Origin of the sequence: Bythopirellula sp., assembly GCF_041737835.1 — a bacterium.
Taxonomy (GTDB): domain Bacteria; phylum Planctomycetota; class Planctomycetia; order Pirellulales; family Lacipirellulaceae; genus Bythopirellula.
In genome coordinates, this window is record NZ_JBGSQY010000040.1 from 461,372 (window position 1) to 519,042 (window position 57,671).

Annotated in this window: 42 protein-coding genes and 1 tRNA gene (2 of these 43 running past the window's edge); 26 read left to right on the forward strand and 17 right to left on the reverse strand. The window is 54.8% G+C overall.

What is annotated here, in order from left to right; translation table 11 throughout:
• On the reverse strand, window positions 1-599 hold the 5' portion of the coding sequence (locus tag AC6T8Q_RS13515) for a sensor histidine kinase (RefSeq protein WP_500679576.1). 235 nt of this gene lie to the left of the window's left edge; 599 of the gene's 834 nt are visible here — the first part of the coding sequence; the start codon lies at window positions 597-599; its stop codon lies beyond the left edge, outside the window.
• 244 nt (window positions 600-843) lie between these two features.
• Entirely contained in the window at window positions 844-2,016 is a 1,173-nt protein-coding gene (locus AC6T8Q_RS13520) for an AraC family transcriptional regulator (RefSeq protein WP_496922720.1), read from the reverse strand.
• Window positions 2,017-2,215: 199 nt separating this feature from the next.
• Between AC6T8Q_RS13520 and AC6T8Q_RS13525 the strand changes: the two genes are divergently transcribed.
• Together AC6T8Q_RS13525 and AC6T8Q_RS13530 are read left to right on the forward strand one after the other, a co-directional pair.
• Window positions 2,216-2,980 carry a nucleoside recognition domain-containing protein gene (locus tag AC6T8Q_RS13525; protein ID WP_500679577.1) on the forward strand — a complete coding sequence of 255 codons (765 nt, stop codon included), beginning with the start codon at window positions 2,216-2,218 and terminating at the stop codon, window positions 2,978-2,980.
• Window positions 2,977-3,534 (forward strand): spore maturation protein, encoded by a 558-nt coding sequence (locus tag AC6T8Q_RS13530; RefSeq protein WP_500679578.1) that lies wholly within the window; start codon window positions 2,977-2,979, stop codon window positions 3,532-3,534. The genes AC6T8Q_RS13525 and AC6T8Q_RS13530 overlap by 4 nt, the downstream gene beginning before the upstream one ends.
• Window positions 3,535-3,671: 137 nt before the next feature.
• Here the strand turns inward: AC6T8Q_RS13530 and AC6T8Q_RS13535 are convergent, their stop codons facing one another.
• Together AC6T8Q_RS13535 and AC6T8Q_RS13540 are read right to left on the reverse strand one after the other, a co-directional pair.
• Window positions 3,672-6,023 carry an exo-beta-N-acetylmuramidase NamZ domain-containing protein gene (locus tag AC6T8Q_RS13535; RefSeq protein WP_500679579.1) on the reverse strand — a complete coding sequence of 784 codons (2,352 nt, stop codon included), beginning with the start codon at window positions 6,021-6,023 and terminating at the stop codon, window positions 3,672-3,674.
• The gene (locus tag AC6T8Q_RS13540; protein ID WP_500679580.1) at window positions 6,016-7,506 is read right to left on the reverse strand and encodes a sodium:solute symporter; all 1,491 of its coding nucleotides are present in this window, start codon (window positions 7,504-7,506) and stop codon (window positions 6,016-6,018) included. Before AC6T8Q_RS13540 ends, AC6T8Q_RS13535 begins: the two co-directional genes overlap by 8 nt.
• A gap of 322 nt (window positions 7,507-7,828) precedes the next feature.
• Here AC6T8Q_RS13540 and murQ point away from each other — a divergent pair, with 322 nt between their 5' ends.
• The gene (gene murQ, locus AC6T8Q_RS13545) at window positions 7,829-8,728 is read left to right on the forward strand and encodes an N-acetylmuramic acid 6-phosphate etherase (RefSeq protein WP_500679581.1); all 900 of its coding nucleotides are present in this window, start codon (window positions 7,829-7,831) and stop codon (window positions 8,726-8,728) included.
• Between the two features lie 30 nt (window positions 8,729-8,758).
• Window positions 8,759-9,709, forward strand: a complete 951-nt coding sequence (locus AC6T8Q_RS13550) for an N-acetylglucosamine kinase (protein ID WP_500679582.1) — start codon at window positions 8,759-8,761, stop codon at window positions 9,707-9,709.
• Here AC6T8Q_RS13550 and AC6T8Q_RS13555 read toward each other — a convergent pair.
• The gene (locus tag AC6T8Q_RS13555) at window positions 9,697-10,770 is read right to left on the reverse strand and encodes an anhydro-N-acetylmuramic acid kinase (RefSeq protein ID WP_500679583.1); all 1,074 of its coding nucleotides are present in this window, start codon (window positions 10,768-10,770) and stop codon (window positions 9,697-9,699) included. The two genes, AC6T8Q_RS13550 and AC6T8Q_RS13555, sit on opposite strands and share 13 nt — an antisense overlap.
• Window positions 10,771-11,092: 322 nt before the next feature.
• On the opposite strand from AC6T8Q_RS13555, the gene AC6T8Q_RS13560 reads away from it, so the two are divergent.
• The 3 genes from AC6T8Q_RS13560 to AC6T8Q_RS13570 all read left to right on the forward strand — a co-directional run bounded on the left by AC6T8Q_RS13560 (window position 11,093) and on the right by AC6T8Q_RS13570 (window position 14,570).
• The gene (locus AC6T8Q_RS13560; RefSeq protein WP_500679584.1) at window positions 11,093-12,175 is read left to right on the forward strand and encodes a PEP-CTERM sorting domain-containing protein; all 1,083 of its coding nucleotides are present in this window, start codon (window positions 11,093-11,095) and stop codon (window positions 12,173-12,175) included.
• Window positions 12,176-12,507: 332 nt separating this feature from the next.
• On the forward strand, window positions 12,508-13,611 hold the full coding sequence (locus tag AC6T8Q_RS13565) for a DUF1559 domain-containing protein (RefSeq protein ID WP_500679585.1): 1,104 nt from the start codon (window positions 12,508-12,510) through the stop codon (window positions 13,609-13,611).
• 191 nt (window positions 13,612-13,802) lie between these two features.
• On the forward strand, window positions 13,803-14,570 hold the full coding sequence (locus tag AC6T8Q_RS13570) for a PEP-CTERM sorting domain-containing protein (RefSeq protein ID WP_500679586.1): 768 nt from the start codon (window positions 13,803-13,805) through the stop codon (window positions 14,568-14,570).
• A 91-nt stretch (window positions 14,571-14,661) separates the two neighbouring features.
• Here the strand turns inward: AC6T8Q_RS13570 and AC6T8Q_RS13575 are convergent, their stop codons facing one another.
• Both AC6T8Q_RS13575 and AC6T8Q_RS13580 read right to left on the reverse strand, forming a co-directional pair.
• A complete protein-coding gene (locus tag AC6T8Q_RS13575; protein WP_500679587.1) occupies window positions 14,662-16,686 on the reverse strand; it encodes a family 10 glycosylhydrolase in 2,025 nt (674 codons plus the stop codon).
• Between the two features lie 110 nt (window positions 16,687-16,796).
• Window positions 16,797-18,728 carry a GH25 family lysozyme gene (locus AC6T8Q_RS13580; protein WP_500679588.1) on the reverse strand — a complete coding sequence of 644 codons (1,932 nt, stop codon included), beginning with the start codon at window positions 18,726-18,728 and terminating at the stop codon, window positions 16,797-16,799.
• A 456-nt stretch (window positions 18,729-19,184) separates the two neighbouring features.
• Between AC6T8Q_RS13580 and AC6T8Q_RS13585 the strand changes: the two genes are divergently transcribed.
• The 8 genes from AC6T8Q_RS13585 (at window position 19,185) to AC6T8Q_RS13620 (ending at window position 30,976) form a co-directional block, all read left to right on the forward strand.
• On the forward strand, window positions 19,185-20,201 hold the full coding sequence (locus AC6T8Q_RS13585) for a DUF1559 family PulG-like putative transporter (RefSeq protein WP_500679589.1): 1,017 nt from the start codon (window positions 19,185-19,187) through the stop codon (window positions 20,199-20,201).
• On the forward strand, window positions 20,198-21,826 hold the full coding sequence (locus AC6T8Q_RS13590; protein ID WP_500679590.1) for a glycoside hydrolase family 10-like protein: 1,629 nt from the start codon (window positions 20,198-20,200) through the stop codon (window positions 21,824-21,826). The genes AC6T8Q_RS13585 and AC6T8Q_RS13590 overlap by 4 nt, the downstream gene beginning before the upstream one ends.
• A complete protein-coding gene (locus AC6T8Q_RS13595; RefSeq protein WP_500679591.1) occupies window positions 21,819-23,705 on the forward strand; it encodes an MFS transporter in 1,887 nt (628 codons plus the stop codon). Before AC6T8Q_RS13590 ends, AC6T8Q_RS13595 begins: the two co-directional genes overlap by 8 nt.
• Window positions 23,702-25,270 (forward strand): glycoside hydrolase family 3 protein, encoded by a 1,569-nt coding sequence (locus AC6T8Q_RS13600; protein ID WP_500679592.1) that lies wholly within the window; start codon window positions 23,702-23,704, stop codon window positions 25,268-25,270. The genes AC6T8Q_RS13595 and AC6T8Q_RS13600 overlap by 4 nt, the downstream gene beginning before the upstream one ends.
• A gap of 186 nt (window positions 25,271-25,456) precedes the next feature.
• Entirely contained in the window at window positions 25,457-26,536 is a 1,080-nt protein-coding gene (locus AC6T8Q_RS13605; RefSeq protein WP_500679593.1) for an N-acetyltransferase DgcN family protein, read from the forward strand.
• Window positions 26,537-26,616: 80 nt separating this feature from the next.
• On the forward strand, window positions 26,617-27,630 hold the full coding sequence (locus AC6T8Q_RS13610) for a dipeptide epimerase (protein WP_500679594.1): 1,014 nt from the start codon (window positions 26,617-26,619) through the stop codon (window positions 27,628-27,630).
• 92 nt (window positions 27,631-27,722) lie between these two features.
• On the forward strand, window positions 27,723-29,723 hold the full coding sequence (locus AC6T8Q_RS13615; RefSeq protein ID WP_500679595.1) for a serine hydrolase: 2,001 nt from the start codon (window positions 27,723-27,725) through the stop codon (window positions 29,721-29,723).
• Window positions 29,720-30,976, forward strand: a complete 1,257-nt coding sequence (locus AC6T8Q_RS13620) for a dipeptidase (protein ID WP_500679596.1) — start codon at window positions 29,720-29,722, stop codon at window positions 30,974-30,976. The genes AC6T8Q_RS13615 and AC6T8Q_RS13620 overlap by 4 nt, the downstream gene beginning before the upstream one ends.
• Here the strand turns inward: AC6T8Q_RS13620 and ggt are convergent, their stop codons facing one another.
• Window positions 30,977-32,695 carry a gamma-glutamyltransferase gene (gene ggt, locus AC6T8Q_RS13625; protein WP_500679597.1) on the reverse strand — a complete coding sequence of 573 codons (1,719 nt, stop codon included), beginning with the start codon at window positions 32,693-32,695 and terminating at the stop codon, window positions 30,977-30,979.
• Window positions 32,696-32,950: 255 nt separating this feature from the next.
• Here ggt and AC6T8Q_RS13630 point away from each other — a divergent pair, with 255 nt between their 5' ends.
• The 5 genes from AC6T8Q_RS13630 (at window position 32,951) to AC6T8Q_RS13650 (ending at window position 43,756) form a co-directional block, all read left to right on the forward strand.
• Complete coding sequence (locus tag AC6T8Q_RS13630; RefSeq protein ID WP_500679598.1) at window positions 32,951-36,304, forward strand: golvesin C-terminal-like domain-containing protein; 3,354 nt, start codon at window positions 32,951-32,953, stop codon at window positions 36,302-36,304.
• A gap of 58 nt (window positions 36,305-36,362) precedes the next feature.
• Complete coding sequence (locus AC6T8Q_RS13635) at window positions 36,363-39,314, forward strand: golvesin C-terminal-like domain-containing protein (protein WP_500679599.1); 2,952 nt, start codon at window positions 36,363-36,365, stop codon at window positions 39,312-39,314.
• 357 nt (window positions 39,315-39,671) lie between these two features.
• Window positions 39,672-40,952 (forward strand): PEP-CTERM sorting domain-containing protein, encoded by a 1,281-nt coding sequence (locus tag AC6T8Q_RS13640; protein WP_500679600.1) that lies wholly within the window; start codon window positions 39,672-39,674, stop codon window positions 40,950-40,952.
• 446 nt (window positions 40,953-41,398) lie between these two features.
• The gene (locus AC6T8Q_RS13645) at window positions 41,399-42,361 is read left to right on the forward strand and encodes a PEP-CTERM sorting domain-containing protein (protein WP_500679601.1); all 963 of its coding nucleotides are present in this window, start codon (window positions 41,399-41,401) and stop codon (window positions 42,359-42,361) included.
• A gap of 258 nt (window positions 42,362-42,619) precedes the next feature.
• Window positions 42,620-43,756, forward strand: a complete 1,137-nt coding sequence (locus AC6T8Q_RS13650; RefSeq protein ID WP_500679620.1) for a DUF1559 family PulG-like putative transporter — start codon at window positions 42,620-42,622, stop codon at window positions 43,754-43,756.
• 50 nt (window positions 43,757-43,806) lie between these two features.
• On the opposite strand, the gene AC6T8Q_RS13655 is transcribed toward AC6T8Q_RS13650, so the two are convergent.
• Together AC6T8Q_RS13655 and AC6T8Q_RS13660 are read right to left on the reverse strand one after the other, a co-directional pair.
• Window positions 43,807-44,484 (reverse strand): EF-hand domain-containing protein, encoded by a 678-nt coding sequence (locus AC6T8Q_RS13655; RefSeq protein WP_500679602.1) that lies wholly within the window; start codon window positions 44,482-44,484, stop codon window positions 43,807-43,809.
• Between the two features lie 53 nt (window positions 44,485-44,537).
• Window positions 44,538-44,759 carry a hypothetical protein gene (locus AC6T8Q_RS13660; RefSeq protein ID WP_500679603.1) on the reverse strand — a complete coding sequence of 74 codons (222 nt, stop codon included), beginning with the start codon at window positions 44,757-44,759 and terminating at the stop codon, window positions 44,538-44,540.
• Between the two features lie 30 nt (window positions 44,760-44,789).
• Between AC6T8Q_RS13660 and AC6T8Q_RS13665 the strand changes: the two genes are divergently transcribed.
• Entirely contained in the window at window positions 44,790-45,461 is a 672-nt protein-coding gene (locus AC6T8Q_RS13665; protein ID WP_500679604.1) for a DUF2293 domain-containing protein, read from the forward strand.
• Window positions 45,462-45,513: 52 nt separating this feature from the next.
• On the opposite strand, the gene AC6T8Q_RS13670 is transcribed toward AC6T8Q_RS13665, so the two are convergent.
• A tRNA-Ser gene (locus AC6T8Q_RS13670) sits at window positions 45,514-45,595 on the reverse strand.
• Between the two features lie 101 nt (window positions 45,596-45,696).
• A complete protein-coding gene (rho, locus tag AC6T8Q_RS13675; protein WP_500679605.1) occupies window positions 45,697-47,061 on the reverse strand; it encodes a transcription termination factor Rho in 1,365 nt (454 codons plus the stop codon).
• Window positions 47,062-48,518: 1,457 nt separating this feature from the next.
• Here rho and AC6T8Q_RS13680 point away from each other — a divergent pair.
• The 3 genes from AC6T8Q_RS13680 (at window position 48,519) to AC6T8Q_RS13690 (ending at window position 52,578) form a co-directional block, all read left to right on the forward strand.
• Window positions 48,519-49,793 (forward strand): thioredoxin fold domain-containing protein, encoded by a 1,275-nt coding sequence (locus AC6T8Q_RS13680; RefSeq protein ID WP_500679606.1) that lies wholly within the window; start codon window positions 48,519-48,521, stop codon window positions 49,791-49,793.
• A 368-nt stretch (window positions 49,794-50,161) separates the two neighbouring features.
• The gene (locus AC6T8Q_RS13685; protein WP_500679607.1) at window positions 50,162-51,730 is read left to right on the forward strand and encodes a bifunctional GNAT family N-acetyltransferase/carbon-nitrogen hydrolase family protein; all 1,569 of its coding nucleotides are present in this window, start codon (window positions 50,162-50,164) and stop codon (window positions 51,728-51,730) included.
• A gap of 53 nt (window positions 51,731-51,783) precedes the next feature.
• Entirely contained in the window at window positions 51,784-52,578 is a 795-nt protein-coding gene (locus AC6T8Q_RS13690; protein WP_500679608.1) for a methyltransferase family protein, read from the forward strand.
• On the opposite strand, the gene AC6T8Q_RS13695 is transcribed toward AC6T8Q_RS13690, so the two are convergent.
• A complete protein-coding gene (locus AC6T8Q_RS13695; protein ID WP_500679609.1) occupies window positions 52,575-53,240 on the reverse strand; it encodes a tetratricopeptide repeat protein in 666 nt (221 codons plus the stop codon). The two genes, AC6T8Q_RS13690 and AC6T8Q_RS13695, sit on opposite strands and share 4 nt — an antisense overlap.
• Window positions 53,241-53,567: 327 nt before the next feature.
• Here AC6T8Q_RS13695 and AC6T8Q_RS13700 point away from each other — a divergent pair, with 327 nt between their 5' ends.
• Entirely contained in the window at window positions 53,568-54,689 is a 1,122-nt protein-coding gene (locus AC6T8Q_RS13700) for a hypothetical protein (protein WP_500679610.1), read from the forward strand.
• Here AC6T8Q_RS13700 and AC6T8Q_RS13705 read toward each other — a convergent pair.
• The 4 genes from AC6T8Q_RS13705 to AC6T8Q_RS13720 all read right to left on the reverse strand — a co-directional run bounded on the left by AC6T8Q_RS13705 (window position 54,686) and on the right by AC6T8Q_RS13720 (window position 56,779).
• Window positions 54,686-54,991, reverse strand: coding sequence for a polyhydroxyalkanoic acid system family protein (locus tag AC6T8Q_RS13705; protein ID WP_500679611.1), 306 nt, complete (start codon window positions 54,989-54,991; stop codon window positions 54,686-54,688). The genes AC6T8Q_RS13700 and AC6T8Q_RS13705 overlap by 4 nt on opposite strands.
• A gap of 104 nt (window positions 54,992-55,095) precedes the next feature.
• Window positions 55,096-55,347, reverse strand: coding sequence for a hypothetical protein (locus tag AC6T8Q_RS13710; protein WP_500679612.1), 252 nt, complete (start codon window positions 55,345-55,347; stop codon window positions 55,096-55,098).
• A gap of 143 nt (window positions 55,348-55,490) precedes the next feature.
• Window positions 55,491-56,249, reverse strand: a complete 759-nt coding sequence (locus AC6T8Q_RS13715; RefSeq protein WP_500679613.1) for a (5-formylfuran-3-yl)methyl phosphate synthase — start codon at window positions 56,247-56,249, stop codon at window positions 55,491-55,493.
• A complete protein-coding gene (locus AC6T8Q_RS13720) occupies window positions 56,246-56,779 on the reverse strand; it encodes a hypothetical protein (protein WP_500679614.1) in 534 nt (177 codons plus the stop codon). The genes AC6T8Q_RS13715 and AC6T8Q_RS13720 overlap by 4 nt, the downstream gene beginning before the upstream one ends.
• Before the next feature lie 199 nt (window positions 56,780-56,978).
• Between AC6T8Q_RS13720 and AC6T8Q_RS13725 the strand changes: the two genes are divergently transcribed.
• A protein-coding gene (locus AC6T8Q_RS13725; protein WP_500679615.1) for a sodium:proton antiporter crosses the window boundary here: on the forward strand, window positions 56,979-57,671 show its 5' end (the start). Its footprint extends 924 nt past the window's final position; 693 of the gene's 1,617 nt are visible here — the first part of the coding sequence; its start codon is at window positions 56,979-56,981; the stop codon falls past the right edge of the window.

The following is a 57,671-nucleotide window of genomic DNA, read 5'->3' on the forward strand; positions in this document are numbered from 1 at the left end:
GCATTCGTCGCGATCTGGGCGACTACCTCATCCGTTTCGGGAGCAGGTTGAACCAGATGCGGGAGCAGAGCTGCCGACATGGCGATGGAATTGAGCGGATTACGGAGGTCGTGGCTGAGGATCGCCAGAAAAAGGTCGCGCGACTGGTTTATGCTCTGTGTGTAACTGCTCACGGCCTTGGAAAGAGATTGATCAATCGACTCATTGAAACGTGTCACATCATCGACGGCACTCTTATGGGGTTCTGGTCCGCTGTCAGCCCACAGTCGCAGCACACTCGCGCGGAGTGCCCGATATTCAGAAACAACTTCCATCAGGTCGAAGCCTGAACCCAACCGACCAATCGCATGCAATTCGGATGCGCCATTTAGGGTCATTTCACCTGTGTTAGTCGTGGAGTGACTTCTTGATTTGGCGGTGCGTTCGGTGGAACTCTGTGGTGACTGCATGTCCCGCACTGTGGCGAGGAGGATTTCCCCGGCATGGTCCCTCAGAGCCAGTGAGTTCATATTCTCAGCGGATACGATACTACGGGCGAATGATTCCCATTCTAATAGAATTGGTTCGATGTCGGAGACAATGAAATCAGCAAGCCGCATGAATCTCCTAGTTCGCGCGACGGGTCGCACGATCTCTGGCAGAGTGAATAATCCATTCATTCTACGCTTTAGCGGGCGAGACCCACAAGCTAACCAGCAAAGTACGGCGGAAGTTGGCCTGTGAAGCTGAGAATCCGTGCTAGGAAAGAGGAGGAACTATCACAGGAGGGCACCGCGCTCCGCGTTGCCGACCAACGCTGCGCGTCGGTGCCCGAACTTGTCGCGGCTAACGTTGGGCTTTGAACTACGTTGAGCGGGAGAGCTGCTTGCGATACGCGAGCGGCGTCTGGCCGTAGCGTTTGCGGAAGGCTACGCCGAAGCGGGTTGTGTTTGCGAAGCCGCAGGCGACGGCGATTTCGCCGATCGAGAAATCGGAACGGGCCAACAGCTCTTTGCCCTTTTCCAGCCGCACGCGGCGAATCTCTTCGGCGGGGGAACGGCCCAGATAATGTTGGAATTGAATCTCCAAACTCCGCCGCGAGATGGGGACCTCGTTCAGAATGTCTTTCACAACGATATCCTGAAACGCATGCGTTTGGATAAAGCGCAACGCACGGACCATCGATTCGTCGTCGATGGCCAAAATGTCGGTTGATTGCCGGCTGATGACGCCCTGTGGTGGAATCTTGTATGTCTTGCGCGAAGGTTTCTCGCCTTGCATCAAGCGATCTAACAGCGCGGCGGCCTCATAACCAATCCGCCGCCCCGCGAGAGCGATGCTGGATAGCGGTGGTGTCGAAACACTGCACATCAGCTCGTCGGTGTCGCCGGCGAGAATGGCCACGTGATCGGGCACGCGAATGCCGCTGAGGTAGCAGATCTCGGTGAGTTGCCGGCCACGGTTGGCATCAACGGTAAAAATCGCCACGGGTCGCGGCAAGGATTTCAACCAGCGGCTCACACGACGCTGCTGCTCTTCCCAACCAATCTTCCGGCCCACGCGGTAGCCAGGTTTGTATTCCCGGCAACGGTAACCCGCTTTGGTCACCGCGGCGATAAAGGCTTCGCCACGGCGAGTCGAGTATTTCAAACTGGGGGGCGCAAAATAGGCGAATTCTTCAAAGCCACGATCGCGCAAATGGGCCAAAGCCAAATCGGCCCGTTGTTCGTCGTCGGTGATCACGTCGTAGAAGCCGTCGAGGCCTTCGAAGACGGTATCGACATTGATCTTGGGTTCCGAGCGATTGCGAATTTGATCGAGCTGCGTGCGGTTGCCGATGCGAGCAATGATCCCATCGCCGGACCATTGATCGGGCAGCAGCGAGCGCTGTTCGTGGTCGCGGGGATCGATCAACAAATTCCAGTGGCCGTGATCCTGGGAATAGTCGGCGATGCCGTGGATGACACTGCACCCCCAGCTGTCCTCGGTTTCCACAAGAACGGCAACTTGATGAACACGGTTCTTATCAATCGTCATACGAAAAGCTCGCAGAATGGCAGCCCCGGAATGAGAGCCAGCGGCCCTTGCTCAATTCTAGTTGGCGGCGTGCGCATTTTCGAGAGGCTTAGTAGTGTTTTTTGTATGACTCTTGCTAAGCTAGAGAACGTCCGCAAGTGGCGGCGCAGGTTATGACAGTTGTGCAGGCTCGAAATAGTCTCATGGGGAAGCGGGATTCATGCTGAACAAAATTTGGTTTGGGATGCTGGTGATCGGCATCGTCTATGGATTTGGCAAGGCGGCTTGGAATAGTTGGAACGGCGACTCGGCTGCCCAAATCCCAGCCGCCGTGGCCACGGAAGGGGATGCCCCCCCAGTTGGCCCCGTGGCTCGCACCGCCGAACAGAGAGATCACCGCAATCTGATGGAGATGGGCAAAGACATGAATAAGGCCATCATGGATTCCGCCACGACGGCCGTGGAAATCTGTATCGGCCTGATCGGCTTCATGGCCTTGTGGTTGGGAATCTTGCGGATCGCCCAAGACTCAGGAATGGTCGCGGCACTGGCACGAGTGATGAGGCCGTTGATGCGATGGCTCTTCCCGGAGGTGCCCGATGGTCATCCCGCGCAGGGGGCAATCCTCATGAACCTCTCGGCCAACATCCTGGGGCTCGACAACGCGGCGACCCCTTTCGGATTGAAAGCGATGGAGGAATTACAGACGCTCAATCCGCATAAGGACACCGCGACAAATCCGATGGCGATGTTCTTGGCCATTAATACCAGTAGCATCGTGTTGATTCCTTTTACGTTGATCGGTTATCGGGCGCTCAAGGGGAGCGAAGATCCTGTGGGGCCGTTGATACCCATCATTTTGTCGACGCTACTCAGCACGCTCTTGGCAATCTTTATCACGCGGACCCTGAGCAAATCGCCCCGCTTTGCCGTTGAGCATTCAAACAGCGAGACACCCGACACGGAAAGCGAGGTGTCGGAATGAGCGATTTCTTTGCCCTCATGGAAGTTTGCGGTCAGTGGGCCATCCCCTTTGTAATCCTGATGATCTTGATGTGGGGCTGGTACAAAAAAGTGCCGATGTACGAGTCATTCGTCACGGGCGCGAAAGAAGGTTTTGGCATCGCGGTGATGATCATTCCTTATCTGGTCGCGATCCTGTTTATCATCAAGGTTTTCACCGTCAGCGGGGCCTTCGACGACATCAAAGTCGCGGGCATGTGGTGCCTGAACAAAATGGGACTCGGCGAATACGGCGAATCGTTGGAACTGATTCCCTTGGCGCTCATTCGGCCACTTTCCGGGAGTGGCGCTCGCGGGGTCTTGCTGGAAATCTACGACGTCCACGGCACCGACACATTCATTGGCAAGGTGGCGACCTTGCTAATGGGCAGTTCGGAAACGACGTTTTATGTTTTGACCGTTTATTACGGCGCGATTCAGGTCAAGAAATTACGGCACACGCTGCCGGCCTGTTTGCTGGCCGACGCGGCGGGAATCGTGATCGCGATTGTGATGGGCTATTGGCTGTATAGCTAAAGCAAGTAGGAACTTTTAGCGTCGCTTGTTGTATTCCTAATGATTGTAGGCCGGAACAAGCTCCGCGCAGTTCCGGCAATGCACTCTCTATTCAACTTCGTTGCCGGAACTTCGTAAAACTCGTTCCGGCCTACAACTCATGGATAAAGCACGACCTTGTCTCGTCGTTTGTTGTATTCTTCCAACTCGGGAGCAATCAGCTCTTCGAGTTTGGAGAGCGTTGTCCCTTGTTCGATGGCGGAAAAGACTTTTTCGCTGCCTAGCAGGCGATTGAAGTTTTTTATCTCCCAATCGTCGGGGAACAGTTCGCGTAGGCCCAGGGCCATCGCCAACCCAACCGGCACCGAGCGAAACGCCGCGCGGTCGGTCACGATAATGTTCACCCCTTCGCAGTCTTCATTGGCAAACTTGCTGGCGTTGGGCTGAAAGCGAATGGGCACGAATCGCACGCCGGGCAGTGCTTGGTCGTTGAGATACGCGGCCAGCTTCCTGCCGTCGATCCAGGGTGCCCCCACGACTTCAAACGGTGTGTCGGTTCCCCGTCCGACCGAGACATTCGTCGTTTCCAACAAACCGACACCGGGATAAAGCACCGCTTCGGTCAGGCTGCGCATGTTGGGCGAGGGGTTGGTCCACACGAGACCCGTTTCGTCCCAATATTGCTCGCCGGACCAGTTTTTGACTTTGATAATCTCCAGATCAACATCGAGCTTGTTTTCTGCGGCAAACATCTTGGCCAGTTCGCCCACGGTCATACCATGCCGGACGGGCATGGCGTGATGGCCGACAAAATTCTTAATTCCTTCGTCGAGCACCGAACCCTCGGTGATATTCCCGATCGGATTCGGCCGGTCGAGGATCACAAACTTGAGATCCTGCTCAGCCGCAACTTCCATCGCTAATCCCATCGTCGAGATGTAGGTGTAAAACCGACAGCCGATATCTTGAATGTCGAAGACCAGTGTATCGATCCCTTCCAACTGTTTGGGATCCGGCTTGCGGGTCTTGTTGTACAAACTGTAGACGGGCAGCCCCGTGGCTTTGTCGCGGGTGTCGGCGATGTTCGATTCGTCGAGTTTGCCTTCCAAGCCATGTTCGGGACTAAAGACCGCCACCAATTCCACATCGGGAGCGTTGTGCAACAAATCGAACGTCCGTTTGCCGTCGCTGTTGAGGCCCGTGTGATTGGTGATCAATCCCACGCGGCGGCCTTTGAGGGCGGCGAAGTTGTCTTGTTCCAGAACATCGATACCCAAGAGTGCAGGCTTTGAAGAAACTTCGCTGGAAGTCGCGCCGGTTTGAAGCGCCGCCACTGCCACGGTGCCAATTCGTCCGGCGAGCGGATTCACATTGCCCACGCCATCGGGATGTAAGCGTGTCGAAAGGAAGATCACAAAGAGATCGAGTTCGGGGTCGATCCAGAACGCATTGCCTGTGAAGCCGCCGTGGCCGATCGCTTTGTCGCTGTACAAATCGCCGCGGTTACTGGAATATTTGCTGCGATTATCCCAGCCCAGGGCGCGTTTGTTGCCATCGATCGTGCGTGGGCGACGCATTTCGGCAATCGTCCGGGGATGCATCACCTGCTGATCACCAACGCGGCCATCGTTGAGTTGCATGCGGGCATATTTCGCCAAATCGTTGGCCGTGGAAAACAAACCCGCATGTCCAGCGACTCCACCGAGCGCGAACGCACGCGGATCGTGAACTTCACCCCGCCGCCACTTGCCGTCGATCTTTTCCGTCGTGGCAGCACGATTTTTTAATTTCTCGTCCGGCAGATAACCGGTTTCGGTCATGCCGAGTGGCTCATAGATATTTTCGGCAGCAAATTCGGCAACTGTCTGCCCTGTGACTCTATGCACGATCTCGCCCAACGTCATAAATCCGACGTCGGTGTAAATAAACTTGGTACCCGCTGGTTCCACCGGCTTGAGCGCCCACATCCGCTTCCACGCTTCCTCGACGCCATGTTCGTAATCTTTGATCGAGTTGTCGGGGATCAGACCTCCTTGATGAGTCAGCAGTTGCTCGACGGTGATCGATTCTTTGCCGTTCTGAGCAAATTCGGGAATGTACGTCGCCACGGGCTCGTTTAAACGAACCAAGCCACGTTCGACAAGTAACATGATGCTGGTCGCCGTCGCTACGGGCTTAGTAACCGACGCCATGTCGAACACGGTGTCGAGCGTCATATTTTCTTTGCTTGGCTCGATCTGGCGATGACCGTAGGCTCGGGCACAGGCGATGCCATCGCGACGGCCGATCATCACCACGCAGCCCGGCATGTTGCCGTTTTCAATTTCCTTAGCCACCATGTCGTCGATGCGGTCGAGTTGGCTCGCTGAGAGACCAAGTTCAGCCGGCGAGCGCACGGGCAGATCCGTTGAATCGGTTTCCGCACTCACGGATTTTTGACTGAGCAGCAGGCTCCCACTGAGCACCAGTAGCAGAAGACAAAGCCGTTTCGTTGTCGTTACATCAAGCATGTTTCACATCCTGGTTTGTCGGTGGCTCGGTCACGAACTTGCTGAGTGCCACACCTGCGATAAAAGTCATCAGCGCTCCCACTCCAGCATACCAAGGCCAAGAGAGTTCGGTCTGGCTTGCGATATAGGAAAGAGCGATCACCCCAAGACAGAACCCACCGAGCGCGGCGCGCTGTTTGACGTGTTGGGCGAATACTCCCAGAAAATACAAACCCAACAAAGGCCCCAACGCAAAGCCGGCGATTTTTAGAACACTATTCACCGTGCTTTCCGACGTGCCGAGATGATAGCTGACGAGTGCGATCACAATCTGCAAAATGCCGAAGCCGATTGTGGCAAGCCGGCTCAAGAAGAGGACTCGCTCGGAAGAGGGCTGCTGGCGGGTTAGGGGCAAGTAGATATCGTTAATTAATGCCGTTGCTGAGGAATTCAATGATCCCGAGAGCGTCGACATCGCGGCGGCGAACACGGCCGAGAGAGTGAGCCCCACAAGTCCGCGGCCAAGATTATGCACGATAAAGTGCGCAAAGACTTTGTCGCCATCCTTGGGTCCAAAGGGAACTTCGGGGGGAAACTCCGCATAAAAACAAGCGAGTGCGGCACCGATCACAAGAAATAGGGCGAATTGAGCAAAGACCACAAATCCGCTCAGTCCTAAAGCCCAGCTCGCCGCGCGTTGGCTGCGGGCGGTCAGATAGCGCTGCACCATCAATTGGTCGGTGCCGTGTGTGGCGGCGGTGAGGAACAAACCACCAATCAGACCGGACCAAAACGTAATCGTCGGTTTGACGAGACTGAAATCGAAATCGAAGATACGAAACTTTCCCTGCTGGGAACCGAACTCACTGAATTGTTGCCATCCCCCTGGCAGTTGGGAGATGATCACCCCTAAGGCAACCACGGCTCCCAAGACGTAGATAAAAAACTGCAGACAATCGTTCCAGACGACGGATTTTACGCCGCCGAGTACCGTGTAAAGGATTGTGACCGCACCCATCAGCACGATGCACGTTTGCAGGTTGAGTCCAATGGCTTGCTGGAGGGCTAACGCCGTCAAGTAAAGCCTCAAGGCATCGCTCAGATTCCGCGTGACCAAAAACAAAACCGACGTCGCCCGCCGCGAGGATATTCCAAATCGGCGCTGGAGAACTTCATAAGCGGTAAAGGACTGTCCTTGAAAATAAAGCGGCAGCAATGCCCAAATGACCAACATGCGTCCCACGATATACCCAAAGGTAATCTGGAGAAACCGCATGTCGCCACCCTCGGCATAGGTAAAACCGGGGATGCTTAGAAAGGTGACCGTGCTCGTTTCGGTGGCCACGATCGACAGCAGCACCGCTCCCAGAGGTAGCGAACGATCGCCCAAAAAGTAGTCGACGGCGTCTTTTTGACCCCGGCCAACCCATAGTCCCAGGGCAATGACGGCAGCCAGATAGCCGACAATGATGGCTGCATCGATAGCATGAATCGAGAGGTTCAAAGCGAAATATCAACTAAGAGGTGATGGGTTATCCGGCACATTTCGAGAAAATTCTGGCGGGATTGTTCCTTCAACCGCGATTGAATTGATGGAACTTCACAATCCGCCGGGGCGTCTGACAAAAAACGGTGCCTAGGTTATCTGCAAGAAGTTCCAGGGTATTTCGTTACACAAAGAATGTCGATGAGTTCATCAGCAAGTCAGGAATAAAGTGGCCACAACAACGAACTCCAAAGGTGAAACAACCAGCGCAGCGCAGGATTTTCTCTCTTTCGCGCATGTCAGCTACATGTCTTCACAACCGCGGATTAGAATTGAAAACATGTTAGAACATCTCACCACTGAAGCCAGTAATCCCGCGTCGGAAAGTCTCGATAGTTTAACGACCCGCGAGATTGTTGAGCTGATCAATTCCGAAGACGCCAAAGTTGCTGAGGCCGTTAATCAGCAGGCCGACATTATTGCCAAAGCCATCGACGTAATCGCCAATCGGCTCCAACATGGAGGCCGGTTGATTTACATCGGTGCCGGGACTTCCGGTCGTCTCGGTGTGCTCGACGCGGCGGAGTGTCCACCAACATTCAATTCCGATCCGGCCCAGGTGGTTGGAATTATCGCGGGTGGTCCCGGGGCTTTGCTCAAGGCCGTCGAAGGGGCCGAGGATTCTCCCGAACTTGCGACCCAGGACCTGAAAAATGTCGAGCTTTGCAGCCACGATGTGGTTGTCGGCATCGCCACGAGCGGCCGAACTCCATACGTGATGGGTGGTTTGGATTACGCCCGCAGCCAAGGAGCCTACGCAATTGGCTTGAGCTGCAACCGCGACCCAGCCATGAGCGCCCGCGCTGATATGTGCATTAATCCCGTGGTTGGCCCCGAAATTTTGAGTGGTTCGACCCGCATGAAGGCTGGCACCGCCACGAAAATGGTGCTCAACATGCTTTCCACGGGCGCGATGGTGCGGCTGGGAAAAACCTATGGCAATCTGATGGTCGACCTACAAGCCACCAACGTCAAACTCGCCGAACGCAGCCGCCGCATTGTCTGCAAATTGACGGGTGTGACCCCCGAAGCAGCCTCAAGCTTGCTGCAACAAACCCGCGGTGAACTTAAGACCGCGATCGTTTCTCAACGCTTGGGCCTTGAGCCCGACGAAGCACGGATCCGCCTGCAAGCCTCGAAGGGCCATTTGCGGAAAGCCTTGGAAAACGGTCATGCGTGACCTCGCGCCCTTAGCTATACTCGCCGCATAATGGTTGAGCACAGCTTAGTAATCGGTGTTGATGGCGGCGGCACAAAGACCGACGCCTGTCTGGCTCGGATTGGCTCCGATAACGAAGAACGCATCCTTGGCTACGGCCAAGCGGGATCTTCCAACGTCAAAGCTGTGGGCGAAGATGCCGCACTCGCCAATCTTTTAACCGCGATTGATGAAGCGTGGTCGCAAGCTGATCTCGCTCAAGAAACTGTCCCGTTGGCCGTGTTTGGACTTTCAGGCGCGGGCCGTCCTGAAACCCAGGCCATGATTGCAGCTTGGGCGAAACAACACAAAATCGCCGAGCAAGTGCGGGTCGTGCATGACGCTTTGCCGGTCTTGATTGCCGGTACTCCAACGGGGCAGGGGGTGGCTCTGATCGCCGGCACGGGGGCGGTCGCTTTTGCCGCCAATCAGCAGAATCACACCGCGGTGAGTGGTGGCTGGGGGTATTGGTTTGGCGACGAGGGTAGCGCGTTTTGGCTGGGCCAGGCTGCTGCACGGGCGGTTTCCCAATCTGCCGACGGACGCACTTCGCCGACGCTGTTGACCGCGGCCATCATGGATCGACTGCAAATCACCGAGCCGCGCGAACTGCTGACGGCACTCTCCCGCGATCACAGTGTCCGCGGCGCTCTGGCCGGTCTGGCGGAACTTGTTACCGATTGTGCCGCCCAAGGCGATGTCACGGCTCAAGGCATCGTCACCCAAGCCGCCGAACAGCTCGCGGCGTTAGTGATTTCCGCGGCAGAAAAATTGGATCTCGGCGACACATTTCCCTTGGCTTTGGCTGGGGGCGTGGCGTGCGGCAGCACCGCAATTCGCGAAGGACTGCTCGAAAGGCTCAACACACTTCGAGTCACGCCCTCAAGCGTCACCGTCGTGTCTCGGCCGGTTTTGGGTTGCGTTCGTATGGCGAATCGCGAACTCACCGATCAACCGAACTGAGTCGTCACGCCACCGCAAATGGGTTTTTCGCACCCAGTTGTTTCGGGAATCGTGAGCGGCAAACCTTCTTGATGCCGGACGGCGAGCCAGGCAAAACACTCCGCTTCGAGCGTGTCGGGATTCAGATTTCGCTCGCGGACGTTGCTGATTTTCCCGAAGCGATTTTCGAGCATTTTCATGATCACGGGATGGTGAACGCCGCCCCCGGTGACCCACATTTGCTTGGGCATGGCGGGGAGTTTTTTAACCGCCCGATACACGGCTTCCGCCGTCACGGCACACAGCGTGGCGGCCCCGTCTTCGACGCTCAAACCCGAGACGTCGACGTGATCGAAATCGTAGCGATCCGCTGATTTGGGCAGCGGCTGCGAGAAAAATGGCGTTTCAAAGGCCGATTCCAAAATCTCTTCGTCGACCTTGCCGGCCAAAGCCAATTTGCCATCGCGGTCGTGAGGCAGGTCGGCCATCGTTTGGACCCATTCATCAATGAGGCCGCAACCCGGTCCCGTGTCGCCGGCAATGATCACGTTGTTTTCCCCCAACCACGTGACGTTGGCCACGCCGCCCAAATTGAGCACGATCGTGGGATGGGGATCGTCGGCAAAAAGTGCTTGGTGGAACATCGCCACCAGCGGCGCGCCTTGTCCACCAGCCGCCATATCGCAGCGGCGAAAATCGCTCACCACGGGGATCTGAAATTCCTTGGCCAAGATCCACGGGTTGCCGATCTGCATCGTCAAACCTTCTTTGGGCACGTGGCGAACCGTGTGGCCGTGAAAACCAAGTATCGAAATCTTGGAGCGATACTTGGGTTGCTCTTCCAAAAGTTTGTTGAGCGCAACCACATGATGACGCGAAATTTCGTCTTCCAAACGCAAAAGCTCGGTAACAGGCACGTCGTGCTGCGAGGCGTCGAGAAGCCGCAGGCGGAGGCCTTCTTCGTAGGGCAAAGTCAGGCCGCTGAGCACCTTAATTTTGCTTTTGCCATCAGTTTCGAGCATGGCCACGTCGACGCCATCGCAAGAAGTTCCGCTCATGAAACCGACTGAAATCTTGCTCATATTTGTTCGCTGCCGAGAAAGGGCGATAGCTGGTAAGTGTCTCAATGGTGTAATCAACTCTGAATTGAAGTCAACCCCGTCGAGCGACCTCACTTCGGAGTGGAATCCAACCGACCATTCACCACAAAACCGCATCCTGCGGTTATGCGCATTGGCGAGAAAGAATTGCGCACAATTTGTTTCGTGAATTCTTACTTTGTCGTTAAGATGCAAAGGTGGTCATCACGCGCGCCCATAGGGCGCTAGCACGTTCACCGCACAAAACACCTTGAGTCGCTCTAAGAAAATCCATTCTTTTCTCGCCAGGTAAGGGACTGTATCCATGATGAAGAAAATTGCCCTCCTTTCGTTGCTCAGCGTTGCACTTTGCAATGTTGCGCAGGCACAAGTTATCGTGAACGAAACATTTGAAACTTACGCCGACGACGCCGCCATGCAGGCCGCATGGGTTTCGAATACGGGTTCGACTACTCAAACGTTTTTGTTTGATGAGACCACACCTGGTCAGCCCTATGCCGTATCACCCGATCCAGGTGCCGTGGATGGTAAAGCCGTTCTCTTCGATGGCACGACCGGGGGGTTTAACAAATGGGGAACGGCATTTGCCATCGCGCCGACTGCCACGAAGAACGTTGTGCTCAGCGCTGATCTTGCACATGACATGCTCACGTCAAACAAACGGCTTTCGGTAGGTTTGCGATACACAGGTGCTGTTTCTGAAAATCTCATCGAGCTTGGCTTTTGGAATGGACTCCCCCTTGGACCAAACGGTGAGTTCTTTCAGTTTGGTTATCGTACAGTTCTGATGCCGGGCAGCACAAACTGGCAGCCTTATTCACTCCCCACTAATAAGGATCAATTGTTTGAGATTGGCGATGCTGCTTTTCATACTTTTACCGCTACCATCAGCGTAACTGATGTCACATTTACCCTGGATCTCTTCGGCGATGGCATCAATAACGGCACGGGCGCCCCTGGCTTGGATGCCATCAATGTCGTGGCGGCAGTCACCACGGCCAATGGATATAATGATCTGCGTTTCGGCGGACCTTCGGGTGTTACTTCTGCCGATCCCTTTTTAGGTGTCGATAATATCTCACTTAGTCTGGTTGATGTTGTTATTGAGCCCCCCACCGGCAATGCCGACTTCGACGAAGACGGCGACGTGGATGGCCGTGACTTCCTGATTTGGCAACGATCGGGCTTGATCGACGATGGTACTGCCTTACTAGCGAACGGTGATGCCAATGGCGATGGAAACGTCGACGGCGACGACCTCGCCCTTTGGCAAGACCAATATGCACAAGCTCCCCCTTTGTCGGCGATCAACACAGTTCCCGAGCCAACCTCGGCTGTCTTGCTGGGCATGGCTCTGTCGTCGCTCGCTTTGCTGAAGCGTCGCTAGGAGTTGTTGATTTCCTATAATCTCCGCGCTATGGGGCTTGGGGCAGCCCATAGCGCGGATTTTTTATTGGGGACAAAGTTTATTGGGGTCTTAGCCACGTCTCACTCAAATGATCGATGGCACGAATGGAATTCAGTTGCCTGATCGAATGTCTCGCCTACAATTGGCTGACTGCTCTTTTCACTTGAATTTGGTTGCGCGTATCCGAGAAAAAGATGCGCAACATTCTCTAGGGCATTTTGTAATTTGCATTTAATATAAAAGTGTAATAAGCCCTTTTTTGAATTGTACTTAGATGGCTTATTCGCTCGCTCCTTTCCTAAGGTAGTTCTATGAGAGATTTGGCACTTCAATCGATTTCGTATCGTTCGCAAGGCACAACCAAGCGGAAAGCTTTCACACTTGTCGAGCTGTTGGTGGTGATCGCCATCATCGGCGTATTGGTGGCCCTGTTACTGCCGGCGATTCAAGCCGCGCGCGAGGCGGCCCGCCGGATGAGCTGTCAGAACAACCTCAAGCAACTTGGTTTGTCGTGTCTGAATTATGAATCGGCTCGGAAAGCGTTTCCCATGGGATCCACGATCGCTAATACGACTGGCCAACCAAATGGTCTGAGTTGGCTTGTCACGGTCATGCCTTACATCGAACAAGGCAACACCAGCAGTATGATTGACCAACGAATTGAAAAATATCGTTCTGAGAATCAGGGCAAGGATCCCGATGTGCAGGATCAGTCCATTTTTGGTGACCTTAACTCTGCTGCTGTTGCAAACTATCAATGCCCCAGCGACACCCCCTCCGAATTGGTAGATTCGCTCAATCGTGAACGGCTTGCCGCGAGCTATGCGGGTGTCGCGGGTTCGGCTGGGAGTCGGGCTCCAGATAGTAGTCAAGCGTCGAGAGATAATTTTGGATTTCATGGTAGTAAAACCGGTTCATTAGGACCTATTAACTACGATGGCATGCTGTATATGGGCAGCAAGGTCAGGCCCAAGGATGTAATCGATGGAACAAGTAACACGCTGTTGGCGGGCGAACGTTGGTATAGTTTGCGAGCTTGGACTGTGGGCGGGTACTGGACTCAGGGCGAAACATCTGGGTTTACGACAAAACCGCCGAGTGGCCCACGTGACGGTCAGTATGGATTCGCCTTTAAGAATGTCGACCGACGCTATGCGATAAATGCCTCGCTTGATTCGGTCGGGTACTACGCCTTGCACAACTCGCAAAACGAAACCCGGCCTGTTTCACCTGCGCCGCCGAATGCGCAACTCACAATGGCTACCAACGACCTGCTATTCGGCAGTTTTCACTCGGGCGGTGCGAACTTCGTCAACGCGGACGGCAGCGTTCACTTCCTGTCTGACGACCTAGATGGCATCATCTACGAGGGGTTAGCTTCCAAGAATGGTCAAGAAACCGTCTCGATTCCCTAAGTTTTCATTGTTGGTGTCATAACGGCCACCTCTCGGTGACTGCGCAAAACAAATATAATCATGCGCATATTTTCTTGTGTCATGCGCGATTGCCAAGTATCCTGGAGATTGTGAACTGAAGTACGGCAACACGAATTCCACTCGCTTTTCCACGTATCCCTTTTGAGTTGGACAACCACGGGAGATGACTAATGAAATTGAGAAACCTATTCGCCTCTTTGGCCCTAGTAATGGGCCTTGCGCTGAGCTCTGCTCAGGCAACGATCATCGTCAATGACGATTTTGAATCTTACGCAGACACGGCAGCCATGCAGGCCGTCTGGACCGCGGCAGCACCTGGCACCCTCAGTACAACACTTGGGAATCCTGGTCAATCGTTGCGACAAGTACCCACAGGTTCGGGTGCGACAGCTTTGCAAAATCAGCAGACTTTCTCGCCGATTACTCCGACGACTTCCGATCGGGTTGTTTTCAGCGTTGATATTTACGACGACGGCACGAGTGCTAACAAAAGAATTACCGCTGGCCTTCGCAACGGTGCAGGTTCGAATATCTTTGAAATGGGCATGTACAATAGCCCCAGCCATTACGCGGTCCGTGCCGTACTACCGGGTCCCAGCTGGCTGGCCTTCACCGGTCTAGTCAATGACCTTGGCAACCCTATTACCAATGTCCCGGTTGCAGGTTGGCATACCTTTCGCCTGGAGCTTGATGGTGCAAATGCCACGTTCACTCTCGACCTGAATGGCGACGGGAATATCAACGGTACTTTAGTGGTGCCCGTAGCTTTCAATGGCGCGAATCCGCTCAATACCGTTCGCCTAGGAACAGGATTGTCTTCCGCAGGTGGTGGTGCGAACTTCGACAATGTGAGCTTGGCTGTGGTTCCCGAACCCGCCTCGCTGGCGTTGGTTGGTTTGATGGGCTTGGGTCTCGCCTGCGTGAGAACTCGCCGCTAAGCGACTAAAGTTTGTGATTTATAAATAGGGCCACATCCCCAAGGGATGTGGCCCTATTTCATGCGCGGTGTTTAAACAGTGAGATGGCGGACTAGTGTGGTACGACACTGCGTGTCGTCGATGAAGCCTTCGATACGGAGTGTCGAGCGACTCTTCGTCGCAGAGTCGCCGCCGCCAACAAGCCACCCAGCAAACTCCAAGTCGCCGGTTCAGGCACGGACTTACTCGCCGCGAGCGGCTCGTCGGCGGTAAAGTTGCGCTGCCAAATTAGAAAATCGCGGCCATCGGAATCGCCGTCCCCGTCGGCGTCGGAATCCCCATTGATGCCGTAATCTTCTTGCCACTGGGCCAAATCCAAACCGTTGACCGAGCCATCGCGATTGAAGTCGCCCGTAATTAACGCCGCTAACGGGCCATTGGGATTGTGCGAGACAGTGTCCAAATAGATCGTGGCATCGCCGTCGCCATAGAAGAAGACCGAATCGATGGTTACAGTTGGCCCCGTGATTACGCCATCGCCGTTGACCCAGCCCTCCCACTGCGAATCGTCGGCCAAGTCCCATTGATAGAGATGCCACTGTCCGTCGGCAATGATGTCTTGCAGCAGACCACGGTCTGCCGTGCCGGGATCATCCAAAGCGATTTGAACCGTCAGCCCCGAGTCCTCGGTTTTGAGCCAAAAGCCGATATAACCCGTCGCGGGCAACGCCACGTTGCCCGCCGGGGCGGCCACACTACCGATGCCCGAATTGTGCCGCAACTGCCAAGTCCCTGCGCCGCTGTCCACAAGATTCAGTTCCTGCGCAGCCAAGCCGCCTTGCGCTTCGGTTGTAACGCGTTCGATGGTCGTTGAAGCCGCCAGCCCAAAGGTTTGGCTGACCGGTGACTGATTATACGACCAGGCAAAGTGTCCTTCGTCGGTTTCAAAATCGTCGAGCACATTGCCGGGCCCGGGCGGTTGAGGCTCAATCGAAGCATAAAACTCAGAAACCGCCTGCCGCCGTGCTGCCGACAAACTCTGGTTGAACATGGCCGGGTAACTGTAGAGTGCCACGCCGTCGGCTCCCATGTTGTACGCGCGTTCGAGCTGGCTGATCGTGAGTTCCACCCCGCCGCTATCTTCGTCCTGGAGATAGACGCCCAGGGTGGGAATGATCTTCGTGTTGGTCGGGATGTTGAGCGTATTCTGCAGGTTGGGATTGAACAAGTGATCGTTTGAGGAGCTCAAGTAAATCATCGGCATGGCCGTATCGAGCAAATCCTGCTCCAGCCACGAGCGATAGTCCTGCATGTAATCGTTCTCGGCGATATCGGGATCTCGCCAAACGGAAGCCGAGTATTCAATAGCCCGTCCGGTCATCGCCTCCGCCGTGTCGACGGTCTGTCCAATCGAGGCGACGAGATCGGTGATTCGGCCCTTCACAAAGTTGCGATACGCCGACACATTGGCCGAATTCGAACCATCGAGCCCCGTGGCTGTTTGAAACATCTGATGTGAAATCGCGTCGTGGGGGAGGGTGCTGAAGCTTGTTCCGGGAATGTAGCGGATGTAATCGAGATGGATACCGTCGACGTTATAGTTCGTGGCGACGTCGTTGATGACGTTGTTGATATGGTTGTGAACCTCGGGCAGAACGGGATTCACGCTCGAATAGCCGCCACCACCAAAGCCTTCTTGCGGTTCAACCGTGCCGCTGCTATTGACTAATCGAAAGCTCGGGTCGGTGTTATGGAACATATGCCCCGCAGGCGGGTTGAGAGCCGTTGTGTTCCACATGGTCGTGGTGTTCATCCAAGCATGCACTTTGATGCCGCGAGAATGGGCGGCGTCGATCGCGGTTTGCAGCGGATCGAAGGAGACGGATAAGCCGTTCGCCCGCGGTTCGAAATTGCTGTCGTAAAAGGCATCGCCCCGGCCACGCACTTGAAACATCACATCGGTGATGCCCAAATCGGCCGCATTCTGGAAGATGGTGTCGATGCTCGACGAGTTGTAGCTGTACTCGAAGCGGCTCACAAACAGGGGGCGATGATCGCCAAAATCAGCTCGTAAACTTGCCGTCAGGCTGAGGATCAATATTGGCGCGAGAATCAATGTGCGCAGTGAGATAGTCATAGCCTGTTCCATGCTCGCGAGTGATTAGAAGATAGATCAACTTGCCGATGACTTCAGCAAGAAAACCCATTTTGTACTACAGGCTCGACGGGAACAAGAAAGACTTGCGTTTACTTCCGCCGCAAAGCCAAAGCCGCAAGCGACAACATCAACAAGCTATACGTGGCCGGTTCGGGAACGGACACGCTGGCCGCCAGGGATGGGCTGCCCGTGAAATTCTTTTGCCAAATGAGAAAGTCGCGACCGTCGGAATCTCCATCGCCGTCGGCGTCGGATTCGTCGTTCACTCCGTGGTCCTCTTGCCACTGTGTGAGGTCCGTGCCATCGACGAAGCCATCGCCATTAAAGTCGCCGGGAATGATCGGGGCGATCGTGGACACAACTTCCAAAAAGCCCGTACCCGTGATTAACGGCGAGGTGTATTGGGCCCCGGAATCGAGGGCTCCCCAGATGCCGGTCGCCTGGGCGACGCCATCGATAAAGAGCTTGTTGATGGTATCGGTGGCTGCGAAATTCAAATCGAGCGCCCCCCCCGTGCTGAGGTAAATATCAGCCGTGTTCGACAAGAACGGCCCATCGATGGCCAGCGATCCTTGCAAGACACTTGTGTCAAATTGATAAGCGCTATTGCCGGCAAGCCGCAGCGTACCGGGGCCATTTTTGGTGAGCCCACCGTTGGCCAGCGGGACTGTGATGCTCACATCGGTAGCAGCAGTTCCGTTACCGATGGTAAATGTGCGAATCGCCCCGCCCAGATCGACAAAACCGCTGCCTGCACCGGGCGGCTTAGAAATTAAGGCCGCCGCATTGTTGAGTGGACTCAAAGTCACGTCGCCACCCACGGTGATCATCGCGGGGCTGAGCGTATTGGGCATCAAGTTCACTTTATCGAACGTCAGCGAGCCGCCATTGAGCGCCAACGTGCGCGTGGTGTCGACTTGCAACGTGTGGACGCTCAAACCGCCCGTGCCGCTAAGTGTGACATTCGCCGAAAATTGGGCTGAAATTGGCGTCGAATCGGCGCTAGGCACATAACCGATATTCAAGTTGCCGCCCGTGATGTTCAATGCTTCGTGGGCGTAGAGCTTGCGAATCGAATGCGAACCCGAAGAGAGCGTCACGGTTATGTCTCCGGGACGCTCGAGGATGACCGTATCGTTGATCGCCGGGGTGCGCTCAGCGGGAAGCGTCATCGCTCCGACACGTGCCACTTGGCCGGGACCTTGCACGGGGGCAATGGGGGTTTGTCCGCTGTTCCAGTGGTCGTCGAGCGTCCATTCGCCGCTGTTGTCGTTCATCCAAACCGCGGGAACGAGCTGGTCTTTGACGAATTCAATGCCACCTTGGGCGACGTTTAGATCGAGATTGGTGTTGCCGTTGTTGAAACCGCTGAGTCTTCCCGAGGCCGTGTACTGCCAGAATGACCAGGGATTAGAATCGCCATAGTCATTCCAGGGGCCATAGATACCTGACGCGGTATCGCCGGGATGCGCGGTTTGCACGGGGATCGAATTGGGATTCGACTCATTGGGCCAACGAGGATGCCAGGTCACCGGCATTTTGGTGACCAACTCTTGGCGGAGCGCAGCTGAAGCTGATTGAACATGACTGGCATAACTCGAACCGATATAGATTGCGGGCCTGACTCCCATGACTTCAAACACACGATCCGAAAAATCGATGGCGAATTGAGCCATCTGATTGGGATTGCGCTGACTGATGCCGGCTTCAAGATCGAGCACTGGCAGGAGGTATCCCGGCCGCATCCACGGGCCAGCCATCTCAATAAAATGGTCGGCTTCGTCGGTACCCGTGTTGGCAATTCCGCCCGAATTAAGAGTACTGGCAATAATGTCAGGTCGGGCAAAGTGGTAGGAACCTGCGAACAAACCGGCTGCCGTGGCTCGCGTGATGTTCTGGACGAAATACGGATCATCGTAGCGTTGGGAGAGCGTGTTCGTGGGAGGATCATTGTCGGCATTGCTTTGGTTGTAATAGCCGGTCGTTCCCCCGCGACTGGAGCGAAGAAAAACGAAATCCATATCGTCGTTGTTATGAATGTTATTCCAGGTTGTCTGCGAGATGTTCCCCTGCCAGGCTGAAATATCCAGCCCTAACGAACGGGTCTGAGCGCCAAGATTCGAGGCGCAAAAGAACAGGGCAACAACGACTAACGCGATGCCGGCAAAATGAACTCTGCAAGAAGATTGCTCGAGTGATAGATAGACTTTGCCCAACACCGCCTCCTCGATCTCTGACCACTGAAAGCAAAACGGAAAAACTCTGTCGCGACCTGTTCATTATAGTTGTCATGCATTTTTCCGACAATTAAAGTGTGCCCTGTTTGGGTGCGGTAACCACCAAGCATTCGCAAAAACGATAGCTACCTGCGCATCCCTGAGAACCGAACTGATCATCGCGGTTGGTCTGGGCCAGCGATTCACTTACAATGGCCTGTTGTCGAAGTGAATTCATTCACCCCATGAGGTACGCATACGATGCGATGTTCTACGACTCGCCAAGGAGCAGCTCGGGCTTTTACGTTGGTTGAGCTGCTGGTTGTGATCACGATTATTGGACTTCTCGTGGCACTGCTTTTGAGCGCCGTGCAAGCCGCGCGGGAATCCGCTCGCCGAATGAGCTGCGAGAACAATCTCAAGAACGTGACGTTGGCCAGTTTGAACTTCGAGTCCGCCCACAAGGTCCTGCCGCCGGGTTCGACTATCAACAAAGTGAGCGGTCGCAACGGCTTCAGTTGGCACGTGAATTTGCTCTCGTACCTGGAGAACGAAAACCTTCGTGCCGAGATCGTGCGTCAGGTGGAAGCCTTCCGCAAAGTCGATCCCTCGAAGGAGCCTCAGAACATCTACGATTTGCAGAATGTGAACGAGAATCGGATCTCGCCGTATATCTGCCCCAGCGATGACGAAGTTGTCGACAATCGCAACGGCACAAACTTGGCGAGTGCCAGCTACGCGGGAATCTCGGGATCCGCGTTTAGCCGCCAAGCTGCTGATGCATTCGTCGGTGATAACTCGGGGTTGTGCGGCGTCGTGAATTTCGATGGCTTGTTCTTTCCCGGCAGCCGCGTGGCTCTCAAGCAAATTCAAGACGGCTTGAGCAACACGTTCCTCGCCGGTGAACGCTGGTACCAGTTACGTGCTTGGACCGCGGGAGCTTTTTTGCAGGCCGGTTCGCAACCGCAACCCCCTCAAGGTCCTGCTTCGGGCTACTGCATGAGTGGACTCAAAAACATCGATGCCACGCAGCCGATCAACGCCAATCTTGAAACCGTTGGCTATTACAAGGGGCATGAGCCCGAAGATCGCCCCGGCGAAGTGGCCGCCGATCGCAAGATCGTGCCGTTCAACAATCTTTCGTTCGGGAGCATGCATCCCGGTGGTGCTAACTTCAGCAAAGCCGATGGCAGCGTCGATTTTGTGTCCGAGGAAGTGGACGCTCAAGTTTATATTTCACAAGCCTCACGCGACGGTGGGGAGGTTGTCACTCAATGACCAATTCGTGGGGGCAGTATCAAGTGCGTAATGTTGTGGGGCGAGTCTCTCGCTGGTCTTCGTGGTTCGTGGGGGCATCCGTTGTTTTGCAGCTCATGTTGAGTTGCAGTTTGTGCTGGAGCGAAACTGAGAAAAACTCCGACGAAGCTCCACCCTTACGGCGGGAGTTCCGCGCGGCCTGGGTGGCGACGGTTGCCAATATCGATTGGCCATCGAAGCCGGGGCTCAGCACCGCCGACCAAAAGGCGGAAATGATTGCGCTACTCGACGACGCGGTGCGGATGAATCTTAACGCGATCATTCTGAAAGTGCGGCCCAGTTGCGATGCACTTTATGAATCGAAGCTCGAACCTTGGTCGGAATTCTTGACCGGCGAAATGGGGAAAGCTCCGAGCCCCTATTACGATCCGCTGGAGTTCGCTGTGGAAGAGGCCCACAAGCGCGGCATCGAACTGCATGTCTGGTTCAATCCATATCGTACGCGGCACACGGGGACCAAAACTCCCGCCTCTGACAATCATGTCAGCAAGACCCATCCTGAGATCGTCAAACAATATGGCGATTATCACTGGATGGATCCGGGCGAGCCCGAGGCGTTTGAGCACACGATGGCCGTGATTCGCGACGTCGTCGAGCGCTACGACATCGACGGCGTTCACATGGACGACTACTTCTATCCCTATCCGGTTAATAAGCCGAAAAAGAACAAAGACGACAAGGACGAAAAGACCGAAGTTCTGTCCTTTCCTGATGATCCGAGTTGGGAGAAAGCTCAAGCCGCGGGCAACAAGCTGGAGCGCAACGACTGGCGGCGGGACAACATCAATCGCTTGGTCAAACAGATTCACGACGACGTGAAGAAGATTAAACCGTGGGTGAAGTTCGGCATCAGCCCGTTTGGCATCGGCCGACCCGGTAAGCCGCCGCAAATCAAAGGCTTCGATCAATACGAATCGTTATATGCCGACACCGAGAAGTGGTTCAAAGAAGGCTGGTGCGATTATTTCACGCCGCAGCTTTATTGGAAAATCGGCCCACCCCAACAGGCCTATCCAGCATTGCTCTGGTGGTGGACCGAACAGAACACCGCCAAGCGTCATCTCTGGCCGGGCAATTACACGTCGCGAATGCTCAATGCCGACAATCAAACCTGGGCACCGGACGAATTGATCGCCCAAATTTGGGCCACCCGTGCCCAGCAGGGCGCAACCGGCAATGTGCATTTCAGCATGAAGGCGCTCACGAAGAACGCCGGTGGCATCGCCGATGCGTTGATCGAGGGTCCTTATCGCGAGCCGGCCTTGGTGCCGGAAAGCCCTTGGATGGCGACCCCCGATCAGGCCAAGCCTGAAACTCCCGAAGTCAAAGTCAAAAAATCGGGCGGACGTTGGGTGGTCAAACGTGAAGCTGACAAAGACAAACAACCTTGGCTCTGGGTTGTGAAGACCAAACACGGCGACGATTGGCATCTCGACGTAGTGCCAGGAGCCGATGAAGAATTCGTTTTGGATTTCCTCCCCAAGGGTCAGGCTCCAGCGGTGATTGCCGTTTCGGCGGTGGATCGCATCGGCCGAGAAAGCCCCACTAAGCAGATTGACCTCAAGGGACGCGACAAACGTGAATGATTCTGAAGTCGCCGCTTCGCGTAGGGGCCCTTGGCGTTGGGTTCCGAGTCTCTATTTTGCCCAGGGGATTCCTTATGTCGTCGTGATGACCGTGGCGGTCATCATGTTCAAGCGGCTGGGGGTCGGCAACAAAGAAATCGCCCTTTATACGAGTTGGCTCTACCTGCCTTACGCGATCAAGCCGCTGTGGAGCCCGCTCGTTCAAAAACTCGGGACACGACGCAAATGGGTCGTCGTGATGCAACTGCTCATCGGAGCCGGCTTAGCATGCGCGGCGCTGGCGATCAGTGCTGATGACTTTGTTCGCTACACGTTGGCGGCACTCGCCATCGTGGCTGTGAGTTCCGCCACGCACGACATCGCCGCCGACGGTTTTTATCTGCTCGCGATGACCAGCCATCAGCAAGCGTGGTTTGTCGGTATTCGCAGCACAGCCTACCGGATGGCGATGATCGCGGGGCAAGGTTTGTTGGTCATGCTGGCCGGAGCATTAGAAACCGCCACGGGGTTACCGAATGTTGCCGTTGATGTGCGCGCGGTGCAGGGTGCTCCACAAGCCGTCGTGTTTGATTCCGCAGCACTGCCTGGAGTGAGCGATGCGGCCGAACAAAAAATCGTTGTCGCCAACAATCAATTGGGGCTAAGTGTTGGCGGCCAAAGTTCGGCCACTGCTCAAGAAATAACCAAGCAGGTGCGGGACTGGAACGTTGAGCACGATTTCTATGCGTTACCGGAACAAATCACCGAAGCTGCTGCTCAAGCGGATGCCGGTTGGCTGGTGGGTTTGGAAAACGCAATCCGCCATTGGTTTGGTCCCACGCAAACTACAGCCGCGACCACCGACGATCGCGTGGGCGATTTGGCAATTGTCTGGATGCGGCTGGCCAAGGCAGTTCCTGCGGATGAAACGCAAGTTGTTCAGTTTGGACTCTCACGCGGAGACGCCAGCTTCCAAGTGATCGAAGGGGAACGATTCGAAGTTACCGACGAAAATTGGAATCAGCCCTTTGCCGCGATTGTGCAAGTCGACAAAAAGCTCGATCAACCCTCGCAAGCCGCGTTTGAGATTCGTTCCGGCAATCTGGCCTTTGCCTGGTCGGCAACGTTCTTTTTTGTCGCAGCCTTTTTTCTAATGCTGTGCGTCTATCACGCCTTCGCGCTGCCACATCCGACAACAGACGTAGCAAGCAGCAGCGATCCTGAACAAGGCTCGCTCACCGGCTTCCTAGTGCCGTTTCTCGACTTCTTTCGTAAGCCACGGATTCTGATCATTCTGGCGTTTCTATTACTTTACCGCTTGCCGGAAGCCCAGCTGGTCAAACTCGCAACGCCGTTTCTCTTAGATGCCCGGGAAGCGGGTGGGTTGGCCCTCACGACGGGCGAAGTTGGTTTTGTATACGGCACGGTCGGTGTGATTATGCTCACGCTCGGGGGCATCATTGGTGGTTTCGTTGCCGCGCGTGACGGCTTGCGGCGTTGGCTGATCCCCATGGCGCTGATCATTCATTTGCCGAATTTCGCGTTCCTGTTTCTAGCCTATGCTCAGCCCGAAAGTTTGTGGACTATTACCGCCGCCGTGGGTATCGAACAATTTGGCTACGGCTTTGGCTTTACGGCTTATTTGCTGTACTGCATTTATGTCTCACGCGGCGAACACGAAACGGTCCACTATGCTCTCTGCACCGGCGCGATGGCGCTCGGCATGATGATCCCCGGCATGTGGAGTGGTTGGCTCGAAGAACTGATTGGCTATCAACATTTCTTTGTGTGGATTATGATCTGCGCGATTCCTAGTATTATTGTGGCGCTGCTCGTCGAGGTGGATTCCGAGTTTGGCCGTAAACATGACGAGCCTGAAACCGTTGGAGGTGACCAGTGAGCGCCGCTTTTTCCATGACGCTCGAACAACTTTCGCTGCGCGAGAAACTCGCTCAATTGCTGTACGTTCGGATTGGCTCGAACCTGCCGCCGGTGCGGACGGTCGAAGAAGACGCTGATCGTGTGCTTAAGTTGCTGGCGGAATATCCGCTGGGTGGGTTGTTGCTTTTCAACGGCCAACGCGAGCACACACCAGCTACGCTGGAGAAACTGCAAGCCGCGTCGCAATACCCGCTGTTGATTGGTGCCGATATCGAGCGGGGTGTTGGCCAGCAAATTCGTGGTTACACGCTGTTTCCCCACGCGATGGCGTTCGACGCCTTAGGGGACGACGCACCACAACAAGTTCATGAATTTGCCCGGCTCACCGGTATTGCCGCTCGCGCTCATGGTATTCACATCAATTTTTCGCCCGTGGCGGATGTGAATATCGACCCGCAAAACCCAATTATCGCCACCCGCGCGTTCGGCAATGAGCCCGAGCGCGTCGCAGAACTCGTGACCGCCTTTGCTCGTGGAGCGCGTGCGGGCGGTATTCTCGTGTCGGCCAAACATTTCCCCGGTCACGGCAACACGCATGAAGATTCCCACCACGCGCTCCCCACGGTGCATGGCAATCGCGACGAACTAGCGGCGTGTGAACTTATTCCCTTCAAAGCAGCCATTGCTGCCGAGATTCCTCTGTTGATGACGGCCCACGTCAGCTACCCAGGTTGGGATGACTCGGGCAATCCCGCGACGTTGTCGAAACCAATCCTCACCGATTTGTTGCGCGGCGAATTGAAGTTTCAAGGGGCCGTCGTGAGCGATAGCCTGCTCATGGAAGGGGTCAAAGCACGATTCGACAACGAAGGGGATCTGGTCCTGCACACGCTGCTGGCCGGCGTAGATCTGCAACTCGACATAATCGACCCAGGCGTTGTGCTCGCCGCGCTTGAAAGAGCGGTCGCTGATGGGCGTTTACCGATAGAACGTGTCGATGAAGCTTGTGCGCGAGTGCTCACACTCAAGCACAGCATTTTCGGACGCAACGAAACGGTCTTGTCGGGCAAAGCACTCACGCAAATTCTCGATCAGGGCGAGAAGCTCGCGAAAACGGTTGCTCGGCAATCGATTCATGCCCTCGATCAAAAGAAGCAACTCACTCCGCTGGCCACCGATCGTTCGCTGTTTGTTGCGATGCTGCGGCCCCATCAGTCGCATCTCGACCCGGCGGAATTGCCGCTGCGTGGTTTTCTGGCGGAACGGTTTTCCAAGTGCGAATACCAAGAACTCGGCCCGCAAGCGACTGCCGACGACTATGCCCAAGCTTTGGAAAAAGCGTTGGCAGCGGAGCAAGTGGTGATTGCCATGGTGGTCAAACCGGCCGCGTGGTATCGCTTTGGTTTGCTCGCCGAGCAGGACCAATACGTGCGTGAATTGACCGCCCAACGCGACTGTCTCCTCGTGTCGCTGGGTTCGCCAGTCGCGCTCGAAAACTATACAGACGCTGCCGAGCGAGTCTGCGTCTACAGCGACGTGTTTGTTTCTCAAGCAGCGCTAGCGGAGTTTCTGAGCGGTCAGTGAAGCTCGTGCGACTCGACATGCGCGTTCGGAATAACACCTTGCGCGAAATGGTGAGGTAAACGGCCGTGGATCACTTCTCGCGGTTGCGCACAGCTATTAAACTTCATACTGGCAGCAGGCGGCAACAACCAAACAAATCTGTAGTTCTTTGTACGCCCCTCTCGTGGGATGAAAGATTGAGAAGTCATGACTGAGTTTTCCAACAACGGTTCTCAACATTCTTTGTCAGGCCGCCGCCTGATTATTCTGACCGAGGGTCATACCGAACCGGTCACCGGCAAGACGGCCACCTGCGTCGTCCGTTACCGTCCCGAGCAAGTGGTCGCGTTGTTGGATACGACTCAAGTCGGCAAGACCGCGCAAGAATTGTTGGGCGTGGGGGGCTCGATTCCGATTGTCGGCAAACTGGAAGATGCACCGCAAGCCAACGCCTTGATGCTTGGCATTGCACCCTCGGGGGGCCGCATCCCACCGGCGTGGCGTTCCGTGATTCTCGCCGCGATCAATCGCGGTATGGATATCGTATCGGGGCTCCATGAATTCGTGAGCAGCGACCCCGAGTTCTCCAAAGCGGCCGCGGAGAAGGGTGTGCAAATCATCGACGTTCGCAAGAACAATGAACGCGACGTCGCCCATCGCAAAAACATTCGCGAAGAATGTTTGCGGATTCACACGGTTGGCCAAGATTGCAGCGTCGGCAAAATGTTGGTCGCGTTGGAACTGTGCAACGCCATGAAAGCCCAAGGCACCAAGGCCAAATTCATCGCCACCGGCCAAACCGGCATCATGGTCGAAGGAGACGGCTCGCCCATCGATTGCGTCGTCTCTGACTTTGTCAGCGGCGCCGTGGAAAAGATGATCGTCGAGCATCAGCATAACGACGTGCTGTTCATCGAAGGGCAGGGGAGCTTGTCGCATCCGCGATATTCGGGCGTGACGCTTGGCTTGCTGCACGGCTGCATGCCCCATGGCATGGTTTTTTGCTATGAAGTCGGCCGCAAGAACGTTTATGGCATGGACTACATCCAACTCAAGCCGATCGAGCAGTTGATCAAAGTGTATGAAACAATGGCCAACCTGATGGTCCCCTCGAAGGTGATCGGCATCGCCATGAATTCCCGCAAGGCAACCGAGGAAGAGACCGAACGCGAACGCGAAAAGTTGCGAGCCGAGTTTGGCCTGCCCGTTTGCGATGTGATTCGCCACGGCACCGACGAGTTGGTGCAAGCCGTTCAACAACTGATGCCCACGTCCGTTGGTGCATGATTGTAAGATGAAAACCGGTAAGCGGGATTGCTTTGCCGGCAGCGTTGACTTCCCCACCTTTGCAGACTTCGGAATGAGCCGTGAAACTGCTGACGCACGCCTTTGATTTGCCCCTTCGACACACGTTCACCATTTCTCGCGAGTCGACTTCCGTTCAACCAACGCTCGTTGTTGAACTGACCGACGGCACGCATCGCGGCTTCGGCGAAGCCACGACCAATGCCTATTACGGCATAACGCTCGAAAACATGCGGGCCGGGTTGGAACGCGTCCGCTCAATTGTTGAATCCCAAACGGAGCTTGATCCACCGAAGCTGTGGGAAGCGGTCGCACCGCAGCTCAAAGATTGCCCGTTCGCACTCTGTGCGCTCGATCAGGCTGCCTATGATTTGTGGGGGAAGCAACAAGGCAAGCCCGTTTATGAATTGTGGGGCCTGACAACCGATCACATTCCGATGTCGAATTTCACCATTGGCATCGACACGATCGACGTGATGGTGGCCAAGCTGAAGGAAATGCCGGATTGGCCCATTTACAAGATCAAGCTCGGCACGCCCAACGACATGGAAATCGTCCATGAGTTACGCAAGCACACCAACGCCGTGTTTCGGGTCGATGCCAACTGTGGTTGGTATGCCGATAAGGCGATTGCGCTGTCGCATGAACTCAAATCGCTGAACGTGGAGTTCATCGAGCAGCCACTCCCCGCCGGCGACAAAGATTACCCGCGCGTGTACCGGGAATCGGCGCTTCCGATCATTGCCGACGAAAGTTGCATCACTGAGGACGACGTCGCCGCGTGCGCTGGCAATTTCCACGGCATCAACATCAAGCTGGTCAAATGCGGCGGCCTGACCCCAGCGCGGCGAATGATCGCCGAGGCCCGGCAGTTAAATCTCAAAGTCATGGTCGGCTGCATGACCGAATCGAGCGTCGGTATCTCGGCCATTGGCCAATTGCTGCCGCTCTTGGATTACGTCGACATGGATGGCGCGGCCCTGTTGGCCAAGGACATTGCCAAAGGAGTGGAAGTCATCCGTGGCGAGTGCCATTATCCCGATGCGCCCGGTCATGGGGTCACTTTGCTCGACTGACCGGCCGCCTGATCACAACTTCTTGCTGAACTGACATGAAATCAACAATATTGTCTCGCTTCGTTTTGTGCTTTCTTGTCATTGGCTGCTTAATGGCAGCAACAAAAGCTCAGGCCGACGAGCTGGCCCAGCAGATTCAGCCACTCATCGACGATTTCGCCGGCGATGCCGCGATCATAGTCAAGAATCTTAAGACCGGCGAGACATTTGCCTACAAAGCCGACGAACCGTTCCCCACGGCCAGCTTGATCAAGTTCCCAATCATGGTCGCGGCCTATGATCTGGTGGAAAAGAACAAGGATTCGACTGAGAAGAACAAGCTCTCGCTCGATCAAGAGATTACTCTCAAGCAAGAAGACAAGGTTCCTGGCTCGGGGATTCTCACTTCGCATTTCTCCGACGGGGTGAAAATGCCTTTGCGAGATGCAATTCAGTTAATGATTGCCTACTCCGACAACACGGCGACCAATCTGGTCATCGATGCGATTGGCTTGGAAACCACGAACAAACTGATGAAGTCGCTGGGCTGTGACGACACACTGTTGAATTCCAAGGTCTATCGCCGCGATACGTCGATTGCCCCAGAACGCAGTGTGAAATACGGCCTGGGAAGCACCACCGCCGCGGACATGATCAAGCTGCTCGAATTGTTGCAGGCCAACAAGCTGGTGAGCGAAACGGCCAGCAAGCAAATGACGACTCACTTGATCGCTTGCGACGACATACTCAAAATGCCCCGACTTTTGCCCGCGGGGACGGTCGTGGCACACAAGACGGGCACGGTGTCGGCTTCGCGTTGCGATGCCGGAATTATCACGGGACCGGCGGGGCCATTCGCGGTTTGCGTGCTCACCAACAACATCGAAGACCGCGCCGATGGCAACGCCAACGCGGCGGACATGCTTTGCTCGAAAGTTGCTAAGGCGTCTTACGATTATTTCAATCAAGGAAAGACTGTCGCCAAATCCGATCCCTCGGTATTGAAGTCCGGCTTTGCGGGGCTGCTGGTGGAATCTTTGCAGCGGACTCTCAACGCCCGGCTCAAACCTTCGCCCGGCATCGGCGTCGACGGCGATTTCGGTCCTCAAACTGAACAGGCAGTCAAAGCCTTTCAAAAGGTGAACAAACTCGCTGAAACGGGCGAAGTGGATGCCAAAACTTGGGAAGCCCTCGGCCCCTTGGTCGCGGAAGAAGAAGCTCCCGATCCGTCGATCGTGAACGCTGAAAAAATTAAGAAAGCACCTGCCGAAGATCTTGCTGCTCCCCCAGCCACGACTTGTGCGGCGTGGGCCATCGGCGACGGCAAGACGGGCGAATTGCTGTGGGGACTGCACGACGACGATAAACGCGATATCGCCAGCACGACAAAAATCATGACCGCCTATCTCGTGACGACGCACACAGGAAAGCATCCCGAAGTACTCGACGAGATCGTGGAGTTCTCCGAGCGTGCCGACAAAACAGGAGGTTCCACGGCAGGTGTTCGTGCGGGTGAAAAGATTCCCGTTCGCGAATTGCTGTACGGTTTAATGCTCCCCTCGGGTAATGATGCCTCGGTGGCATTGGCCGAACATTTCGGTAAACGACTAGCCAAATCAGAAGGCGAAGATGCCGACGCTTACGATTGCTTTATCGTGGCGATGAACGACGCGGCCAAGCAATTGAAAATGGATAAGAGCAATTTCTGCAATCCCAACGGTTTGCCAGAGGAAGGGCATCAATCAAGCGCAGCTGATTTGCTGAAGCTGTCCCATGCCGCGATGCAGCAGCCCTTGTTTCGTGAGTATGTTTCGACCCCGCAGCATGGCTGCACCGTGACTGGCGCGGAAGGATATAAACGCAATCTGTTCTGGAAGAACACCAATCGATTACTTGGCACCGAAGGTTACGACGGCATCAAAACCGGCACGACCACGGCCGCGGGCGCGTGCCTCGTTTCGCAAGCCACTCGAGGCGACCAATCGCTGATCATTGTGGTGCTAGGTGCCCCTTCGTCGGATGGTCGCTATATTGATTCACGGAATCTATACCGCTGGGCCTGGCAAAAACTCGCTGACACAGCAAACAACGACAAGTTGGGATCGGTACCATGAGCAAAATCGTCTGTCAGTTTTTAGCATGCATCGCGAGCCTAGCAGTCATGAATAGCATGGGGTTTGCCGAGGAAACCACGATCGATCGCTCGCCGGTGGTACTGACCCCCGAAGCAGAACGCATTCATCGCAGCGCGATTCTTATCGACGGCCACAATGACATGCCGTGGGAGATTCGCAAACAAGGGAGTAGCACTTTCGAGAAGCTGGATATCTCCAAACCCCAAGCAACACTGCAAACCGATATCCCCCGCCTGCGCCAAGGGGGGATGGGCGCGCAGTTCTGGTCGGTCTGGGTTCCCTCGGCGACGGCTTACGACGGCACGGCGTTGACTTCCACGCTCGAACAGATCGACTTGGTTCACGCGATGCTCAAGCGCTATCCTGAAACATTTGAGCTGGCCTTAACCTCCGACGATATTCGCCGCATCCACGATGAAGGGAAAATTGCCTCGCTGATCGGCGTCGAGGGGGGGCATTGCATCGAGAATTCACTCAATGTGTTGCGGCAGCTTTTTAAGCTTGGGGCGCGGTACATGACGCTCACCCATGCCGACACGATTGATTGGGCCGACTCGGGGACCGACGAAGCCAAGCATGGCGGGCTCACGCCGTTTGGCGAAGATGTGATCGCTGAGATGAATCGCCTGGGGATGATGGTCGACATCTCACACGTTTCGCCCGACACGATGAAGCACGTGCTGCGGATCACGAAGGCACCTGTGATTTTTTCTCACTCGTCGGCCAAAGCCATCGCCGACAGCCCTCGCAATGTGCCGGATGACGTGCTGGAACTGGTCAAGGAGAACGACGGCATTGTGATGGTCAATTTCTTTTCGGGGTTTGTCGTCCCTTCGGCGTCAGACCGTTATCTTGCACGGCTCAAACGCGAACGCGAACTGAAAGCCACGATGAAAGACCCCGAGGAAATTCAAGCCGAACTCCGCAAGATGGAACCGAGCGGTTCGATGACTCGCGGCACGATCCACGATCTCATCGACCATATCGACCACATCGTCAAGGTTGCGGGAATCGATCACGTAGGCATCGGCTCGGATTACGATGGCGTATCCGTGTTGCCCACGCAACTCGAGGATGTTTCTTGCTATCCGTATATCACTCAAGCCCTCTTGAATCGGGGCTACAGCGAGAGCGACATCAAGAAAATCCTCGGTGAAAATTTGCTCCGCGTGATGAAGAAAGTGGAAGAAGCCGCGGAACAGCCCGCGGCCACCGAGTCCAAGCCTGATTGATCACTGGCTTTTTGCCGGCCGTACCACACTCGCCGCGCGACCGGGAATCCGCGGGTCGTTCACACCGACCAACTTGCCATCGGAGGTCCTTGTGATCCCTTGGGCCACGCCGCTTTTATCGATCATTTCGAGTTTGTGGCCCAGTTCCTTGAGGCCGTCTTGAATTTCTTGCGGCGCGGTTTCTTCGAGCAGCACGCTGTCGGGATGCCATTGATGATGAAACCGGGGTGTTGCGATCGCGGTTTTTAAATCCTTCTCCAGGTCCAACATTCCCACCAAGGCCAGCAGTACCTGCGTGATAATCTTCGGCCCACCGGCCGCTCCGACGGTCAAAACCGGCTCGCCCTTGGAGTCCAATACAATCGTGGGACTCATGCTAGAGAGCGGTCGCTTGCCCGGCTCAACCGCGTTGTTTTCCGCTCCCACGAGCCCAAAGGCGTTGGGAACACCGGGCTGGCTAGAAAAATCGTCCATCTCGTCGTTGAGAACAATGCCAGTGCCCGGCACGATCACTTTCGAGCCGAATGCCGTGTTCACGGTTGCGGTGATGGCGACCCAATAGCCCTCGCTATCGACTGCCGTGATGTGGGTGGTGTGCTTACCAAAGACTTCATCTTGATGTTTGGGGGGATTGTTGTGCGAAGGAACAGCGCTCGCCTTTGTGAGATCAATCCGCTCGGCCAGCGATTTGGCATACTCCTTATCGACCAACCCGCGCGGCACGTCGACGAAATCGGAATCGCCAAGCCAGTGGGCGCGATCCGCGAAGGCGAGTTTCATTGCTTCCACCATCAAGTGCGTTCCTCGCACGGGGTCACGGTCGAACTCACCAGCCACGTCAAACGGTTCGAGAATGTTAAGAATCTGAGCGACATGAATTCCGCCAGAACTTGGTGGCGGGAAGCCAATAATCGTCCAGTCGCGATATGTGGTGATCAGTGGCTCGCGCTCGATCGGTTCATACGCGGCGAAATCCGCCGCCGTGAGAATACCACCATTCTCGGCCATCCACGTACCCACTTTTTCAGCGAACTCGCCCCGATAAAACCAAGCGGTTCCATGCTCGGCCATCTGCCTATAAGAACGCGCGAGATCCGGCTGACGCAAAATTTCGCATTCGGTGTAGGGGCAGCCATTCGGTTTGAGCAGAGCTTCACGGGTGCCGGGAAAGCGCGCGAGCACTTTGGCCATCGCTTTGAGTTTCGCGGCGTAGACGGAATCAAGGCGGAAACCGCATTCGGCAATACGTGCCGCGGGGAGCAGCAGATCGGCCATCTCTTTGTCGCCACACTCTTCAACGGCAAGAGAATATGCGGCGAAGGCTCCCGGCACCGCCACGGCGAGTGCACCGGTCGTGCTCAAATCAGGATCAGCCTTGCCATCGCGAAGATACATGTCGCGACTGGCCGCGTCGGGAGCTTTTTCGCGGCCATCGATCGCCAGGATCGTTCCATCCGGTTTGCGAACGAGAACGAAGCAACCACCGCCAAGACCTGAGTTGTGATTGTCGACGACTCCCAAGGTGAGTGCCGTGGCAACGGCAGCATCAAGAGCGTTGCCACCGGAAGCGTAGGCATTCAAGCCGGCTTGCGTGGCCAAAGGATTCACCGAGGCCACGACGCAGCGGTCTTCACCCCAGAGTTGTTGTGTGACGGTGGCACCCATCATCAAACCAAGCAACCAGAATCCTGCGATTTTGTAATACGTCTCAGCAAGCATATTGGACCTTCCCAAAAGACAAAGGCTTCGTGCGGTTTCGAGCAACACAGACAGGAGAATTGCGGCTACCACCCATTTGCGCATCGGCCTGTTTAGATTGCGCAGGGTCAGCAAATCGCTTTCACCACGCGCTCTGTCGACTATAATAAACGGATATTCTCCCGGAACCAGATACCGTCTCTCGACTTCTTCGCGATCGCTTTGCAGACGGCTTCTTTGTGAAATGGCATTCTTACTTTGGCGGCAAATTCATTGATGAATTCATTTAATTTCTTTCGTAAGCGTTCGCCCGGCTCAACCAAATCTCGTGCAGCACGTTCGACCTTCTGTAAATCCAACTACGCCAAGAGCCTGCGGTACGAACCGCTCGAACCTCGCTTGGCGCTGGCCGCCGAGGCTTTGATCGACTTTACTGCGATGCCCGCAGGTTCGCTTACCGGCAAAATCGTCTACACCTCAGGTGGGCACGGGTGGGAGTATCTGAGCGGCGGCTGGACCACCAATCGTGCGGATGTGAATGAAGTCGCCGAAGCGTTTGGCAACCAAGACCAGATGACTTTCTATGCCGACTACATGCTGCGAGCTGGCGCAACGGTCGTTCCCATGCGGCCCGTCGGTCATCAATTCAATGAAGTCGTTTTAGATAATGACTCTGTCGGAGTGACGTTCTCCGGCTCGTGGACCAACAGTACAGCCAGCGTTCATTACGACGAAGACTATGGTGCGGTGGCTGACAGCGTTTCCTACCGGTTTGCTTCGATTAGCGCGACTGAAACAGCTACGGCGACTTATACGCCAAATATTCCCGAAGAAGGCTTCTATCCGGTTTATACCTGGGTTGCTGATTCGAGTAACCGAACCAACCAGTTGTACACAATTCATGACAGCGGCGGCGGAGTGACCAAAATTCGTGTCGACCATCGCATGGTCGGCAAGGGTTGGGTTTACTTGGGGACTTACCACTTCGGCGAAGGCACTGGCGGCAGCGTGGTCATCAGCAATCAATCCACGGACGGGGGTTCGGTCGTGGTTGCCGACACGATCCGGTTCGGCAACGGCATGGGCGATCTCAAGAGCGGCCCCAATGGCGTGGGACATTCAAGCGGGACCATCTCGGGGCAACCACGCGAAGATGAATCGTCGCTTCTCTGGGTCTGGCGCGGCATCGGTCAAGGCTACAACCCCGCCTCAATTGTTGGTACTAGCAACGTTTCGGCTCCGCATCTGATGGCCGAACACATGAATGCCGACACAAATCCCTTTGGCACTTCGGTCTACATTGGCTTTCATTCGAATGCGGGTGGGGGACGCGGAGCGTTGGGACTTATCAATTCCAGTTCATCCGAAGCAACACCCAATCAGGCCGCGCTGGCCCTCTACACGGGTCGTCAGATCAATCAAGACATGCAGGCCCTCAACGGTCAGTTCGAGCACAATTGGAGCAATCGGACAAATCACACCTTATCCAGCGGCTTTGGTGAAATCGACGGTGGTCCTGGCGCGGAAATGGACATGACCATCATTGAAGTGGCCTTCCACGATAGTGTTGAAGATGCCCAATTGATGCGTGACCCTAAGGTACGCGATCAACTCGCACGATCGACTTATGAAGCGACGGTAGAGTATTTCGACAATTTTGGAGGACTTTCCGATACCACGAGCCTTCCCTCTGCACCAGTCGGCGTGAGAGCGATCACTGATCCCGCGGGCAATATCACCGTCTCGTGGACGCCGGGTGTTATCGGCGTACAAGGCGGAACTCCCACGTCCTATCGTGTTTATGCCTCGAACGATGGTTATGGATTTGCCGGGTACGTGGAAGTCGCCGGGGGCGGCGCGGGGTCCTACACGTTCAATGCGGCTGATCTTGATAATGAAACTTACTACTTCAAGGTCGTTGCCGTGAACAGTGGCGGGGAGTCGCCCCGCAGCGCAGTCACCGCAGCCAGCAAACAGGATGGCACGGGACAGAAAATCTTGATCGTCGATGGTTTCGACCGCAACAGCCGACAACAAAACGAACGCTATATTTTTGGTCCGCCCAACCTCACTGACCGTGTACGCACGCGCTACAACAATAGCTTTGATTATGTGATCCAATATGGCGAAGCGCTCGCCGCGGCGGATGCTAGTATCGACACGGCCCAGAATGAATCGATCATTTCTGGCGCGGTCAATTTGTCGAATTACGACGTCGTGATCTGGTTCTCGGGTGAAGAATCCGCCGACGACGAAACGTTCAATTCGGTTGAACAAACCTTGGTCACAAACTACTTAAACCAAGGCGGCCGGCTCATGGTTTCGGGTTCCGAGATCGCCTGGGATCTGCGCAATGAAGGCGCATTTCTGAACGATCAATTGCGAGTCCAATATCTGACCGATGATGCAAATTCCTACAATGTCACTGGGTCCTCGGGATCGATCTTTGAAGGCTTGAACTTCTCGTTTGACAACGGCGCACAGCATTATGACGTCGAGCTGCCCGACGTGATTTCGCCGGCGGCGGGGGCGACAATGGCCCTGACTTATTCAACGGGTACCACAGCCGGCATCCAATATGATGGTGGCGAAAGCGGCTCGCGCATTGTCATGCTGGCATTTCCATTTGAAACGATCACCGACGAAGCTGTTCGTAGTCAAATGATGACCCGCGTGCTCGATTTCTTCGCCGAGGGTGCAGAACTTTCGGACTTTGAAATCATTCTCGACAACGATTTTGGAGCCCCCACTTATACGGAATCGAGCCCCTGGACAGCCTCGCCCAGTCCCGGCTACAACGGTTCGACTTTCCGCTTTATTCAAACAGGGACTGCTACTATGGCAACCTGGAACTTCTATGCACCATTCGCTGGTGAGGGAGAAGTGTTCGTCCAGTACCGCAGTGGAACCAATCGTGCGTCGTCAACCGTATATCAAGTCGATACGGGCAATGGCATTGAACAAGCTGTGATTGATCAAAAACTCAACGATTTGACCTGGGTTTCGCTCGGCTTCTTTGATTTCACCGTGGGCAATCACTCGATCACTCTCGATGCGGGAGCGAGCAGCGGCGGTTCTGTTGTTGTTGCTGATGCCGTCCGAGTATTTATCCCCATTGCCACGGCCGAACCCTCGGGCGACTTCGACCAGGATGGCGACATCGATGGCCGTGACTTCTTGGCTTGGCAGCGTGGCGCGGGAGTACCGAATCCGTCGCTGGCCGATGGCGATGCCAACGGGGACGGCCTGGTCGATAGTGCCGATCTCGAAGTTTGGCAGAATCAATATGGTGCGCCCCCAATCACGGCTACCATCGCGTCGTATAGTGCTTCAGAGATAGGCTTTTCCGAGGACAATCTAACGGCCGAAGTCGCTCTACTTACGGGGGTGATGCCTCCGTTTATTGCCCCGGTGGCTACTTCTGAAAAGCAAACCAGCGACCTGCTTACCGAGTTGATCACACTCGAGCTTTTGTCGACAGATCATCCTACGAATCGAATTTTAGAATCCACCTCACTGGAGTATCCCGAGGATCTTTTGACCGATACTTCCAGCGAGTCGGGGGACTCGACCGAGTGGCTTGAGTTCGACGAAGTGTATTCTCAGCTTGGCGATTCATTGTCATCGTGAGCTTAATTACTCACCGGAGATGTTGGATCTTTTTCTCTTGCTCATTAAATAACTGATTATGCCACAAAAGAATAAATCCGCATCGAAGCAGCTCAAGTTTGAATCGCTCGAACAGCGCATCGCCCTCGCTGCGGCGGGATTAGTCGACGTCGGCTCGCAGCCTGAGGGGGCGCTCTCTGGTAAAGTTGTTTACACTAGCGGCGGTCACGGAATTATGGCTGCAAACAACGGCAATGGCTCCTGGTCATTTCAGCGGCCGTTGCTGTTGAGCATGATAGAAGACCTGGGGAACCAGGATCAAATGACCATGTTCGCGGAATACGCGTTTCGAGCAGGCGCGACTGTTGTTCCCATGCGGCCCGTCGGACATCAACCCAATGAAATTATTCTTGATAACGACGATACGGAAGTAACTTTCTCTGGGGCGTGGAGTAATAGCTCGTCCTCAATCTATTTCGGTGATGTGGGCGACGTCCCCTACAAATTTGCCACTGCTTCCGCCACCGAAACGGCCACAGCGACTTACCGCCCCAATGTGACCGAAGCAGGTTTTTATCCGGTCTACGCGTGGACACGAGCTGGTACCGACCGCGCTGATGATCAGCTTTACAAGATCAACCATTCGGGCGGAACGTCCGAAGTAACAATCGATCATCGGATGGTGGGAACGGGCTTGATCTACTTAGGCACGTATTATTTTGAGCAGGGCACAAGTGGCTCGGTTGTGATCAGCAATCGTTCGAGCGAACCTGGCCAGGTGGTGATTGCCGATATGATTCGCTTTGGCAACGGCGTGGGCGACATGGATCGCGGCGGCGGTGTCTCAGGACGAGATCGCTCGGACGAAGGTTCCATTTATTGGATTCAATGGCATGCTGAACATTCTCAAGGCATACCTGTTTCGAGTTACCGCTCCTCGGCAACTAACGACGATGGCACGGCCAATGTCGGTGCGCCCATCCGGCAGGCCGCCTACATGAATCAAGCGGGCGAAGGCTCGCTTTCCGACCGAGTTTATGTCAGTTTTCACACAAACGCAGGAAGTGGCACTTCCCGAGGTGTGCTGGGACTTTACAACGGCAATAACACGCCTGCTTCCGAAACCCCCAATCAATTTCTTTTAGCAAACCTGCTGGGTCGTGAAGTCAACGATGATCTCGTCGATCAAAACGGGCTTTTCGAACATGACTTTGAGGATAGCAATGTCGTCACACTGGATCGTAGCGATATCGAATTCGGAGAAATCAATAACACGATTATCTTAAACGAGTTCGATGCCACGATTGTGGAAGTTGCCTATCACGACAATCAACTCGATGCCGAGCTACTCCGAGATCCTAAATTTCGCGATGCCGCGGCTCGCGCAACGCTCCAAGGCGTTGTCAGATATTTCAACAGTCTGGACGTTTCCACCCCGCTGGTGATGGCTCCCGGTGAGGCGACCAACGTCAGCGCTGAATCCAACGGTGTGGGCCAAGTTACCGTTTCCTGGCTAGGTCCTGTGGCGAATTCCTACGTTGGTGACGCTCCCACGGGCTACATGATCTATGGGTCGACCAATGGTTATGGCTTTGACGGCGGGACTTACGTGCCCGGTGGAGCGGCAACCAGTTACACTTTCACGGGTCTCGATCCAAGCGAAGGAGCTTACTACTTCAAAGTTGTACCCGTGAATGCCGGTGGGGCAGCCCCCGATTCCGAAGTCGTCGCGGCCATGCCCAATGCGGGCAGCAAGGGCGTGCTGATCGTCAACGGATTTGATCGCCTCACGCGACAGCAAAATCCCGTTCAAGCCGGTGCCGAGCGCGTCCGACCACGCCAAAGCAATTCTTTCGACTACACGGTTCAAGTGGCAGCGGCCATCGAAGCGGCTTCGCCCGGCCTTGTCGTCGACAGCACCTCCAACGAAGCCCTCCTTTCCGGCGCCATTGATCTGAGCGACTATCAAGCCGTAATCTGGATCTCGGGCGAAGAATCGACCGACGACGAAACTTTCAGCACAGCGGAACAAACCCTCGTCGCGAGCTATCTGGCAGGGGGCGGCAAACTGCTCGTTTCGGGCTCGGAAATTGGCTGGGATTTAGACCGTTCGAGCGGCCCCACGGCCTCGGATCGCACTTTTTACAACAGTTCATTACGTGCGGATTATGTCTCCGACGATGCGGGCACTTACAACGTGCAGGGTGCCGTGGGCTCGATCTTCGCGGGATTGAGCTTTTCGTTTGATGATGGCTCGCAGTTCTACGACGTCAATTTCCCCGATCGCATTAACCCCTTAAATGGCTCGACTACAGCGCTGAGTTATGTGGGCGGCTCAGGCGGCGGGGCGGGAATCCAATACGACGGCGGGGCCACGAAGGTGGTCAATTTGGCCTTTCCGTTCGAGACAATCACCTCGGCCGCAAATCGGGCCGCGGTCATGGATCGCGTACTTGATTTCTTTGGTGTGGTCAGCCAACCACCCACGGGTGACTTCGACCAGGATGGCGACGTCGATGGCCGCGATTTTCTCGCTTGGCAACGTGGTGCCGGAGTGGCCAGTCCCACATTGGCCGACGGCGATGCCAACGGCGATGGGGTGGTCAACAGCGTCGATCTCGGCATCTGGCAGGATCAGTATGCCACGCCTGGCCCCGTCGTGGCCGTAAGCGCGCTCTCTGCGGAAAGTGAACCGGTCGTGGCCCTAAGTTCCAACGATTCTCCCAGTGATCTCTCAGGCGTTGTCTCTCACGTAGTAGGCCTCAACAGCCCGTTGGCACCTGCAAATTCTGCGAATTTTGAGAATGACGAAACCCACTCGGCATTCTTCGACCAAGAGCGGGAATCGTGGGATTTACAAGGTTTCTGGCAATCCAGGCGTAGTACAGAATTGTTCGGATTGGCCAGGAAAGCTTTGACCGACGTGGATACCGTCCTGGAAGCTTGGCGTCATGATTCACAGCATGACTTTGAGTTGACCAGCGACCTTTTGCCCTTGGAAATTTCTGAAGCTGCCAACGACGGTGCTTGAGCTTGCTCTAGTGGCCATCCACATTTTGCGCAAAGTGAAGAAAATCCTGCGCACATTTCCTTGGGAGTTTGGTAAATCTTGTTTATTATAGGACTTATCACGCTCTTGCGGATGCCCTGGAGATGGCGGTAGACGCATCCCTCGTAGAGTGAACCGGATCAGAATAAGGCCCGCCCGATGTTATATGCCTTGTTGACAACACGCATACCGTTTTGCAGTATCCGTGCTTGCCTTTGTTCAATGATGAGAATTCTTAGTCGTCCGGTACAGTGGAACAGCAGAGCCGTGGCACTTAGCCTCTCCCCAACCAAGATATCAATCCCCGTTGTGAATCCCGCGAGATGAAGGATGGATGTAATGAAAATGAAATTTGCTTTAAGTTTGGCGATTTGTGGTACGGCGCTAGCCGCTCTGAGTGCGTCTGCTTCTGCACAGGTGTTGTATTCTGAAACCTTTGATGATGGTCAAGCTTCGACTCGTTGGACGGCTCAGGCAGGCAAGGGCTATGACAGTGCGCTGGTGCCGGTTCCCATGGACACGAACTTTGATCAATCACCTTTTCCTGTCGATGGCATTAACGACAGTGTAGCCGGTTTTGCCTATGACTATAGCGTAGCTGGCATCCCATCCGCTCCCAACTCGACGGGCGGATCGACGATGGGCTTGAAACTGCAATCGAGTTTATTTTCCAATGCTCTAGGTGGTTTCAGTGCTAACCCCAATGGCGTGAATCTCACAGGGGACTACTCTGTTAAGTTCGATGTGTGGGCCAGTACGGTAGGTACTGCGGCTGGCTTTCCCACAGGCGGTAGTGGATCAACCATGCTCTCGACCTTCGGTATTCTTACCACCGGCACGGCCAGTGAAACGATTCTTTCTACCGACGGCGTGTTCTTCGCTGCATCGGGAGATGGCGGTTCTTCTGCTGATTTCCGCGCTTATTCCGTTGAAGATAAAAACAGCTACGACGGCACGGCGGGTGAACCTCATGGCACGTATCACGCTGGTAGTCGCAACAGCAGCGCAGCACTCTACGACACGGCCGTGGGTGGTCCTGTCACCGTTCCTCAATCCGTGAAAGACGCGTTTCCTGCGCAAAATATGGAAGGAACTCTTAACCCTGGTGCTACCGCTTTCAAATGGCATGCCCATGAAATTCGCAAGGTTGGTCAACTGGTTGAGTGGTACTTGAATGGCACCAAATTGATCACTGTCGACATGACCGAATTTGCAACCCCCACACTGGGCGGCAACATTTCCTTCGGTCATGCAGATATCAATTTCTCTTCTTCGATCGATCCGCAGGCAGTTGATCTTTTGTTCACCCTGATCGACAACATCGAAGTCACAGCTATTGCGTCAGTTGGCGACACTGGCGACTTTGATGGAGATGGGGACGTCGATGGCCGTGATTTTCTCGCCTGGCAGCGTTCTGGCCTGATTACTGACGGCTCGGCTCAGCTTGCCGACGGCGATGCCAACGGCGACGGCAACGTCGACGGTGCTGATCTCGTGATTTGGCAGGATCAGTATGGCGTGCCTCCCCTGGCTGGCTTAACCACGGTTCCCGAGCCTTCGTCGATGATCGTCTTCGCTGGCTTGGCTGGCTTTGGCTTGTTAGTCCGTCGTAAGGGTTAATTGCATGAGTCGTCAGTTGTTGGGAGTTAGTCGTGAGATCTCTCACCCCTAGCTGCCAGCCACTAGCCTCTCGTTATCGTCCTTGTTTGTTGAGGTTGCTAATTACCTGGAAGCCTACGCGTGTTAGCACCCAACACTATCGGCCCCCGGGAACGATGCTGTGCTTTTCGTGAGCCAGCATCGAAACGGGGGCCGCTTAGTTTTTTTTGCATTCAGATTTTTACCACCAGGTTTCTCTCTCGGATGTGCTTTTGCGCACGAAAGAGAAACTTGTGCGCTCTAATTTGTGGCGTTTTTGACGGCCGCAAGTATTATGAAGTTTGTGTAAAAACCGGAACAGTGGGCTTGTGGCGGAGCTCTCGGGCATCGGCAGCCGTTGGTCGGCCCCGATTCAATAGAACATTTGACTGATACGACTCGAGTTTTCAACTGAAAGGACTAGTCTAATGAAGCGAATTTGTCTCTCCGCCTGCGCCGCCCTTGCGGTCGTCTTGGCGAGCCATTCCGCCTTCGCGGCGATTCTGTACTCCGAGAATTTCAACGCGGATCCGACGGCCAACTGGACCGTCAATGACCCCGCCCTCACAGATAAGATTGCGGATTTCTACTACGACTATTCCGCGATTGGCGTTCCAGCAGCCCCAGGTGGTGGTGGTACCACCCGCGGCTTGAAAATGTCGGTAAACAACACAACGGGCGTCTTCGGCGGTTTTAGTGTCTCCCCCACGGGTGAAAACTTCAGCGCCTCCGGCAACTACAAAGTCCGCTTCAAGATGTGGCAAAATTACGTCGGCCCTCTTGGCCCCGGCGGCAGCGGCACGACCCAACTCTCCACGTTCGGCGTTGGCACTTCGGGCACAACCGCCTTCTGGCCAGGTGCAGCCGTCAAAGAGAGCGTTGCCTTTGGAGCCACATTGGATGGTGGTTCTGCCAACGATTATCGCGCCTACAGCACGGCTGCTCCTACTGGTTACGCTTCTGGAAACGCGGTGTTTGCCCCCGCAACCTCCAATAACGATAGCAACGTGTACTTCACGGGTAACTTTCCCAGCAGTTCTGCTCCTGCTGCTCAGTTGTCGCTGTTTCCCGGTCAAACAGGTTCGACAAGTGCTGGCGAAATCAGCTTTGCTTGGCGGGATGTCGTTGTGGAAGTTGCTGACGGTTTTGCCACCTGGACTGTTGACGGCGTTCAAATGGCGACTATCAATCTGAGCACCGTCACCTTGGGGGGTGGCAACATCTTCTTCGGCATGAGTGATACTAATGCCGGTGCATCTGCCGATGTCAACGACTCACTGCTCAACGTGACGTTGATTGACAACATTGTTGTCATGCAGGTTCCCGAGCCATCCTCGATGGCTCTGGTCGGCTTGAGTTTGGTTGGCTTGTTGGCAACTCGCCGTCGCTAAGCAAGTCCTTTTGAATTGTTGAAAGCCTCCGACCCCGGCAAGTGCTGATCTTGCCGGGGTCGTTTTTTGTGATGTGTTTGACAGGCTGCGGTGATTCTTTGCGGACATTACTTGCGCTTTTTCGAGTGCGGTTTGCGCTGATATCCATTGCCTGTTTTGTAGTCTCGATCAACAATAGTAGCTGGAGGGAGGCACTCCAAATCTATCCATTCATCTGTTTTCATGATGGAGCCTACCTTGAGAAGAACGAGCTTTGCTATGTCCTACCCTCGCGCATGTGCCAGCCGGCGCCTCGGCTTTACGCTTGTTGAGCTGCTAGTCGTGATCGCGATCATTGGCGTCTTGGTGGCCCTCTTGCTGCCCGCCATCCAGGCAGCCCGCGAAGCGGCTCGTCGCTCGCAATGCCAAAACAATCTGAAGCAAATTGGCCTGGGTGCTCTCAATCATGAAAGTACCAACAAGCATTACCCAACAGGTGGATGGAGCTATGATTGGGGCCCGGACCCTAGCCGTGGTTTCGGAGAAGACCAACCCGGAAGTTGGCTCTACAATATCTTGCCGTTTATCGAGCAACAGAACCTTCGCCAGCTCGGCACGGGAACAACGATTGCAAGCGCAGCTCATCAGGCAGCGATGACTCAACTCTTTACCACCAATATCGCGGGCTTACGATGCCCGTCGCGCAGCGCGGCGGATCTGCAGTTATCGAATTGGAACAATGTTGCTGTCAAAAACATGGGGAGCTGGGTTTCCCAGCTTGGAACAACTACGGGCGTGTTTAAGGCTGACTATGCGGGCAATGCGGGCACAACGGCTTTCTTTGATGGACAAGAATGGTTTGGAGGTGCTCCTAACGCTTTGAACGGCAACTACGACGCCGCAGAAGCAGCATTTGAGGTCAAACTATCGCAAGCTTCGATGACTTCATGCGATAAGCCAACGACGGGTTTTCAGCATAACATCGCAAGGCGTTGCCAGGATGGTGTCATTTACATTCGTAGTGAAACTACGATTGCAAATGTTGAAGACGGTACGACTCACACATTTCTGGCAGGTGAAAAATATCTGCAGCCCGAAGCTTACCAAGGTGCTGCTAGCACTAGCGACCCTGGGTGGTCACAAAATTCTAATCAGGGTGCTTACTGTGGTTATGACTGGGACAACCAACGTCGAGCATTTAGCTGGAGATTTGGCTCGGCGACCGATCAAGAGAAATTTCAGCCTCGCGCTGATCGAGCAGGATATAACTCCGAAGATATTTGGGGTAGCTCACACCCAGGTAGCTTCCACATGGTTTATTGTGACGGATCCGTACAATCCATCAGCTACGACGTGGATCCCTTTATCATCAGCTACTCTGCGGACCGTTTTGACGGTCAGACAATTTCGCAATAGCAAGCGTTAACTCTTTGCTTCCGATTGATAGAAGATCTACTTCGGCATGATTACTTTGTGGTCAAGCTGAAGCGGACTTTGTTATTCAGAATCGATGGGTCGTCCTTCGAAACTTCTTGTCCCAAGATAGTTTCCGTATTGTATTTTGTGGGGATCGAACCACTGCCATCTCCGGCCGTGATTTTGACCTTGTAAAGTCCAACTTGAATTCCAGGAGGAGTATCGTCTGTCGGACGCTTTTCCTTGGGGATAGTTGGTGCTGCCGTGCCCCCCATAGATGTCACATCGGAGGCCTCTTGAAGAACACCTTCGAGAAAACCTTCTGGCTCGAATGTTATCGTCGCACCGTTAAGGGGAGCGCCATCAAGCGTCACTTCGCAACCAAACGACATCAAACCAATGTTCATTTTTTGCCAGATAGCAACGCGATCCGCAATTTCCTGCTCAGAGACTTTACCGTCCCCATCCTTATCCAAATTCTTAATGGCGGCCTTTAGTCCAGGTGCCTGCTCCAGCTCCGCACCCGCAACAAAGCCATCCCCATCCTTATCATAGATCTCCATGGCTTTCGCCGCGGCAGCACTTGGATTGTAGCTAGGCGCTTCAAGCTTTGAAGGCCCACCGTTGCACCCCACGAGTGCCGCGCAAACTCCCGCCGTACCCAAACCGTAGACGGCGATCTTCTTCAGCAATGTTTCTGTCAAACGCTTACGCGGGAGCTTTGTCACGGTCGTTGCCTTTCGCAAAACTATATTAGCTAATGCCTACTGTCGTTTTATTTTCAACGGCTTGTGTGACTTGGCAAGGGCCTCTCGAAGATTCGAGAACACAGGCGGAAGAATTTCGCCAACCCACTCTCACCTTTGCGGATCGCGATCTTCACTTTGCGCGAAAAGTTACCGATCAGACGTCCTGAAAGTCCGATTTCCAGCCCTGTGCCGACATTCCGAATGGATGGCATTCGATGTGCTTTTTCATTAGTTTGGCTGATGAAATCACCCATCAGAAATCATGCAGGGAAGCGGAAAAGTCAATGAGCCAACAGTCTTTCAGCCCAGGACCAGCGCCCGACACCGTGCAAAGTGCCGATGGTACGATCGTAACCGTCCCCAAAGGTTGGGAACTTCTACCTCCCGGTGATGCGGCACTCACAAGACGAGTCAAAGCAGCCGGCGATCATTGGGTTGTTGCCGAAAAGAAGGGGCGAAAAATATTCTCCCGTGGAGTTTGGGCACCGGCAGCAACCATTGAAAAATTACGTGGTGAACTCGAAGCCGAACGATCAACCAGGGGCTATGCCGAGAAGAAAGCCAGCGACGCAAGGCGGCGTGAGCAAGCTCAAGCCGAGTACGTCGAAGATTTCACGGAAGCCGTTGTGAAGTTTCTCTCTTTTCATCCTGCTCATGCTGATCTGGCGAGCATACTCGCCCGCCGAGTTGCCGATCACGCCACGCCGGTTGGCAGCGGCACCGTGGCCCGTACTAAGCGTATCCCCGTCGAACAACGCGCCGAATCGGCCGTCATCGCCTGGATGCGCCACCAAACAACGGGCTACGATTCCATGAAAATCCCGCGCGAAAAGGGCAAACGGCGGGAAGTTCGCCGGATGTTGGCCCAACGATCCAAAGAACTGTTGGCCCGCTATCGAGAGGGCAAGACAGGCGGCGAAGGATGTCCGTTGTTGAAGGCGCTAGGGAAACCGTAGGCCTTATTCGTTCCAGCGATGGGATGTATTACTTCCCCAAGAAATTTGAGAGCGGAGGGCACGGGACTCGAACCCGCAACCGGTTGCCCGGCACCTGAATTCCAATCAGGCCGCTAGCCATTCGCTTACCCTCCGAGCATCAACTCAAATCATCAAGTTGATCCAAGGCTCATCATAAAAACGCTCAAACGATGCTGCAACGACAAATGCTGCAATGTCGAGCCCGGCGCGGCGATCAATCGATCGCGTTCGCGCCTTGGATGAGCATGACGAACTCTTCGTTCGATTTGAACTTGCCCAGCTTGCTGGTGAGTTGCTCCATCGCGTCGACGTGGTGCATCGAAGACAACGTGCGTCGCAGCATCGTTGTCGCGTGCAGCGTCTCCGGCGGGAGCAGCTTCTCTTCGCGGCGGGTGCCTGATTGCTCGATGTCGATCGCGGGCCAGACGCGGCGGTCGGCCAACTTGCGGTCGAGCACCAATTCCATGTTGCCGGTGCCTTTAAATTCCTGAAAGATCAGTTCGTCCATGCGGCTGCCGGTGTCGATCAAGGCCGTGCCGACGATGGTCAGCGAACCGCCTTCTTCAAACGCCCGAGCCGTGGCGAAGAGCTTCTTGGGAATGTCCATCGCTTTGATGTCGACGCCGCCGCTCATCGTGCGGCCGGTGTTGCCGACCCACTTGTTGAACGCGCGGGCCAAGCGGGTGATCGAGTCCATCAACATGAACACGTCCTTGCCCAATTCGGCCAGCCGTTGGCAACGAGCGACCACGAGCTGGGAGAGCCGCACGTGGCTTTCAACGTCGTTATCCAGGCTGCTGGCAAACACGTCGCCGTTGACGATATTGCGACGCATGTCGGTCACTTCTTCGGGCCGCTCGTCGATCAGCATGACCATCAAAGCGACGTTCGGATAGTTGGTGGAAATCGCGTTGCTAATGTGCTGCAACAACACGGTTTTACCGGTCCGCGGCGGAGCGACGATCAAGGCGCGTTGGCCTTTGCCCAGCGGCGTCAACAGATCCATGACGCGCGTGCTAATGGGCTGAGCACCGGTTTCCAAGCGATACCATTCCTCGGGAGTGATCGGCGTGAGCTGATCGAAATTCTTAACGTTGACATATTCTTCGGGAGCAATCCCATCGACGTCGAGCAATTCACGCAACCGCGGGCCTTGCTGCTTGCGATGGTGCTGGACCATGCCGCTTAACAGCAGGCCTTCGCGGAGACCAAACTTTTCGATCATCGTGCCGGGCACGAAAGGATCGGTTCTCTCGCGGGTGAAATTGGTCGAGGGGTTACGTAAGAAGCCGTAGCCGTTGGGATGCATTTCCAACACGCCCGAACCTGGCACCAAGGGCAGGGGTTCGCCACTCTCGGAATAATCCGGCTCGCGGGAGTCATGATAGTTGCTCCGGCGGCGGTTGTTGTTGTTATTGTTGCGATAGCCACCCTGGCGGTTGTTGGGCCGGTTGTTGTTATTGTTGTTGTTGCGGCCACGGTAACGGTTATTGCCGCCGCCACCTTGGCCACCGCCGCCGCCACCTTGACCACCACCACCACCTTGGCCACCACCGCCCGATCTTTGACGCTTGTTCACAGTCAGAATCCTAGTTTCTCAAAACAAAATTAATGAACTTGTTCGCCGTCGAAGCCCTTTGCCGAACTTTCCATCTCTGGCGGCTTCTGGCAGCGTTACGCGAGGTAGGACCTCGCGGAAAAGGCCGCGTTTAAATACGGCCGGCTTCCTGAAAAAGAAGCCACTCAACTGGGCCAAGCCAATCATTCGGCTGCGAAAAGCAGCGAATCTCTGCGACAAGGCATGCGCGCCTTGCCCTCAAAGCTTGCCCCCACAAAACCTGCCAACCTTGTCACAAACGGTTGAGCAGGCAAATCTCCTTCAGGAAATGGAACCTCGTTGGAATTCAAACCCTCAAGCAAGGAAATCCCCGCAAGGAATGGAATCCCAGGAATGAAATCTTTGTGTGCCTAGTCCTGCGGTCAGTTGGGGAGAGCGTCCCGCTCTTCATTGCCAGTGTTCACACCCACCAGCCCAGCGACTCACCGAGATTCGATGCTAGACATCAATGCGATTTATTCGCTAACGCGATTTTTTCTGATGGCCACAGGTCTTGCAGCTCGTCACTCAGAAACCATTTCAAATATTGTTGTTTAAGAGTGCTGCCAAGTTTAAGCAGCATTCAAGGATTTAGCCACCCCCAATGGCATCAACCGGCGACTTCCTCATCAACTCAAACGATGATATTTCGCGGGAGCCAATCTGACCCCACGCGCGAAACCAGTCGCAATTCTATATTGTCTTCGTCTCTGGGATCAGTCGGGCGTTAGAACGCATAAACCGACCCAAAAACCTATACGCTGTTGCCACGCCATGGTTTGGGTTATGACCGGCAAACACAACTGGGCTTATCACTAAGATCTTCGCGATCGCAAATGGGCAACAACGCAATTTTGCAAAAACACAGGTATCCAGCAAGAACGCCCGCAAATTTCTTCGGCTAGCCAAATGCTTTTCAGTCAACCATTCCGAAGTTTACCGAGAGGTAACACAGAAGATGCCGAAAACATTGGCCTATAGAACCTGCGATCTCGCAGGGTTGTGAACTCAAGAACAATATTAGTTATAGACGCGGCCATGTCAAGCTGAGATTGCTGCTATCGGCCGACTAATAAGGCTTTTTTCGGCCTGAATTTCGGCGTTTATAACACTTAGGCAAAGTGGACTAAGCGTTCTGGCCACTCCTTGGACAACGCTGGCTCAATCATACCCAGATCAACACACACCGCAAACCTTTGTGCCGAAACAACTTACAACCAAAATACCCATCAACACATACAGTAGTCGGGGCGGGGGACTACGGCGGCAATCTCACGCCAATCGTTAATTTTTAACAAAGTTGGGAGCCCTTGATGTCCGATTTAACGACCAGCGTGACCTAGCGCAACTACTAGTCAAGGGATGACTGTTGAAGCGACTGCCAGTCCGGCAGCTAGGTCAGTTCGCCTCCTCTACGAATCTAAGCGAATGGAATCGCCATGAGCAATCGACACTTGCTGCCTGTTCTTTTCTCCGTTGTTCTCGGCTTGGGTCTCCAAACCATCTCATGCGGAGCAGAATCGGTCAGTTGGCGAAACAATCTGGATGCCGCCAAAATCGAGGCCATGCAGTCGGGCAAACTCGTGCTGCTGCACTTTTACACGTCGAGTTGCGGACCGTGCAAAATGCTCGACACGAATGTGTTTTCTCAACCCCAGATCGGCGAAGAAATCGAACGCAATTATGTGCCGGTGAAGATCAACGCCGAGGAGTATCCGGCACTTGCTACTTCGTTGCGTGTGGAACGCGTTCCCGCGGAAATCGTGTTGAACAATCAGGGAAACGTGGTGGCCAGCCTGTCGTGTCCGCAGAATGCGACCGAGTACACAATGCAGCTCAGCAATCTGGCGGACCACTACCGTCAGCAAACGGGTGGTCGCACGAACGCGAATGAAGCACCCGTGCAAGCCGCTTATGCCGGTTTGCAGGTCGGGCAATACAACAATCAGCCCGCTGCTCAAACGGCGCCCATTCAAAATCAGCCCGTGGCACAAGTTCCGACAGTAACGAACAACCCTTATCTGGCGAACGCCAATCAAGCCAATCAACAAGGTTATTCGCCCGTGGCTAGCACGGCGTATGGCAATCCCGCCATGAATGCTCAACAGCAACCTACGATGCAAGCAGCAACGCAGCCCGTGGCCACTCAAATTGCCGCCAATCCAACGATGCCTGCCAACGCCATGCCTAATAGCTATCGCGATCAATCCCAGGCCCAACCAGTCGCCAACGCGCCAAGTATGCAACCGCAAGTGGTCACCAATCCAGCCGCTGCTTCGCAGGTGAATCCTGCATCGCACATTTCAGTAACGCAACAACTTCCAGCCGGTAGCCCACCTTTGGCTTTCGATGGTTATTGCCCCGTTGCTTTGAAAACAAATCACAAGTGGGTCGCGGGCAATCTCAAATTCGGTGCCATTCACCGTGGCCGCACGTTCTTGTTCATGGGCGAAGAACAACGCCAGCAGTTCCTGGCCAACCCCGATGCTTATTGCCCGGTTTTCTCGGGCATGGATCCGGTGTTGCTCTTGGACAACAATCAACTGGTCGAAGGAAGTCGCCGTTTTGGATTTGAATACCTGGGCGCGTTCTACTTGTTCTCGAATCAAGAATCGATGAATCTTTTCAAGAGCAAGCCCGATCAATATGCCGCGAGCGTTCGCCAGGCGATGAATCGCATGGACGCCACCAACGACGCCACGATCCGTCGGTAGCAAGCGCGGTTCAACGTCTCGGCTTTGCTCGTTTCATATCCCGAATTTCCCGGCGGAAATGATCGCTAGTTGCTCATAATCGGCCAGTGGCAATAACCTAAAGCACAGTGGAGCCTCTTCAAGCCACGTGCCGTCGGTCAACTGGTCCAAAGAATCAGTCTTCCGCGAGCTTCTCGAGAGTTCGCGACATACCAAAGTCGGCACGCTTAAAGAGGCTCTTTTTCTTTTTGTCGCCGACCGTCCCATTTCTTGGGACCAATGTCGCGTGTCGTAGCACCTCCAGTTCGCGTAGGTGCACCCCGAAAATCTCGCTAGAATAAACGCCGCTTATTTTCTGCCCACGTACTTTTTGCTCAAAGACGCGACTCATGCCCGATCAGAAACCTGCTGTCACGGTCCGCACTTGGACTAAGGACGATATTAATGCCCTGGCCGCCTGCGAGGCTGCCGCGTACCCGCACATCGCGCGGGAAAGTCTTTCGGATAGTCGAAAATTCCTGTTCCAGTTCGAGGCTTTTCCCGAAGGCCAATTTCTCGCCGAGGTCGATGGCCAAGTGATTGGCTTCTGCACGTCGTTGATCGTCCTGCTCGACGATACGGCCCCTTGGTACTCCTACGACGAAATCACCGGCGTTGGCACATTTAGCACACACGATCCCAGCGGCGACACCCTCTACGGCTCAGATATCGCCGTGCATCCCGACTTCCGTGGGCTTGGCATCGCGGACAAGCTGTACGTACATCGCAAGGGCTTGCTCGAGCGATTCAACTTGCGCCGGATGGTCGCTGGGGGACGGATTCCTGGCTATGTTCAATATGCAAAGAAGATGACCGCCCAGCAGTATGTCGAAGCCGTCGAACGTGGCGAGCTTGATGATGCGGCTCTGTCGGTCCATCTGAAAGCGGGCTACAAGGTGCGCGGGGTTCAGTACGCCTATCTGAACGATGCAGAGAGCATGAACTACGCCACGTTTCTCGAAATGGAAAACCCAGCGTTCGATTCCGCGAAGCGGTTGATTGCCGGTTCTCCGATCCGCAGTCCGGTGCGAAAAATCCGCGTCTGTGCCGCCCAGTATGAAATGCGGTCGATCGACACCTGGGAAGATTTTGAACGGCACGTACGATTTTTTGTGGAAACGGCCGATGAATACCATTGCCACTTCTTGCTCTTTCCCGAGCTCTTCACCGCCCAGCTTTTCAGTTTATTTCCCCCCGACTTGGATTCTCACATAGTGATTCATGAAGTTGCTCGCTACCACGACAAATACCTGGAACTTTTCAAAGACTGTGCCGCTGAGCATGGTCTGTACATCATTGCGGGATCAACTCCCGCTCCTGTCGACGGCGAATTGCGTAACGTCGCCCATTTATTCTCTCCCAACCGGAATGTCTACACGCAAGAGAAACTCCACATCACGCCCGTCGAGAAACACTACTACGACATTCGGCCCGGCGACAAACTCCGTGTCTTCAACACCCCGCTCGGCCGAATTGGCATTTTGATTTGCTACGACGTCGAGTTTCCTGAGTTGGCGCGGCTACAAGCGGAAAAGGGCATTGATGTTCTCTTCGTGCCGTTCGCTACCGACGAGCGCAAGAGTTATCACCGCGTTCGCTATTGCTCACAGGCCCGCGCGATCGAAAATGTGCTCTACGTGGTGCTGGCCGGCTGCGTTGGTAACCTGCCGCAAGTGAAAAGCTTCAAAGTCAATTACGGCCAAGCCGTGGTTTGCTCGCCGTGTGACGTGGCCTTCCCCAAAGATGGCATCTTGGCAGAGGCCGATCCCAATTGCGAGACAGTCTGCATCGCCGAACTCGATTTGAATGACTTGGCCATCCAACGCGACTTGGGAAGCGTCAAACCCTTGCAAGATCGTCGGAACGATTTGTATACGGTCCATTCCCACATTCCGGTGGAAGTGGTGAACGTAGAATAGCCCTGCGAAGTCAAACGAACGCCTGTACCAATTTTGCAAGCTAGACTATTGGCATGATCAGCGGTTCGCTCGATACGACTCATGACTCTCAACCAGCCGAACACCGTGCCTGGCCCATGCGGCTGTGGCTCGCCGCGCCGGATTGGTTATTTCGCGTATTGGGACTTGGCTTCTTTGGCATTTTTCTTTGGATCAGCGCCCAAAAATATTGGGACGGCACATTCTGGAATTTCGTCCCCTGGACCAATATCCCTGGTCGAGGCACTGTCCGCATGCCGTGGACGCCCATTCTGATCGATATTACATATTTGTTGATGGCGGCAAGTTTTGTGCTGCGGATCAATCCCAAGCAACGAGCTTCCGATGGTCGTGCCATCCTGATTACGCTTTTCACGGCTTTTGCACCCTTCATCTTTGTGATGTGGCTGCCGTGGGGATTGGGCCTGATCGACGAAAATTGGAAAACGTCGTATTACCAATTCCTGTGGCCAGATCAGATTCATTGGGTATCAGCCTTGATTGGCGGGCTGCTCATCACGCTGGGCAACGTGATCGACGTGTGGGGCTACTTCGTGCTCTGCCGCAGTTTTGGGATCGTGCCTGAAGCGCGGGAATTAAAAACCACGGGGCCTTACCGCTTCGTTCGCCACCCCGTTTATCTGGGCCAATTTTTAGCTCAGGGTGGGGTGTGGCTCTTCTTTGCACGCCGCCACGTGGTGTGGATTGGCTTGTACGTCGTGTTTGTCGCTTTGCAGCTTTACCGGTCAAAGCTGGAAGACCGCGCACTCGCGGCGGCCTTTGGAGAAGAGTACGAGGCATATCGCCGTCGCACGTTTTGGTTTGTTTAGCTCTTATCTTTGAGCTTGCGCTGCAGGTGAATCACCTGGGCGCGAATCTCTTCCATGTTGGGATTCAGCCGAAGCGCGCGGCGGAACGAATCCAGGGCCGAAATGGGATCGCCCAGTTGCAGATAAGCTTGCCCCATCGTTGAGGCTGCCAAGAAATGATAGCCGTTCACTTCCAAGGCCTGATGGCAATCGCGGGTCGTTGCGTCGTATTGACCTAGTTGAAAGAACGCTTTGGCTCGATAGTACCACGCTTGGGCCAGCCACGGGGTCTCGTCCAAGAGGGCGGTCGCCAATTGGGCAGCCCGCTCAAATTCACGGTCGTCGAGTTGTTCACCGATCGCCACGAGATGACGTTGATGCGTGGTCGTGCCGATCCGCAGCCAAACTTGCTGTATCGCATTTTCGGCCAGCGTGCGCACGCCGCGGTCTTTGTCGACCAAGGCCCGGCCGAGGACGTTGTTGCTGCGATAATCGGCCAACCGCCCGAGTGCCAGCACCGCACCGCGGCGAGAAGCAGGATCACAAGATGCAGCCACGCGCTCCAAACCGCCAACGGTGTAACTCGAGCCGATGCTGCGAATGAACGCCCCAACGTTCTGATCGACCAAATAACGCTCATAGTGATAGACTAAGAGCGGTCGTTGTGTGTAATCGTGGCTCATACTGGGCGTCATCCCGGGAGCAGGCAGAGATGTTCTTGCTCGTCACGAGTTAACAGTGATAATGCAAACGAATTCTCAACAGGCAGGAAGTCCGGAGAACCTTTCCATGAGTCTCCAGGGACGGCTCAAAGGAGAGTGTCATCACGAGCAGCAATTCTGCTGATGGTCAGTTCCTAGCTGCCCAATTCGTAGTGTAATTGACATTACCGAATTAACAATGAAATTTGTCACCGCATTTGCCGAAGCGCATAATTCAGATAGAAATTCATGCCTCCAGTGACCCACGCTTTGAATCCGACAAAAAACCCTTGCCAAAAATGCAATCGCATGCTGCGCTTTGGCCGTCAGATTTCCTGGCTGGCGGCCACCTGCTGGTGCATTGCTGGCAATTGGGTGGGAAATACCTCTCTCGTGGCCGACGACCAACTGGCAGCGGCACTCACCCGCCCCCTCACAGCCACGTGGCAAGGGCGAGAATTAGCAGCCGTTCTCGCCAGAATCGCTGCCACCCAGCATGTGGAGATTTGTCTCGACCGCCGTGTTGATCCTCAACAGACAATCGATGTTAAGATTCAAGATCTACCGCTCGCAGATGTTCTTAACAAACTGACCGAGTCAAGATCACTCGGCTGGGTGGAACTGGATAATTTCATTTATGTCGGTCCCAGCGACTCCGCGCGCGATCTGCCGACACTCACGGCAATTGCCAGGAACTCGCTTGCTAAAGTTTCCGCAAAAGACCGCAAGCCTTGGCTAACGGAATCCAGCGTCGCTTGGCCGCGACTAAGTGAACCTCGCGCCGTATTAAATGAATGGCTCATGTCGGCGGGGATCGAACTCGACAATCCCGAAGCGATTCCGCACGATCTTTGGAACGCCAAGGAACTGCCATCGATGTCGCTCATCGATCGCGTGGTGTTGCTGCTCGCGGGCTTCGATCAAACGTGCCAAATCTCGAACAACGGGAAGTCGTGCAAGATCGTGCCCATCGAACGGCCCGTGCTGCTCACCCGCGAATACCGTCCCGGCAACCAAATGCGCGAGTTCGTGCAACAGCTCCAAGACATTGCGGGGGTCAGCATCAACCGCAGCGGCAGCAACATCGCGGTCACGGGGCGAGTTGAGGATCACGAGCGCATTAAGCAACTGCTTGAGGGTAACACTCCCCCGAAAAAAGAGTTGCCAAAACCCAAGGGCCGAAGATCCGCGCAAGTCTTCAGCTTGCGATTAGAAAATCAACCCGTGGGAAAAGTGATCGCTCAACTCGCCGCGCAGTTGGGGCTGGAAGTGGTTTGGAATTCAGCACTGAGTGCTGACTTGCAAACGAAACTCGTTTCGTGTGATGTGGTCGACGGCGATTTGCCGACGCTACTCGGCGCGATCCTATCGCCGGTGGGGCTCGCCTTTGAACTCAACGAAAAGCGGCTGGAAATCTTGCCTGCGAATTAGGTTCGCAAGATTTGATCGACTCGCGACTTCAATTCCGATTCGATTTTGCCCTTAAACATCATCGCTGCAAAGGGAATATCGGCGTTGACGACAACCTTGTCGTTTTCAACGCCCATCGTGCCGTCGAAGCGCATCCCCATCGTCTTGAAGCCAAACGACAGGATATTTCCAGCCCATGACTGGGTCAAATCTTTGACCTGATCGCCAAATTGGCTTTGATAGAATTCTGCCTTGTTTTCCAAACGCCGCTTGGCTTCCTCTGCAGTCAACGCGTGAGGAATCGACATATTAATTTTGGGCACGATATCTTCCTAACGAAGTGGTACTTGGTTCGAGGACTGTCGCAAAGCGATGATCCTAAAAGATACGCAAATCGAGGAAAACGTGCAAACCAAGGGCTAGCAGCCTATTGTTCGTCGTCGTATTCCGTACGATCGTGGCCGTGCCAAAGCGGCAGGCCTGTCCGCACGCGGTCGGCCAGCACGCTTAATTTTTCGCGCGTGCCGGGCATGGCTCCGGTGGGATGAAATCGATTTTCTTCAATTTCAGCGGGCTCGTAATCCCAATCCCCATCTTTGATGGCATCCAAAATCGACTTAAGCACGGCTTGATTCCCCCAAACGCGCAAACAACGAATGCCCAAAAAAAAACACTTCATCCTAAGATCGCTGCGAGATACCCCGCCTGGGTTCTGGCTGCGATCACCAGTGCCACTCAAGTTGACTTGCCGACTAATCGTCAATAAACCAAAGTTCACATCCGCGAGTATCGCTGATTTTCGGGTCGAGTCAAGCAAATTCCCTAGTTCAAAGTTGTTAAAACTGTTTGGTAAATTTCACCGCAACAATTGAGTTTGCTTAGCTCGCTTTGCAACAGTTTGACCAACTCGGTATCTATTCGCGCCAAACGATTGCCGCCGCATGCCGCGCCACGCACGGCAACGACATCCACCGGCAAATCGGCAAGTTGCGTGAAGTCTGCGGCTCGCAAATTTCCGGCAATGACGGTGGTCATGCCCCCCAGGCGAGCGATATGCATGAGGCGTGCAACTTCCGTGCGCGAAAATATTTGCAAGCTCGATGCACTTTTCTTTTCAAATGTATCAATCAGCAAGTATTGACAACCAACTTCTCGGGCAAGTTGCAACACCTCGTCCGGGTGCGGTGCGCAGGCGGCTTGCCAATCCGCATAAATGACGGCGGCAAGCTGCTTACCGGCATGATTGACAGCTTGAAACGCCTCGCACCAAAGAGAAGTCCAATCGTTGCATTTCGTGCAGTTACTGAGACCAAGTTTCACAACTTGAACTTCTGGAACCGACAGCAACTGCTGTGCCTGTGATTGATTCCACTCTTTGAGTTCACCCAAAGCCGCGGAAAGAGAACAACGGCCATCAACGACTTGGGCAACCCGCCGCGCCACGTCGACCGACACGGCACCGAGGGCACCAACATGTGGCTCTTTGCAATCGATCCAGTCCGCCCCACCGGCCAGCGCATCCGCCGCTTCCTGCTCATCGCGCACGCTCACCAATAATCGCAAGCGCTCTGGAGAACTCATGACGCTTGACCCGCGACTTCACGAGAGACTTCGCTCAGCCGCCGATTGAGCCGGCGAATCACTTCGTTGGTTAATGGTTCACACCACGTGCCGCGAATCGACACATAGCCTTCGCACCATTTGCCGAGAGCGGGCTTCACTTCCAGCCGCATCCAGTCGGTTTCTCTTTGAGAAAGTCGCGCGACCAAGTTGACGGTCTCTTCACGGTCTTCGGCCACACCAGGCAGATGCGCGGGGCCTTGTCCTAAAAAGAACGCCTCCACAATCTGCACCGGCACCGCAATCGGCTTTCCAGCGCGCAAATAAAACAAGACATGCCCATCGGAATAAGCCACACGCGGCCGCAGGATTTGTCGCACCACAATCGCGATCAAACAGGCCCCCACGAGTGCCCCGGCGATGCCGAATATTCTCAAACCCGCAGAAGTTGTCGTTGCAGCCAGAATCGCCGACGCTGCGCACAGAATCACGCCAGGGATTGTCCCAACGACAAGGATGCGGCGATTCGAACGGAGCCAAATTTCAGTCATGGATCGGAAAGCAACACAAAATAAAAGCACTCTGAATCAGTTGAGTTTATCTTTGCATCATCGCTCGTGATAGCGCCTTATGTTTTCGCGCAGAATCGCCCAAATAGCGGTGGACACGTTTTGCCAAGCTGTTTAGTCTGGCAAAATCCATGGGTGGACCACTGATTTTCCACGGTGCGATGAACCGAAAGCAGCAAAAATGACCGCTAACGAGCAAACCAGTTCCGGCCGCGGGGTCGTATGGGCCCTCCTGGCCATCATAGGCATCTATATTGCCACGGCTGTGGCAGGGTATCCGCAATACGCCACACAACTTGCTTCGGCCCATCACGAAAAACACGCGGGAGAGCAGCATGCTGCCCCCGAGCAGGCCAACGTGGAACACGTCGCCACGGCCCCTCCCTATTGGACCATCACCCCGTTCGTTCTGCTTTTGGGCGCGATTGCCGTCTTCCCATTGATGCACAAGACCGAGCATTGGTGGGAAAGCAACCTACACCGCTTTTACGTCGCCGCCGGCTTGGGCCTGATCACGCTCGGCTACTATGCGTTTCTGCATCGGGCCCCCGTCGATGTTCATTGGCCCGCCCACTCGGTGGTGAATGCCGCCGAGTCTGGCGTGCAGACGGGGTTTGTCTCGGCCATTCTAAAAAACGCGATTCTTTCTGAGTTCATTCCGTTTATCGTTCTGCTGTTTAGTCTGTACACTATCGCCGGAGGCATCCGCATCGAAGGGGATCTACGTGCCGATCCCGTCACCAACGCCGCCATCATGTTCGTCGGCGGACTACTGGCGAGTCTCATCGGCACAACCGGCGCCGCCATGTTGCTTGTGCGGCTCTTGTTAGAAACGAACCGTGAGCGCAAGCATGTGGCTCACACTGTCATTTTC

Coding starts and splice junctions, on each gene's coding strand:
- AC6T8Q_RS13720 (WP_500679614.1), bottom strand. CDS start 56,779: ATGACTGAAATTTGGCTCCGTTCGAATCGCCGCATCCTTGTCGTTGGG.
- AC6T8Q_RS13685 (WP_500679607.1), top strand. CDS start 50,162: ATGCCCGATCAGAAACCTGCTGTCACGGTCCGCACTTGGACTAAGGAC.
- AC6T8Q_RS13630 (WP_500679598.1), top strand. CDS start 32,951: ATGAATTCATTTAATTTCTTTCGTAAGCGTTCGCCCGGCTCAACCAAA.
- AC6T8Q_RS13690 (WP_500679608.1), top strand. CDS start 51,784: ATGATCAGCGGTTCGCTCGATACGACTCATGACTCTCAACCAGCCGAA.
- AC6T8Q_RS13620 (WP_500679596.1), top strand. CDS start 29,720: ATGAGCAAAATCGTCTGTCAGTTTTTAGCATGCATCGCGAGCCTAGCA.
- AC6T8Q_RS13530 (WP_500679578.1), top strand. CDS start 2,977: ATGAGCGATTTCTTTGCCCTCATGGAAGTTTGCGGTCAGTGGGCCATC.
- AC6T8Q_RS13525 (WP_500679577.1), top strand. CDS start 2,216: ATGCTGAACAAAATTTGGTTTGGGATGCTGGTGATCGGCATCGTCTAT.
- AC6T8Q_RS13615 (WP_500679595.1), top strand. CDS start 27,723: ATGGCAGCAACAAAAGCTCAGGCCGACGAGCTGGCCCAGCAGATTCAG.
- AC6T8Q_RS13570 (WP_500679586.1), top strand. CDS start 13,803: ATGAAATTGAGAAACCTATTCGCCTCTTTGGCCCTAGTAATGGGCCTT.
- AC6T8Q_RS13550 (WP_500679582.1), top strand. CDS start 8,759: ATGGTTGAGCACAGCTTAGTAATCGGTGTTGATGGCGGCGGCACAAAG.
- AC6T8Q_RS13665 (WP_500679604.1), top strand. CDS start 44,790: ATGAGCCAACAGTCTTTCAGCCCAGGACCAGCGCCCGACACCGTGCAA.
- AC6T8Q_RS13680 (WP_500679606.1), top strand. CDS start 48,519: ATGAGCAATCGACACTTGCTGCCTGTTCTTTTCTCCGTTGTTCTCGGC.
- AC6T8Q_RS13535 (WP_500679579.1), bottom strand. CDS start 6,023: ATGCTTGATGTAACGACAACGAAACGGCTTTGTCTTCTGCTACTGGTG.
- AC6T8Q_RS13710 (WP_500679612.1), bottom strand. CDS start 55,347: ATGAAGTGTTTTTTTTTGGGCATTCGTTGTTTGCGCGTTTGGGGGAAT.
- AC6T8Q_RS13715 (WP_500679613.1), bottom strand. CDS start 56,249: ATGAGTTCTCCAGAGCGCTTGCGATTATTGGTGAGCGTGCGCGATGAG.
- AC6T8Q_RS13700 (WP_500679610.1), top strand. CDS start 53,568: ATGCTGCGCTTTGGCCGTCAGATTTCCTGGCTGGCGGCCACCTGCTGG.
- AC6T8Q_RS13585 (WP_500679589.1), top strand. CDS start 19,185: ATGCGATGTTCTACGACTCGCCAAGGAGCAGCTCGGGCTTTTACGTTG.
- AC6T8Q_RS13605 (WP_500679593.1), top strand. CDS start 25,457: ATGACTGAGTTTTCCAACAACGGTTCTCAACATTCTTTGTCAGGCCGC.
- AC6T8Q_RS13650 (WP_500679620.1), top strand. CDS start 42,620: ATGTCCTACCCTCGCGCATGTGCCAGCCGGCGCCTCGGCTTTACGCTT.
- AC6T8Q_RS13645 (WP_500679601.1), top strand. CDS start 41,399: ATGAAGCGAATTTGTCTCTCCGCCTGCGCCGCCCTTGCGGTCGTCTTG.
- ggt (WP_500679597.1), bottom strand. CDS start 32,695: ATGCTTGCTGAGACGTATTACAAAATCGCAGGATTCTGGTTGCTTGGT.
- AC6T8Q_RS13575 (WP_500679587.1), bottom strand. CDS start 16,686: ATGACTATCTCACTGCGCACATTGATTCTCGCGCCAATATTGATCCTC.
- AC6T8Q_RS13555 (WP_500679583.1), bottom strand. CDS start 10,770: ATGAGCAAGATTTCAGTCGGTTTCATGAGCGGAACTTCTTGCGATGGC.
- AC6T8Q_RS13580 (WP_500679588.1), bottom strand. CDS start 18,728: ATGGATTTCGTTTTTCTTCGCTCCAGTCGCGGGGGAACGACCGGCTAT.
- AC6T8Q_RS13640 (WP_500679600.1), top strand. CDS start 39,672: ATGAAAATGAAATTTGCTTTAAGTTTGGCGATTTGTGGTACGGCGCTA.
- AC6T8Q_RS13635 (WP_500679599.1), top strand. CDS start 36,363: ATGCCACAAAAGAATAAATCCGCATCGAAGCAGCTCAAGTTTGAATCG.
- AC6T8Q_RS13565 (WP_500679585.1), top strand. CDS start 12,508: ATGAGAGATTTGGCACTTCAATCGATTTCGTATCGTTCGCAAGGCACA.
- AC6T8Q_RS13695 (WP_500679609.1), bottom strand. CDS start 53,240: ATGAGCCACGATTACACACAACGACCGCTCTTAGTCTATCACTATGAG.
- AC6T8Q_RS13520 (WP_496922720.1), bottom strand. CDS start 2,016: ATGACGATTGATAAGAACCGTGTTCATCAAGTTGCCGTTCTTGTGGAA.
- AC6T8Q_RS13660 (WP_500679603.1), bottom strand. CDS start 44,759: ATGGGTGATTTCATCAGCCAAACTAATGAAAAAGCACATCGAATGCCA.
- AC6T8Q_RS13590 (WP_500679590.1), top strand. CDS start 20,198: ATGACCAATTCGTGGGGGCAGTATCAAGTGCGTAATGTTGTGGGGCGA.
- murQ (WP_500679581.1), top strand. CDS start 7,829: ATGTTAGAACATCTCACCACTGAAGCCAGTAATCCCGCGTCGGAAAGT.
- AC6T8Q_RS13560 (WP_500679584.1), top strand. CDS start 11,093: ATGATGAAGAAAATTGCCCTCCTTTCGTTGCTCAGCGTTGCACTTTGC.